The organism is Streptomyces naganishii JCM 4654 (assembly GCF_014650575.1).
GTDB classification, from domain to species: domain Bacteria; phylum Actinomycetota; class Actinomycetes; order Streptomycetales; family Streptomycetaceae; genus Streptomyces; species Streptomyces naganishii.
On the sequence record NZ_BMVF01000032.1, the window covers coordinates 1 to 48362 of the forward strand.

Below are 48362 nucleotides of genomic sequence, written 5' to 3' on the forward strand. Positions count from 1 at the left end.
CAGTCACGCGTTCCACTCCCCGCACATGGACGCCATGCTGGAGGCGTTCCGGGAAGTCGCCGGCCGGGTCACCTACCACCCGCCGGTCATCCCCGTCGTCTCCAACCTCACCGGTGCCTCGCTCTCCGCCGACGAGATCACGGACCCCGCGTACTGGGTGCGGCACGTGAGGGAAGCGGTGCGCTTCCTCGACGGTGTGCGGTACCTGGAGGAGCAGGACGTCACCGTCTACCTCGAACTCGGCCCCGACGGCGTGCTGTCGGCGATGGCCCAGGACTGCGTGACGCGTCCGGGCGCCTCCTTCGCGCCCCTGCTGCGCAAGGGCCGCCCCGAGGCGCAGGCGCTGACGGCCGCCGTGGCCGAGGCGCACGTCCGGGGCGCGCGTATCGACTGGGCCGCCGTCTTCGCCGGGCGCGGCGCCCGTCGCGTCGACCTGCCGACGTACGCCTTCCAGCGCGAGCTGTACTGGCCCGAGCCGCCGGCCTCCTGGGCGGGCGACGTCACCTCCGCCGGGCTCGGCGCCGCCGACCACCCGCTGCTGGGGGCCACCGTCGCCCTCGCGGACGCGGACGGGCTCCTGTTCACCGGCAGGCTGTCGCTGCGCACCCACCCCTGGCTGGCAGACCACGCGGTCATGGACACCGTGCTGCTGCCGGGCACCGCCTTCGTGGAACTCGCGCTGCGCGCGGGTGACCAGGTGGGCTGCGACCTGCTGGAGGAACTCACCCTCGAGGCACCCCTCGTGCTGCCGCCGCAGGGCGCGGTGCAGTTGCAGCTCGCGGTCGGCGCGCCCGACGAGACCGGCCGCCGCCGGCTGACCCTGCACTCACGCCCCGAGGACGCCGACGACGCCTGGGCGGATACCACTTGGACCCGGCACGCCACCGGCGTCCTCACCCGGGACGTCTCCGCTGTCCCGTCTTCCTCCGACCTCGCCCAGTGGCCGCCGGCCGGAGCCGAGGAGGTGGCGATCGACGGGCTCTACGACTACCTCACCGAGTCCGGCTTCGCCTACGGCCCCGTGTTCCAGGGGCTGAAGGCCGTGTGGCAGCGCGGCGACGAGGTCTTCGCCGAGGTCTGGCTCCCCGAGCAGGCTCAGCAGGACGCCGAACTCTTCGGCCTGCACCCCGCGTTGCTGGACGCCGCCCTGCACGCGGTCGGCGTCGGCGACCTGCTGACGGAGACCGAACACGGCCGGCTGCCCTTCTCCTGGAGCGGTATCCGCCTGCACGCGGTCGGCGCCGCCTCCCTGCGCGTCCGCCTCTCGCCGGCCGGACACGACACCGTGGCCGTCGCCCTCGCCGACGACGAGGGCATGCCCGTCGCCTCCGTGAACGCGCTGCTGCTGCGCCCGGTCTCCCCGGACCAGGTCCGCTCCCACGCCGTGCGCGGCGCCTTCCACGAGTCGCTGTTCCGCGTCGAGTGGACCGACGCGCCGCTGCCGGCCATGACCACCGTCGAGGCCGGCCAGTGGGCACTGCTGGCCGACGAAACCGGCTCCGGCGCTGGCACCGGCACCGACACCCAAGCAGGCACCGGGGCGAAGACGGAGGCGGGCTCGGGTACGAGGCTCCCGGCCGCGCTCGCCGAGGCGCTGCCGACCGCCGTGACCTACCCGGGCCTGGCCGGACTGGGCGAGGCGCTGGCCGCCGGAGCACCGCTGCCGCAGGCGGTCGTGGTGCCCTTCGCCACCACGGGCACGCCCGAGGCCCCCGCTGTCGATTCCCAGCCGCTGCCCGCCGAGGTCCGCGCCGCGCTGCACCGGGCGCTCGCCCTGGTCCAGGAGTGGCTCGCGGACGACCGCTTCTCCGCATCGCGGCTCGTCCTCGTCACCCGTGGCGCGATCGGCACCGGACCCGGCGCCGACGTGCCCGACCTGGCGCACGCGCCCCTGTGGGGCCTGCTGCGCTCGGCGCAGTCGGAGCACCCGGACCGCTTCGTGCTCGTGGACATCGACGACCACGAAGCCTCCCACCGGGCCCTGCCCGCCGCCCTGGCCATGGGCGAGCCCCAACTGGCCCTGCGGGAGGGCGCGGTGAGGCTGCCGAGGCTCAGCCGGGTCGCCGCCGACCCCGCCCACACCGTCCCCGCCCTGGACCCGGAGGGCACCGCCCTGGTGACCGGCGCCACCGGCACCCTCGGCGCCCTGGTGGCCCGCCACCTCGTCACCGAACACGGCGTACGACACCTGCTGCTGGCCGGCCGACGAGGACCCGAGGCCGAGGGTGCCGCCGAGCTCGTCAGCGAGCTGGAGGAGTTGGGTGCCGAGGTCACCCTCGCCGCGTGCGACGTGGCCGACCGCGCGGCACTGGCCGCACTGCTGTCCACCGTCCCGGCCGAGCACCCGCTGACCGCCGTCGTGCACACCGCCGGCGTGCTCGACGACGGCGTCGTCGAATCACTCACCCCCGGGCGCGTCGACCGCGTGCTGCCCGCGAAGGTCGACGCCGCCCTCAACCTCCACGAACTCACCGGCGACCTGGACCTGTCGGCGTTCGTCCTGTTCTCCGCCGCCGCCGGCACCCTCGGCGGCCCCGGCCAGGCCAACTACGCCGCCGCCAACGCCTTCCTCGACGCCCTCGCCCAGCGCCGCCGCGCCGAGGGCCGCCCCGCCACCGCCCTCGCCTGGGGACTGTGGGCCGAACGCAGCGGCATGACCGGCGAGCTGGACGACACCGACCTCCAGCGCATCAGCCGCGCCGGAGTCGCCGCCCTCTCCTCCGAGCAGGGCCTGACGCTGCTCGACACCGCCCTCGCCGTGGGCGACCCCGCGCTCGTACCCATGCACCTGGACCTGGCCTCCCTGCGCCACGCCGACCCCGCGTCGGTGCCCGCCATGCTGCGCGGCCTGGTCCGCACCCCCGCCCGCCGCACCGTGACGGCCACGGGCCCCGCGGCCGCCGGCGGCCTCGCCGAGCGCCTGCGCGCCCTCACCCCCGCCGAACGCGACCGCCTGCTCACGGAACAGGTGTGCGCCCAGGTCGCCGCCGTACTGGGTCACGCGGGCCCGGAGTCGGTCGACGCGAACCGCGCGTTCAAGGAACTCGGCTTCGACTCGCTGACCGCAGTGGAACTGCGCAACCGGCTCAACGCGGCCACCGGCGTCCGCCTGCCCGCCACCCTGGTCTTCGACTACCCGACCCCCGCCGTCCTCGCCTCCTTCCTGCGCACCGAGATCCTCGGCCCCGACGCCGACGCCGACGCCGACGCCGTGGCCCGTACGGCGACGACGGCCACCACGGCGACGGACGACGACCCGATCGTGATCGTCGGCATGAGCTGCCGCTACCCCGGCGGCGTCAGCACCCCCGAGGACCTGTGGCGGCTCGTCCTCGACGGCGGCGACGCCGTCTCCCCGTTCCCGACCGACCGCGGCTGGGACCTCGACGCCCTGCACAGCGACGACCCCGACCTCGCCGGCACCAGCTACACCCGCGAGGGCGGCTTCCTGCACGACGCCGCCGACTTCGACCCCGGCTTCTTCGGCATCAACCCGCGCGAAGCCCTCGCCATGGACCCGCAGCAGCGGCTGCTCCTGGAAACCTCGTGGGAGGCGTTCGAGCGGGCCGGCATCGACCCCACCTCGGTACGCGGCACCCGCACCGGCGTCTTCGCCGGCGTGATGTACCACGACTACCTCACCCGCCTCCCCGCCGTCCCGGCGGGCCTGGAGGGCTACCTCGGCACCGGCACCGCCGGCAGCGTCGCCTCCGGACGCGTGGCCTACACCCTCGGCCTGGAGGGCCCGGCGGTCACCATCGACACCGCCTGCTCGTCCTCGCTCGTCGCGCTGCACCTCGCCGCGCAGGCCCTGCGCACCGGCGAGTGCACCCTCGCCCTGGCCGGCGGCGTCACCGTCATGGCGGCCCCCGACACCTTCGTCGACTTCAGCCGCCAGCGCGGCCTGGCCGCCGACGGCCGCTGCAAGTCCTTCTCGGACGACGCCGACGGCACCGGCTGGTCCGAGGGCGCCGGCATGCTCCTCGTCGAGCGCCTGTCCGACGCCCGCCGCAACGGCCACCCCGTGCTCGCGGTCGTCCGCGGCACGGCGATCAACCAGGACGGCGCCAGCAACGGCCTCACGGCCCCGAACGGCCCTTCCCAGCAGCGCGTCATCCGGCAGGCGCTGGCGTCGGCCGGCCTGTCGGCCGCGGACGTGGACGCGGTGGAGGCGCACGGTACGGGTACGACCCTGGGCGACCCCATCGAGGCGCAGGCGCTCCTCGCCACCTACGGCAAGGACAGGACCGCCGAGGACCAGCCCCTCTGGCTGGGCTCGATCAAGTCGAACATCGGGCACACGCAGGCCGCCGCGGGCGTCGCGGGCATCATCAAGATGATCATGGCGATGCGGCACGGCGTGCTGCCGCGGACCCTGCACGTGGACGAGCCCTCGACCCACGTCGACTGGTCCGCGGGAGCGGTCTCGCTGCTCACCGAGGCCAGGGAATGGCCGGAGACCGGCCGAGCCCGCCGCGCCGGCGTCTCCTCCTTCGGCGTCAGCGGCACCAACGCCCACGCCATCATCGAACAGCCCTCCGAGCCGGAAACCGCCGAGCCTTCCGACGGCGGGTCCCTGACGCGGCTGCCGGTGGTGCCGTGGGTGCTGTCGGCGCGCGGTGAGGATGCGTTGCGGGGGCAGGCGGAGCGGCTGCGGGAGCGGGTCGCGGCTGACGCCGGGGCCGAAGTAGCAGATGTCGCTTACTCGTTGGCCATGACCCGTGCCGCGCTGGAGTGGCGTGCGGTGGTGGTGGGCGGTGACCGGGCCGGGCTGCTGGCGGGTCTTGAGGCGTTGGCGGAGGGCCGGAGCGCGGCGGGGGTGGTGACCGGGTCGGTCACGACCGGGAAGCTGGCGTTCCTGTTCACCGGGCAGGGCAGTCAGCGGCTGGGCATGGGCCGGGAGCTGTACGGCGAGTACCCGGTGTTCGCGCGGGCGCTGGATGAGGTATTCGAGCGGTTCGAACTGCCGTTGCGGGAAACCGTCTTCGGGGAGGAAGCCCGGCCACTCGACCAGACGGCTTACACCCAGCCCGCGCTGTTCGCCATCGAGGTGGCGCTGTTCCGGCTGCTCGAGTCGTGGGGTGTGCGCCCGGACTTCCTCTCCGGTCACTCCATCGGCGAGCTGGCGGCCGCGCACTGTGCGGGTGTGCTGTCGCTGGACGACGCGTGCACGCTGGTCGCGGCGCGTGGTCGCCTGATGCAGGAACTCCCGGGCGGCGGGGCGATGGTGGCCGTCCAGGCCGCCGAGGAGGAGGTCACCCCGTACCTCACCGATGCGGACGCCGTGAGCATCGCGGCTGTCAATGGCCCGACCTCCGTCGTGATCGCCGGTGACGAAACCGCCGTACTCGACATAGCCGCCACCTTCGAAAAGCTGGGCCGCAAAACCAAGCGCCTCACCGTCAGCCACGCCTTCCACTCCCCGCACATGGACGGCATGCTGGACGCCTTCCGGCAGGTGGCCGAGGGCCTGTCCTACGAGACCCCCCGCATCCCGGTCGTCTCCAACCTCACCGGCACCGTCGCCACCGCCGAGGAGATCACCACCCCCGACTTCTGGGTCCGCCACGTCCGCGAAGCCGTCCGCTTCCACGACGGCATCCGCACCCTCGAAGCCGAGAACGTCACCACCTTCATCGAGCTCGGCCCGGACGGCACCCTCTCCGCCCTCGCCCAGGAATCCGTCACCGTCACCGACGCCCTCGCCTTCCTCCCCCTCCTCCGCAAGGACCGCCCCGAAGCCGAAACGCTCACCACGGCCCTCGCCCACGCCCATACCCGGGGCATCGCGATCGACTGGCAGGCGTACTACTCCGGCACCGGCGCCCAGCGCGTCGACCTGCCGACCTACGCCTTCAAGCGCGAGCGCTACTGGCTGGAGGCCCCCGCCGGCTGGACCGGGGACGTGACGTCCGCCGGGCTGGAGGCGGCCGGGCATCCGCTGCTGGGCGCCGCCGTGCCGTTGGCCGACAGTGACGGGTTCCTGTTCACTGGACGGCTGTCCCTCGACACGCATCCCTGGCTGGCGGACCACGCAGTCATGGGCACCGTGCTGCTGCCCGGCACGGCCTTCGTCGAGCTGGCGATCCGGGCCGGGGACCAGGTCGGCTGCGACCACCTGGAGGAGCTGACCCTCGAAGCACCGCTGGTCCTTGCCGAGCACGGCGCGACCCAGCTCCAGCTGGTGGTCGGGGCGCCGGACGAGGACGGGCGCCGGACGGTGGATCTGTACGGACGTGCCCAGGACGCGCCCGCCGACCAGCCGTGGACCCGGCACGCCGCCGGTCTGCTCGCCCCCGCCGCGCCCGAGCCGTCGGCCGGTACGACGGGGGAGGAGTGGCCGCCCCCGGGTGCCGAGGCCGTCGACGTGAGCGGCCTGTACGAGCACCTGGCCTCGGGAGGCTTCGCCTACGGGCCGGTGTTCCAGGGGCTCACGGCCGCCTGGCGGCGCGGGGACGAGGTCTTCGCCGAGGTGCGGCTCCCGGAGGAACGGCAGTCCGAGGCAGGGCTGTTCGGCCTGCACCCGGCGCTGCTCGACTCGGCGCTGCACGGCACCTTCGTACGGAAGGACGGCGAAGGCGAGGGCGGCGGCGAGGGCCGTCTGCCGTTCTCGTGGCGCGGGGTGTCGCTGCACGCGGCCGGCGCCGGCGCCGTGCGCGTCCGGCTCGCACCGGCCGGCAACGACGCGGTGACCCTGGAACTGGCCGATGTGAACGGTGAGCCGGTGGCCTCTGTCGCCGCCCTGACGCTGCGCCCGGTGAACGCCGACCAGCTCGCCGGCGCCCGCTCCGGTCACCACGAGTCGCTGTTCCGCCTGGACTGGGCCACGGTGCCGGTCCCGGCCACTGCGACGGGCGCCGGCGCCGACTCCATTGCCGTACTGGGGACTTGGGACTTCCCGCTTCCGTCGCCGTACGCCACGCACGTGGACCTCGTCGCGCTGCGCGCCGCGATCGACGCCGGGGCGGAGGCGCCCGACTGGCTCCTCGTGGCTCCGGGAGCCGGCTCCACCGCCGGTCAGCCCTCGGCGACCGCCGTGCGCGAGGCCACCCATGAGGCGCTGAGCATCGTCCAGGCGTGGCTGGAGGACGAGCGGTTCGCCGCGTCCCGGCTGGTGTTCGTCACCCGCGGCGCCGTGGCCACGCAGTCCGACCCGGATGTGCGGGACACCGCCCTCGCGGCGGTGTGGGGGCTGGTCCGCTCCGCGCAGTCGGAGAACCCCGACCGTTTCGTGCTGGCCGACCTCGACACCGACAGCGGGTCCCACGAGGCACTGCCGGCCGCGCTGACGACCGGCGAGCCCCAGTTCGCCGTGCGGCGCGGCGCGGTGCACGCGCCGAGGCTGGCCCGGGTGGCGTCCGGCGGGGCGCTGGTGCCCCCGGCGGGGGAGCGGGCCTGGCGGATGGACATCCGCGACAAGGGCACCCTGGAGAACCTGACCCTGATCCCCTGCCCGGAGGCGACCGAGCCGCTGCGGCCGGGCGAGGTCAGGGTCGCGGTCCGCGCGGCCGGCCTGAACTTCCGTGACGTGCTCAACGCGCTCGGCATGTACCCGGGCGACGCGGGCCTGATGGGCAGCGAAGGCGCGGGCGTCGTCGTGGAGACGGGCCCCGGTGTCACCGATCTCGCCGTGGGCGACCGGGTGATGGGCATGCTGCCCGGCGGCTTCGGTCCGCTCGTCGTGGCCGACCGTCGCATGATCGCGCCGATGCCCGATGGCTGGACGTTCGCCGAGGCGGCGGCCGTGCCGATCGTCTTCATGACGGCGTACTACGCCCTGCGCGACCTCGCCGGACTGCGGGCCGGGGAGTCGCTGCTGGTGCACGCCGCGGCCGGTGGTGTGGGCATGGCAGCCGTGCAGCTGGCCCGGCACTGGGGCGCCGAGGTGTTCGCGACGGCGAGCGAGGGCAAGTGGGACACCCTGCGCGGCCTCGGCCTGCCCGACGCGCGGATCGCCTCCTCCCGCACCCTGGACTTCGAGGACGCGTTCCGCGAGGCCACCGACGGGCGCGGAGTCGACGTCGTACTGGACTCGCTGGCGCGGGAGTTCGTGGACGCCTCGCTGCGACTGCTGCCGCGCGGCGGCCGGTTCGTGGAGATGGGCAAGACCGACGTGCGCTCGCCCGAGGAGGTGGCCGCCGCCCATCCGGGCGTCACCTACCGGGCGTTCGACCTCGTCGAGGCCGGCCTCGACCGCATCCAGGAGATGCTCACCGAGCTGCTGGAGTTGTTCGAGCGCGGCGCGCTGACCCCGCCGCCGATCACCGCGTGGGACCTGCGGCGGGCGCCCGACGCCTTCCGTCACCTCAGCCAGGCCCGGCACGTCGGCAAGGTCGTCCTGACCGTCCCCGCCGAGTGGGACCCGGACGGCACCGTACTGATCACAGGCGGTACCGGAACCCTGGGCGGCCTGGTCGCCCGGCACGCGGTCACCGCGCGCGGCGCCCGGCACCTGCTGCTGACCAGCCGACGCGGCACGGACGCGCCGGGAGCGGCCGAACTCGTCGCCGAACTGGAGAAGTTGGGCGCGGAGGTGACCGTCGCCGCCTGCGACACCGCCGACCGCGACGCGCTCGCCGCACTCCTGGCCGCCATCCCGGCCGAGCACCCGCTGACCGCCGTGGTGCACACCGCGGGCGTCCTCGACGACGGCGTCGTCGGCTCCCTCACCCCCGAACGCCTCGACCGCGTCCTGCGGCCCAAGGCCGACGCGGCCGTCAACCTGCACGAACTCACCCGCGCACAAGAGCCGGTGGACTTCGTGCTGTTCTCCTCGGCCGCCGGCACGTTCGGCGGCGCGGGACAGGCCAACTACGCGGCCGCCAACGCCTTCCTCGACGCCCTCGCCCAGCACCGCCGTGCCCAGGGCCTCGCCGCCACCTCCCTCGCCTGGGGCCTGTGGGCCGAGGCGAGCGGCATGACCGGCGAACTCGACGACGCCGACAAGTCCCGTATGACACGCTCCGGGGTACTGGGCCTCGCCAATGAGGAAGGCCTCGCCCTCCTCGACGCCGCCCACCGCACCGGCGAGGCGCTGCTCGTCCCGATGCGCCTGGACCTCGCGCCGCTGCGCGACGCCGACGCGGCCTCCGTCCCCGCCCTGCTGCGCGGACTCGTGCGCGGCCCCGCCCGACGTGCCGTGGAGGCCCGCGGCACCGGCTCGGGCACCTCGCTGCGCGAGCGCCTGCTGCGACTGCCCGAGGCCGAACGGGACCAGGAACTGCTCGACCTGGTACGCGCCCAGGTCGCCGCCGTACTCGGGCACGCCTCGCCCGACGCGGTCGAACCGGCCCGCGCGTTCAAGGATCTCGGCTTCGACTCGCTCACCGCGGTCGAGTTCCGCAACCGCCTCGGCGCCGCCGCCGGACTGCGCCTGCCCGCCACCCTCGTCTTCGACTACCCGACGCCCACGGCGCTCGGCGCCTGGCTGCGCACCGAACTCCTCGGCGCCGACGCCGGTTCCGACGCCGATGCGATCGCGGGAACGGTGACCCCCGGCCGGGCGCGAGCGGGCTCCGCCGCGGACGACGACCCGATCGCCATCGTCGCGATGAGCTGCCGCTTCCCCGGCGACGTACGCAGCCCCGAGGACCTGTGGACCCTGCTCGCCGAGGGCCGGGACGGCATCTCCCACCTGCCCGTGGACCGCGGCTGGGACCTGGACGGCCTCTACGATCCCGACCCGGACAGCCCCGGCACGTCGTACGCCCGCGAAGGCGGCTTCTTCTACGACGCCAACCACTTCGACCCCGCCTTCTTCGGGATCAACCCGCGCGAGGCCCTCGCTATGGACCCGCAGCAGCGACTGCTGCTGGAGACCTCCTGGGAGGCGTTCGAACGGGCGGGCATCGACCCGGCCGCGCTGCGCGGCGGACAGGTCGGCGTGTTCGTCGGCCAGATGCACAACGACTACGTGTCCCGGCTCAACGCCGTACCCGAAGGCGTCGAGGGCTACCTCGGCACCGGCGGCTCCAGCAGCATCGCCTCCGGCCGCGTCTCCTACACCTTCGGCTTCGAGGGCCCGGCGGTCACCGTCGACACGGCCTGCTCGTCCTCGCTGGTCGCGCTGCACCTGGCCGCGCAGGCCCTGCGCAACGGCGAGTGCACGCTGGCGCTGGCCGGCGGTGTCACCATCATCACCACCCCCGAGGTGTTCACCGAGTTCAGCCGACAGCGCGGACTGGCCGCCGACGGCCGCTGCAAGCCCTTCGCCGCGGCCGCCGACGGCACGGCGTGGGGCGAGGGCGTGGGCATGCTCCTGGTGGAGCGGCTGTCCGACGCCCGCCGCAACGGGCACCAGGTGCTGGCCGTCGTGCGCGGCACGGCCGTCAACCAGGACGGGGCCAGCAACGGTCTGACGGCGCCGAACGGTCCCTCGCAGCAGCGGGTGATCCGGCAGGCGCTGGCGTCCGCGGGGTTGTCGGCCGCGGATGTCGACGCGGTGGAGGCGCACGGTACGGGTACGACCCTCGGCGACCCCATCGAGGCACAGGCCCTGCTCGCCACCTACGGCAAGGGCCGCGACGAGGACCGGCCGCTGTGGCTCGGCTCCGTCAAGTCGAACTTCGGGCACACGCAGGCCGCCGCGGGCGTGGCCGGGATCATCAAGATGGTCATGGCGATGCGGCACGGCGTGCTGCCCAAGACCCTGCACGTGGACGAGCCCACCCCGCACGTCGACTGGTCGGCGGGCGCGGTTTCCCTGCTCACCGAGGCGCGCGAGTGGCCGCGGAGGGAGGGCGTGCGCCGGGCCGGCGTCTCCTCCTTCGGCATGAGCGGCACCAACGCGCACGCCATCATCGAACAGCCCGAGGCGCAGGACGAGCCGAAGGCGCCGGGGGAGGCAGGACAGGCGGCGCCGGCGCGGCCCGTACCGCTGGTGCTGACCGCCAAGACCGCGGGCGCGCTGCGCGCCCAGGCCGAGCGGCTGCGGGACCGTATGGCGGCCGACGCGGAAATCGCGCCTGCCGACGCGGGCTACTCCCTGGCCACCGGCCGGTCCGTCTTCGAACACCGCGCGGTCGTCGTCGCGGCCGACCGGGACGAGGCACTGCGCGGCCTGACGGCACTGGCCGAGGCCACCGAAGGCGCCGAGGTCACCGATGGCGTCATGGAGGGCGCCGGCACCGCGGCCGTGCGCGGCACGGTGGGCGACGGCAGGCTGGCGTTCCTGTTCACCGGCCAGGGCAGCCAGCGGCTCGGCATGGGCCGCGAGCTGTACGAGACGTATCCCGTCTTCCGCGAGGCGCTGGACGAGATCGCCGCCCACTTCGAACTACCGCTCCTGGACGTCCTGTTCGGCGACGACCAGGCCGCGCTGGACCAGACCGCCCGCACCCAGCCCGCCCTCTTCGCACTCGAAGTGGCGCTGTTCCGGCTGGTCCGGTCGTGGGGCCTGCGGCCCGACGTGCTGGCCGGGCACTCGATCGGCGACCTCGCCGCCGCGCACTGCGCGGGCGTGCTCTCACTCGAGGACGCCTGCGCACTGGTGGAGGCACGCGGCGGACTGATGCAGCAACTGCCCGCCGGGGGCGCCATGGTGGCCGTCCAGGCCACCGAGGCCGAGGTCGCGCCGCTGCTCACCGAGGGCGTCGGCCTGGCCGCCGTCAACGGCCCGGACTCCGTGGTGATCGCCGGCGACGAGGACGCCGTGACCGGTCTCGCCGAGTCCTTCGCGCGGCAGGGCCGGCGCACCAAGCGCCTCAGCGTCAGCCACGCCTTCCACTCCCCGCACATGGACGCGATGCTCGAGCCGTTCCGCGAGATCGCGGCCGGCCTGACCTACCACGCCCCGCAGATCCCCGTCGTCACCGGCCTCACCGGCGCCCTCGCCTCCACCGGGGAACTGACCGACCCCGGCTTCTGGGTACGCCACGCACGCGAGGCGGTCCGCTTCCACGACAGCGTGCGCACGCTCGAGGCGCAGAACGTCACGACGTACGTCGAACTCGGCCCCGACGGCGTGCTCTGCGCGCTGGCGCAGGAGTGCCTGAACCACGACGACACCGTGAACGACGTGACCTCCGGGAACACCCTCGACGCCGTGCTCGTACCCGCGCTGCGCGGCGGACGCGCCGAGGCGGTCACGCTGACCACCGCCGTCGCCCGGGCGTTCGTCCGGGGCGCGGCCACCGACTGGGCGGCCCCCTTCGCCGGCACCGGCGCGCGCCGGGTGGACCTGCCGACGTACGCCTTCCAGCGGCAACTGTTCTGGCTCGACGCCGGATCCGCGCGGGGCGACGTCTCGGCGGCCGGCCTCGGCACCGCCGACCACCCGCTGCTCGGCGCCGCCGTCGAACTGCCCGAGACGGGCGCGGTCGTGCTCACCGGCCGGCTGTCCCTGCGCACCCACCCCTGGCTCGCCGACCACGCGGTCATGGGCACGGTCCTGCTGCCCGGCACCGCCTTCGTCGAACTGGCCCTCCACGCCGGCGACCAGGCCGGCTGCGACCGGATCGACGAACTCACCCTCGAAGCACCCCTGGCCGTACCGGAGAACGCAGGCGTGCTGCTGCGCCTGTCGGTCGGCGCCGACGACGACGGCGACGGCCGCCGCACGCTCACTCTGCACTCGCGGCCGGAGAGCGCCACGGCGGACGAGCCGTGGGTGCGGCACGCGACCGGCGTACTCGCGCAGGGTGCGCCGACCGGCACTCCTTCCTTCGATCTGTCGGTGTGGCCGCCGGAGGGCGCGGAGCCGGTGGGCGTCGATGTCGCCGGTCTGTACGAGGGGCTGGCGGATTCGGGCTTCGGCTACGGGCCTGTGTTCCGTGGGCTGACTGCCGCGTGGCGTCGGGGCGATGACGTGTTCGCGGAGGTGTCCCTGCCCGAGGGCGTGGACGCGGACGCGGAACGGTTCGTGCTGCATCCGGCGCTGCTGGACGCGGCGTTGCACGCGCTGGGGTTGCGTGAGGAGGGGAGCGACGGGCCGGGCCGGCTTCCGTTCTCGTTCACGGGCGTGAGCGCGGTGGCCTCGGGCGCCGACGCGATCCGGGTGCGGCTGCGGCCCGTTGGTGCCTCCGAGGTGGCGCTGGAGGTCGCGGATCGCTCGGGTGCGCCGGTCGCGGCGGTCGAGCGGCTCGCGCTGCGGGCCGTGTCGCCGGAGCAGTTGCGTGGCCCGGGTGGTCCGGGTGGCGCGGGTGTGGATGAGTCGCTGTTCGGTGTGGAGTGGGTGCCGGTCGAGGTGGCGGGTGGTGCCGGGCCGGACGACGGCTGGGTGCTGGTGGATCACCGGGATCTGGCGGGGCTTGAGGCTGTGCCGGGGACGGTGGTGGTCGATGGCCTGTGCTCTGGTGGTGAGTTGGTCTCGGCCGGGGTTGTGCACGAGGCGGTGCGCGATGCGCTGGCCGCTGTGCAGGTGTGGCTGGGTGAGGAGCGGTTCGCGGGTTCGCGTCTGGTGGTGGTGACGCGGGGTCTTGCGGGTGCGGCGGTGCGTGGTCTGGTGCGTTCGGCGCAGTCGGAGAATCCGGGCCGGCTGGTGGTGCTGGATGTCGATCAGTCGATTTCCGGGATCGAGCCGGCGTGGCTGGCTGTCGCGGAGCAGGAGCTGTCGGTCCGCGCGGAGGGCGTGTTCGCGCCGCGTCTGGTGCGGGCCCGATCAACAGCAGAGGTGGAGCCCGCCTCTTGGTCCTCGACGGGCACGGTGCTGGTCACGGGTGCGGGTGGGCAGCTTGGTGGGTTGTTCGCCCGGCATGTGGTGGCCGAGCGGGGCGTACGGCGTCTGTTGCTGGTGAGCCGCCGGGGTGAGCAGGCGCCCGGGGCTGGCGAGTTGACGGCGGAGCTGGAGGGGCTGGGCGCGGAGGTCGTATGGGCGGCCTGTGATGTGGCCGACCGCGCGGCTCTCGCGGAGGTCCTGGCGTCCGTACCGTCGGAGCACCCCCTCACCGCTGTCGTGCATACGGCAGGAGTCCTGGACGACGGAGTGATCGGCTCGCTCACGCCAGAGCGGACCGCTGGGGTGCTGCGTCCGAAGGTGGACGCGGCCTGGAACCTGCACGAGCTGACCCGTGAGCTGGACCTGTCCGCGTTCGTTCTGTTCTCCTCGGCGGCCGGTGTGTTCGGTGCTGCGGGTCAGGCCAACTACGCGGCGGCGAACACCTTCCTGGACGCGCTCGCCGAGCACCGCCACGGTCTCGGCCTGCCCGCGCTGTCGCTGGCCTGGGGTTTGTGGGACACCGCGGGTGGCATGGGTGCGGGGCTGGGGCAGGGTGATCGCGAGCGTGTCGAGCGTGGCGGTGTCACCGCGCTGACCGCCGACGAGGGCCTGGCCCTCTTCGACGCGGCCGAACACTCCGCCGAAGCACTCCTGGTGCCGATGCGCCTGGACCTGCCGGCCCTGCGGGCCCAGGCCAGCGGCACCGGCATGCTCCCGCCCCTCCTCCGCAGCCTGGTCCGCGTACCCGTGCGCCGGTCGGCCACAGCGGCAGTGGGTGCGGCCTCGGCCGCGGCCGCCGGTGAAGCCGTACGACGCCTGCTCGGCCGGCCGGCGGAGGAGCAGGAGGCGGCGCTGCTGGAGCTGGTGCGTACCCAGGTGGCCGCGGTACTGGGCCACGCCTCGGCGGAGGCGATCGAGGCGGGCCGGGCCTTCAAGGAACTCGGCTTCGACTCGCTGACCTCCGTCGAACTGCGCAACCGGCTCGGCACGGCCACCGGCACCCGGCTGCCCGCCACCCTCGTCTTCGACTACCCGACGCCGCTGGCGCTCGCCCAGTACCTGCGCGCCGAGTTCCTGGGCGCAGGCAGCGAGGCAGAGGCAATCGCGCAGGCGACCTCCGGCGGCATCGCGGGCGGGCGTCCCGCCGACGACGACCCGATCGCGATCATCGGCATGAGCTGCCGATACCCGGGCGGTGTGCAGACCCCCGAGGACCTATGGGAACTGGTGCTGGGCGGATCCGACGCCATCTCCGAGTTCCCGCGGGGACGCGGCTGGGACCTGGCGGCGCTCTACGACCCCGACCCGGACGGCAAGGGCACCAGCTACACCCGCGAGGGCGGATTCCTGCACGACGCGGGTGAGTTCGACCCGGCGTTCTTCGGGATCAGCCCGCGCGAGGCGGTGGCGATGGACCCGCAGCAGCGGCTGCTGCTGGAGACGACCTGGGAGGCGTTCGAGCGGGCGGGCATCGACCCGGCAACCGTGCGGGGCAGCCGCACCGGCGTCTTCGCGGGCATCATGTACCACGACTACGCCACGCGGATCACTGCCGTGCCGGACGGCGTCGAGGGCTACCTGGGCACCGGCAACTCCGGCAGCATCGCGTCCGGCCGCGTCGCCTACGCCTTCGGGCTCGAGGGCCCGGCGGTGACGGTGGACACGGCGTGCTCCTCGTCGCTGGTCGCCCTGCACTGGGCGATCCAGGCGCTGCGCAGCGGCGAGTGCTCGATGGCGCTCGCGGGCGGTGTCACGGTGATGTCGACGCCGGGCACCTTCACCGAGTTCAGCCGCCAGCGCGGTCTCGCGGCGGACGGCCGTATCAAGTCCTTCGCGGCGGCCGCCGACGGCACGAGCTGGTCCGAGGGCGCGGGCATGCTGCTCGTGGAGCGGCTGTCCGACGCCCGCCGCAACGGACACCCGGTCCTCGCCGTCGTACGCGGCAGCGCCATCAACCAGGACGGCGCCAGCAACGGGCTCACGGCCCCCAACGGCCCCTCCCAGCAGCGCGTCATCCGCCAGGCGCTCGCCGGCGCCGGCCTGGACAGCAGCCAGATCGACGTGGTCGAGGCGCACGGTACGGGCACGACGCTGGGCGACCCGATCGAGGCGCAGGCGCTGCTCGCGACCTACGGCAAGGAGCGGGCCGCCGACGACCAGCCGCTCTGGCTCGGCTCCATCAAGTCCAACCTCGGTCACACGCAGGCGGCGGCGGGTGTCGCGGGCATCATCAAGATGGTGATGGCGATGCGGCACGGTGTGCTGCCGCGCACCCTGCACGTGGACGAACCGACCCCGCACGTGGACTGGGCCGCGGGCGCGGTGGAGCTGCTGACCGAGGCTCGGGAGTGGCCGGACACCGGCCGCCCGCGCCGGGCGGGTGTCTCCTCGTTCGGCATCAGCGGCACCAACGCCCACACCATCATCGAACAGGCCCCGGAGGAGGAGCCGGAGGAGGAGCCGGCGAAGCCCGCCGGGACGGCCCCTGCTTCCGGCTTGCCGTGCGTGCCTCTGGTGCTGACCGCCAAGACCGGTGACGCGTTGCGTGCGCAGGCGGAGCGTCTGCGGGACCGTATGGAAGCCGACCCGGAGCTCACGCCTCTCGACGCGGCCTACTCGCTGGCCACCGGGCGAGGCGTCTTCGAGCACCGCGCGGCGGTCGTCGGGGGCGGCCGGGACGCCCTTCTCACGGGCCTGACCTCCCTTGCTGAGGGCGGCGAGACCGCCACGGGCCTGGTACGCGGCACGGCCACCGGGGGCGGCAAGCTGGCGTTCCTGTTCACGGGGCAGGGCAGCCAGCGGCTGGGCATGGGCAGGGAGCTGTACGAGGCGTATCCGGTGTTCGCGCGGGCCCTGGACGAGATCTTCGGGCGCTTCGAACTTCCGCTGCATGACGCGGTGTTCCAGGAGGAGAACGCCGGGCTGCTGGACCGGACGGCGTACACTCAGCCGGCGCTGTTCGCCATTGAGGTGGCCCTGTTCCGCCTCCTCGAATCGTGGGGCGTGCGGCCGGACTTCGTCTCCGGGCACTCGATCGGCGAGCTGGCGGCCGCGCACTGTGCGGGTGTGCTGTCGCTGGAGGACGCGTGCACGCTGGTCGCGGCCCGTGGCCGGCTCATGCAGGAACTCCCGGGAGACGGCGGCGCGATGGTGGCCGTCCAGGCCACCGAGGAGGAGGTCACCCCCTACCTCACGGACGTGGTGAGCATCGCGGCGGTCAACGGCCCGGCCTCGGTGGTGATCGCGGGCGACGAGAGCGCCGTACTGGACATCGCCGCCACCTTCGAGGAGCAGGGTCGCAAGACACGTCGCCTGACGGTCAGCCACGCCTTCCACTCGCCGCACATGGACGGGATGCTGGCGGACTTCCGCAAGGTGGCCGAGGGGCTGTCGTACGCGGCGCCCGCGATTCCCCTGGTGTCGAACCTGACCGGCACGGTCGTGGGCGAGGAGGAAGTCTCGCGGCCGGAGTTCTGGGTGCGCCATGTGCGGGAGGCGGTCCGCTTCCACACGGGTGTACGGGCGTTGGAGGCCGAGGGCGTCACCACCTTCGTCGAGCTCGGCCCGGACGGTGTGCTGTCGGCGATGGGTCAGGAGTGCGTCACCGGAGACGGTCACGCCTTCGTGCCGGTGATGCGGCGCGGCCGCTCCGAAGCGGAGACGCTGACCTACGCGCTGGCGACGGCCTTCGCGCGGGGAACGGCGCAGACGCCCGACTGGTCGGCGTACTTCGCCGACAGCGGTGCGCGACGCGTGGAACTGCCCACCTATCCCTTCCAACGGCAGTGGTACTGGCTCGACTCCGGTACCCCGGCGGGCGGTTCGGGTGACCCGGCGGGGCTCGGTCTCGAACCCGCCGACCACGGACTGCTCGGCGCCGCCGTCGAACTGCCCGACGCGAACGGCTTCCTCTTCACCGGCCGGCTGTCACTGGACACGCATCCTTGGCTGGCCGATCACGCGGTCATGGGTACGGTCCTGCTGCCCGGCACCGCCTTCGTCGAGATGGCGCTGCACGCGGGTGAGCAGGTCGGCTGCGACCGGATCGAGGAACTGACCCTGGAAGCGCCGCTGATCCTGCCCGAACAGGGTGGGGTGCGGTTGCGGCTGTCGGTCGGAACCGAGGACGGCGACGGCCGCCGCACGCTGTCCCTGCACTCGCGGGCCGAGAGCGCCACGGTGGACGAGCCGTGGGTGCGGCACGCGTCCGGTCTGCTCGCCCAGGGTGCGCGGACCGGGTCTCCGTCCTTCGATCTGTCGGTGTGGCCGCCGGAGGGTGCGGAGCCGGTGGGGGTCGATGTCGCTGGTCTGTATGAGGGGCTGGCTGCTTCGGGGTTCGCTTACGGTCCGGTGTTCCAGGGGTTGCGGGCGGTGTGGCGGCGTGGTGAGGAGGCGTTCGCGGAGGTGAGTCTGCCGGAGGGCGCTGATGGTGCCTTCGGTGTGCATCCGGCTCTGCTGGATGCGGTGTTGCACGCGATCGGGCTCGGTGGGTTGCTGGCGGACACGGGTCAGGGGCGTCTGCCGTTCTCGTGGTCGGGTGTCTCGTTGCATGCCGTGGGGGCTACGGCTTTGCGGGTGCGGTTGGGGCGGGCTGCCGGGCAGGACGCGGTGGCGCTGTCGGTGGCGGATGCCGAGGGCCGGCCGGTGGTGTCGGTGGATTCGCTGGTGCTGCGCCCGGTTACGCCGGAGCAGTTGCGTGGCCCAGACGGTCCGGGTGGCGCGGGTGTGGGTGAGTCGCTGTTCGGTGTGGAGTGGGTGCCGGTCGAGGTGGCGGGTGGTGCCGGGCCGGAGGACGGCTGGGTGCTGGTGGATCACCGGGATCTGGCGGGGCTTGAGGCTGTGCCGGGGACGGTGGTGGTCGATGGCCTGTGCTCTGGTGGTGAGTTGGTCTCGGCCGGGGTTGTGCACGAGGCGGTGCGGGATGCGCTGGCTGCTGTGCAGGTGTGGTTGGGTGAGGAGCGGTTCGCGGGTTCGCGTCTGGTGGTGGTGACGCGGGGTCTTGCGGGTGCGGCGGTGCGTGGTCTGGTGCGCTCGGCGCAGTCGGAGAATCCGGGCCGGCTGGTGGTGCTGGATGTCGATGAGTCGATTTCCGGGATCGAACCGGCCTGGCTGGCTGTCGCGGAGCAGGAGCTGTCGGTGCGCGCGGAGGGCGTGTTCGCGCCGCGTCTGGTCCGGGCTGCGTCCGGTGGTGATGTGGAGGCGGCTTCGTGGTCCTCGACGGGCACGGTGTTGGTCACGGGTGCGGGTGGGCAGCTTGGTGGGTTGTTCGCCCGGCATGTGGTGGCCGAGCGGGGCGTACGGCGTCTGCTGCTGATGAGCCGCCGGGGTGAGCAGGCGCCTGGGGCCGGCGAGTTGACGGCGGAGCTGGAGGGGCTGGGCGCGGAGGTCGTATGGGCGGCCTGTGATGTGGCTGACCGCGCGGCTCTCGCGGAGGTCCTGGCGTCCGTACCGTCGGAGCACCCCCTCACCGCTGTCGTGCATACGGCGGGCGTCCTGGACGACGGTGTGATCGGCTCGCTGACGGCTGAGCGTCTCGCTGGGGTGTTGCGTCCGAAGGTGGATGCGGCCTGGAACCTGCACGAGCTGACTCGTGAGCTGGACCTGTCGGCGTTCGTTCTGTTCTCCTCGGCAGCTGGTGTGTTCGGTGCTGCGGGTCAGGCCAACTACGCGGCGGCGAACACGTTCCTGGACGCGCTCGCCGAGCACCGCCGCGGTCTCGGTCTGCCGGCGCTGTCGCTGGCCTGGGGTCTGTGGGACACCGCGGGTGGCATGGGTGCGGGGCTGGGGCAGGGTGATCGCGAGCGTGTCGAGCGTGGCGGTGTCACCGCGCTGACCGCCGACGAGGGCCTGGCCCTCTTCGACGCGGCGGAACACTCCACCGAGGCACTTCTGGTGCCGATGCGCCTGGACCTGCCGGGCCTGCGGGCCCAGGCCAGCGGCACCGGCATGCTCCCGCCCCTCCTCCGCGGCCTGGTCCGCGTACCCGTGCGCCGAGTGGCCGCGGCCGCCACCTCCGCCGCGCCCTCGGGAGCCCTGGTCGAACGCCTGGCCGGCCTCCCTGAGGCGGAACAGGAGGCGTTGCTGCTCGATCTGGTCTGCACTCATGTGGCGGCGGTGCTCGGTTACCCGGGACCGGAGGCCGTGGACCCGGCGCGGTCGTTCAACGAGGTCGGCTTCGACTCGCTGACCGCCGTGGAGCTGCGCAACCGGCTCAACGCGGCCACCGGTGTCCGGCTGCCCGCCACGCTCGTGTTCGACTATCCGACGCCCACCGCACTGGCCGCCTTCCTCCGGGACGAGATCGCCCCGGGCGGAGCGGCGGCCGTGACGCCGCTGCTCGCCGAACTCGACCGGCTGGAGGCCTCGTTGACGGCGGTGGCCCTCCCCGATGACGACGGGCGTTCGCAGATCACCGCACGCCTCCAGGAACTCCTGGCGAAGTGGGGTGACGGCCGGAAGGCAACGGAGGACGAGGCGGCCGCGGCCGAGGTCGCCGAGGAGATCGAATCGGCGACGGACGACGACCTGTTCGACTTCATCGGTAAAGAGTTCGGGATCTCCTGACGTTGAACGGCTCGGCCTTTCTGGCTGCCGCGAGAGGGAAGTACGTATGAACGAGGAAAAGCTCCGCTACTTTCTCAAGCGGGTGACGGCGGACCTTCACGAAACCCGGCGCCGCCTTCAGGAGGCCGAGTCGGCGGACCAGGAACCGATCGCGATCGTCGGCATGAGCTGCCGCTACCCCGGCGGCGTCCGCTCGCCGGAGGAGTTGTGGCAGCTGGTCCTGAACGGCCGGGACGCGATCTCGGGTTTCCCGACCGACCGCGGCTGGGACGTGGAGCGTCTCTTCGACGACGACCCCGATCAGCAGGGCACGAGCTACGTCAGTGAGGGCGGGTTCCTGCACGACGCCAACTACTTCGACCCCGCCTTCTTCGGGATCAGCCCGCGCGAGGCGGTGGCGATGGACCCGCAGCAGCGGCTGCTGCTGGAGACCACGTGGGAGGCGTTCGAGCGGGCCGGCATCGACCCGGCAACCGTGCGGGGCAGCCGCACCGGCGTCTTCGCGGGCGTGATGTACCACGACTACACGGCCCGCCTGCGCGCCGTGCCCGAAGGTGTCGAGGGCTACCTCGGCACCGGTGGCTCCAGCAGCATCGCCTCCGGCCGCGTCGCCTACACCTTCGGTCTGGAGGGCCCGGCGGTCACCGTCGACACGGCGTGCTCGTCGTCCCTGGTCACCCTGCACCTGGCCGTGCAGGCGCTGCGCAACGGCGAGTGCTCGCTGGCGCTCGCCGGCGGTGTGACGGTCATGCCGACACCGGGCACCTTCACCGAGTTCAGCCGCCAGCGCGGGCTGTCCTTCGACGGCCGCTGCAAGTCCTTCGCGGCCGCGGCGGACGGCACGGGCTGGGGCGAGGGCGTGGGCATGCTGCTGGTGGAGCGGCTGTCCGACGCCCGCCGCAACGGCCACCCGGTCCTCGCGGTCGTGCGCGGCAGCGCGGTCAACCAGGACGGCGCGAGCAATGGTCTTACGGCCCCGAACGGCCCGTCCCAGCAGCGCGTCATCCGGCAGGCGCTCGCCAACGCCCGCCTCACCGCCGCCGACGTGGATGTCGTCGAGGCGCACGGTACGGGTACGACCCTCGGCGACCCGATCGAGGCCCAAGCCCTGTTGGCCACCTACGGCAAGGACCGGGTCGCGGAGGACCAGCCTCTCTGGCTGGGCTCGATCAAGTCGAACATCGGTCACACGCAGGCGGCGGCGGGCGTCGCGGGCATCATCAAGATGGTGATGGCGATGCGGCACGGTGTGCTGCCGCAGACCCTGCACGTGGACGAGCCGTCCCCGCACGTGGACTGGTCGGCGGGCGCGGTCTCGCTGCTCACCGAGGCTCGGGAGTGGCCGGAGACGGGTGGTCGCCCACGCCGGGCGGGCATCTCCTCCTTCGGCATCAGCGGCACCAACGCCCATGTCATCGTCGAGCAACCGACGCTCGACGAGTCCGAGTCCGAGTCCGAGTCCGGGTCCGGGTCCGAGTCCGGGTCCGGGTCCGGGTCCAAGCCTGAGTCCGAGTCCGAACAGGAACAGCCCGGGCCCACGCCCGAGAACGCCGAGCCGACTGCCGGGCTCGATGCGGTATCGCATCCCGTGTACCCCTGGCTGCTGTCGGCCAAGTCCGACCAGGCCCTGCGCGCCCAGGCCGAACGACTCCTGGCCCACGTGCGCGAGAACCCCGGCCTCGACCCGACCGACATCGCCTACTCACTGGCGACGACGCGTTCCGCGCTGGAGATCCGGGCCGCGCTCATCGCAGGCGACCGCCCGACGTTCCTCGACCGCCTCTCCGAGGTCGCCTCGGGCGAGACCCCGACCGGCGTGCTGAGCGGAAAGGCGGACGTCCGGGGCAAGTTGGCCTTCCTGTTCACGGGACAGGGCAGCCAGCGGCCAGGGATGGGCCGGGAGCTGTACGAGACGTATCCGGCGTTCGCGCGGTCGCTGGACGAGATTTCCCAGCGGCTCGAACTGCCTCTCCACGAGGTGGTGTTCGGCGAGGACTCCACCGGCCGACTGGATCAGACGGCGTACACGCAGCCGGCACTTTTCGCCATTGAGGTGGCCCTGTTCCGCCTCCTCGAATCGTGGGGCGTGCGACCGGACTTCCTCTCCGGTCACTCCATCGGCGAGCTGGCGGCCGCGCACTGTGCGGGTGTCCTGTCGCTGGAGGACGCGTGCACGCTGGTGGCGGCGCGTGGTCGGCTGATGCAGGAACTGCCGGGTGACGGTGGGGCGATGGTGGCTGTCCAGGCCACGGAGGACGAGATCGTCCCGCACCTCACCGCCGACACGGTGAGCATCGCGGCCGTCAATGGCCCCGCCTCGGTGGTGATCGCGGGCGACGAGAGCGCCGTGCTGGACGTCGCCGCCGCCTTCGAGAAGCTGGGCCGAAAGACCAAGCGTCTCACGGTCAGTCACGCCTTCCACTCCCCGCACATGGACGGCATGCTGGACGCCTTCCACAAGGTCGCCGAGGGCCTGGCCTACGAAGCCCCCCGCATCCCGATCGTCTCCAACCTCACCGGTGCCATCGCCTCCGCCGACGAGATCACCACCCCCGACTATTGGGTCCGCCACGTCCGCGAGGCCGTCCGCTTCCACGACGGCATCCGCACCCTCGAAGCGCAGAACGTGACGACGTTCGTCGAGCTCGGTCCGGACGGCGTGCTGTCGGCCATGGGCCAGGAGTGCGTCACAGGCGACGCCGACCAGGCATTCCTCCCGGTGCTGCGCAATGGCCGTGCGGAGGCCGAGTCGCTCACCGCCGCTCTCGGCGCGGCCCACGTGCGCGGCGTCGCCGTCGACTGGGCCGCGTACTTCTCCCGCACTGGCGCCCAGCGCGTCGACCTGCCCACCTACGCCTTCCAGCACGAGCACTACTGGTTGGACGCGGGCACACCGGTCGGCGATGTCACCTCCATGGGGCTGCGGTCCGCCGATCACCCGCTGCTCGGCGCGGCGGTATCCCTCGCGGATGCCGAAGGCTTCCTGTTCACCGGCCGGCTGTCACTGGACACGCATCCTTGGCTGGCCGATCACGCGGTCATGGGTACGGTCCTGCTGCCCGGCACCGCCTTCGTCGAACTGGCCCTGCGCGCCGGTGAGCAGGTCGGCTGCGACCGGATCGAGGAACTGACCCTGGAGGCCCCGCTCGTCCTGCCCGAACACGGCGGGACCGAGCTCCAGTTGACGGTCGGCGCGCTCGACGACACGGGGCGCCGCTCCGTCGCCTTCCATTCGCGCTCCGACCAGGCCTCGGCGGAGGAGCCGTGGCTGCGGCACGCCACGGGCGTGGTGATGGAGGGCGGATCCGATGCCTCCTTCGATCTGTCGGTGTGGCCGCCGGAGGGTGCGGAGCCGGTGGGGGTCGATGTCGCCGGTCTGTATGAGGGGCTGGCTGCTTCGGGGTTCGCTTACGGTCCGGTGTTTCAGGGGTTGCGGGCGGTGTGGCGGCGTGGTGAGGAGGCGTTCGCGGAGGTGAGTCTGCCGGAGGGCGCTGATGGTGCCTTCGGTGTGCATCCGGCTCTGCTGGATGCGGTGCTGCATGCGATCGGGCTCGGTGGGTTGCTGGCGGACACGGGTCAGGGGCGTCTGCCGTTCTCGTGGTCGGGTGTCTCGTTGCATGCCGTGGGGGCTACGGCTTTGCGGGTGCGGTTGGGGCGGGCTGCCGGGCAGGACGCGGTGGCGCTGTCGGTGGCGGATGCCGAGGGCCGGCCGGTGGTGTCGGTGGATTCGCTGGTGCTGCGCCCGGTTACGCCGGAGCAGTTGCGTGGCCGGGGTGGTCCGGGTGGCGCGGGTGTGGGTGAGTCGCTGTTCGGTGTGGAGTGGGTGCCGGTCGAGGTGGCGGGTGGTGCCGGGCCGGAGGACGGCTGGGTGCTGGTGGATCACCGGGATCTGGCGGGGCTTGAGGCTGTGCCGGGGACGGTGGTGGTCGATGGCCTGTGCTCTGGTGGTGAGTTGGTCTCGGCCGGGGTTGTGCACGAGGCGGTGCGCGATGCGCTGGCCGCTGTGCAGGTGTGGTTGGGTGAGGAGCGGTTCGCGGGTTCGCGTCTGGTGGTGGTGACGCGGGGTCTTGCGGGTGCGGCGGTGCGTGGTCTGGTGCGTTCGGCGCAGTCGGAGAATCCGGGCCGGCTGGTGGTGCTGGATGTCGATGAGTCGATTTCCGGGATCGAGCCGGCGTGGCTGGCTGTCGCGGAGCAGGAGCTGTCGGTCCGCGCGGAGGGCGTGTTCGCGCCGCGTCTGGTGAGGGCTGCGTCCGGTGGTGATGTGGAGGCGGCTTCGTGGTCTTCCACGGGCACGGTGTTGGTCACGGGTGCGGGTGGGCAGCTTGGTGGGTTGTTCGCCCGGCATGTGGTGGCCGAGCGGGGCGTACGGCGTCTGTTGCTGGTGAGCCGCCGGGGTGAGCAGGCGCCCGGGGCTGGCGAGTTGACGGCGGAGCTGGAGGGGCTGGGCGCGGAGGTCGTATGGGCGGCCTGTGATGTGGCTGACCGCGCGGCTCTCGCGGAGGTCCTGGCGTCCGTACCGTCCGAGCACCCCCTCACCGCTGTCGTGCATACGGCAGGAGTCCTGGACGACGGTGTGATCGGCTCGCTGACGCCGGAGCGTCTCGCTGGGGTGCTGCGTCCGAAGGTGGACGCGGCCTGGAACCTGCACGAGCTGACCCGTGAGCTGGACCTGTCCGCGTTCGTTCTGTTCTCCTCGGCGGCCGGTGTGTTCGGTGCTGCGGGTCAGGCCAACTACGCGGCGGCGAACGCCTTCCTGGACGCGCTCGCCGAGCACCGCCACGGTCTCGGTCTGCCCGCGCTGTCGCTGGCCTGGGGCCTCTGGGACGCGGACGTGACCTCGGCCTCGGCCCCGGCCTCCGCCGATGCGGCCACCGGCACCGGCACCGGCATGGGCCGGTCGGCCGACGCCGGCCGCCTCCAGCGCGGTGGTGTCACCGCACTGACCGCCGACGAGGGCCTGGCCCTCTTCGACGCGGCGGAACACTCCACCGAGGCACTCCTGGTGCCGATGCGTCTCGACCTCCAGGCCCTGCGCGCCCAGGCCAGCGGCACCGGCATGCTCCCGCCCCTCCTCCGCGGCCTGGTCCGCGTACCCGTGCGCCGAGCCGCCGCGACCGCCGCCACCGCCGCGCCGTCCGGAGCCCTGGCTCAGCGCCTGGCCGCCCTCCCCGCACCCGAACGCGGCAAGGTGGTCCTGGAGTTGGTGCGGACGCAGGTAGCCGCCGTGCTCGGCCTGGCGGGACCCGACGCGGTAGAGCCGCTGCGCGCCTTCAACGAGGTCGGCTTCGACTCGCTGACCGCCCTCGAACTGCGCAACCGCCTGAACGCGGCCACGGAGGTCCGGCTCCCCGCGACCCTCATCTTCGACTACCCGACGCCGGCCGTCCTGAGCGAGTACCTGACGACGGAGGTCCTTGGAACCTCGGCCGAAGCCGCGGCACCCGTAGCCGCCACGACAGCCGCCGCCGACGACGAACCGATCGCGATCATCGCGATGAGCTGCCGGTACCCGGGAGACGTCCGTTCCCCGGAGGACCTGTGGACCCTGGTCACCGAGGGCCGGGACGCCATCACCGGACTGCCGACCGACCGCGGCTGGGACGTCGAAGGCCTCTTCGACCCGGACCCCGACCGCCCCGGGACCAGCTACACGCGCGACGGCGGTTTCCTGCACGACGCCCACCACTTCGACCCGGTGTTCTTCGGGATCAGCCCGCGCGAGGCACTGGCCACCGACCCCCAGCAGCGTCTCTTGCTGGAGACCACGTGGGAGGCGTTCGAGCGGGCGGGCATCGACCCGGCAACCGTGCGCGGCAGCCGCACCGGCGTCTTCGCCGGGGTCATGTACAACGACTACGGAACGCTGCTCCACCGAGCCCCGGACGGCCTCGAGGGCTACATGGGCACCGCCAGCTCCGGGAGCGTGGCCTCCGGCCGTGTCGCCTACACCTTCGGTCTGGAGGGCCCGGCCGTCACGGTCGATACGGCGTGCTCGTCGTCCCTGGTCACCCTGCACCTGGCCGTGCAGGCGCTGCGCAACGGCGAGTGCTCGCTGGCTCTGGCCGGCGGTGTGACGGTGATGGCGACCCCGGGGACGTTCGTGGCGTTCAGCCGTCAGCGCGGACTCGCGACCGACGGCCGCTGCAAGCCCTTCGCCGCCGCCGCCGACGGCACGGCGTGGGGCGAGGGCGTGGGCATGCTCCTCGTAGAGCGGCTCTCGGACGCCCGCCGCAACGGCCACCCGGTCATCGCCGTCGTGCGCGGCAGCGCGGTCAACCAGGACGGCGCGAGCAACGGACTCACGGCCCCGAACGGCCCGTCCCAGCAGCGCGTCATCCGGCAGGCGCTTGCCAACGCCCGCCTCACCGCCGCCGACGTGGATGTCGTCGAGGCGCACGGTACGGGTACGACCCTCGGCGACCCGATCGAGGCCCAAGCCCTGCTCGCCACTTACGGCAAGGACCGGCCCGCCGACGACCAGCCTCTCTGGCTCGGCTCCATCAAGTCCAACTTCGGTCACACGCAGGCGGCGGCGGGTGTCGCGGGCATCATCAAGATGGTGATGGCGATGCGGCACGGCGTGCTGCCGCGCACCCTGCACGTCGACGAGCCGTCCCCGCACGTGGACTGGTCGGCGGGCGCGGTCTCGCTGCTCACCGAGGCTCGGGAGTGGCCGGAGACGGGTGGCCGCCCGCGCCGGGCGGGCATCTCCTCCTTCGGCATCAGCGGCACCAACGCCCACACCATCATCGAACAGGCCCCGGACGAGGAGCCGGCGAAGACCGAGCGGAGCGACAGCACTGCGCGCCCGCCCAAGGTGCTGCCATGGCCGGTGTCGGGCAGGACGCCAGAGGCGCTGCGCGCCCAGGCCGAGCGCCTGCACGCGCATGTCTCGCGACACCCTGAACTCGACCCGCTCGACATCGGATACTCGCTGGCCACGCACCGCGCCGCCTTCGACCACCGTGCCGTGGTGGTCGCGGGGGAGCGGGACGACTTCCTCCGCGCCCTCACTGAACTGGCCGCCGGGGAACCCTCCGCGCGCCTGGCCGAGGGCACCCCGGTGAGCGGCAAACTGGCCTTCCTGTTCACCGGTCAGGGCAGCCAGCGACCGGGAATGGGCCGCGAACTTTACGACGCCTACCCGGTGTTCGCCCAAGCACTGGACGAGATCTCCCAGCGGCTCGAACTGCCTCTCCACGAGGTGGTGTTCGGCGAGGACTTCACCGGTCGACTGGATCAGACGGCGTACACGCAGCCGGCACTTTTCGCCATCGAGGTGGCCCTGTTCCGCCTCCTCGAATCGTGGGGCGTGCGACCGGACTTCCTCTCCGGTCACTCCATCGGCGAGCTGGCGGCCGCGCACTGCGCAGGCGTCCTGTCGCTGGAGGACGCGTGCACGCTGGTCGCGGCGCGTGGCCGGCTCATGCAGGAACTCCCGGGCGACGGTGGGGCGATGGTGGCCGTCCAGGCCACGGAGGACGAGATCGTCCCGCACCTCACCGCCGACACGGTGAGCGTCGCGGCCGTCAATGGCCCCGCTTCGGTGGTGATCGCGGGCGACGAGAGCGCCGTACTGGACATCGCCGCCACCTTCGAACAGCAGGGGCGGAAGACCAAGCGTCTCACCGTCAGTCACGCCTTCCACTCCCCGCACATGGACGGGATGCTGGACCCGTTCCGCAAGGTCGCCGAGGGACTGTCCTACGAAGCCCCCCGCATCCCGATCGTCTCCAACCTCACCGGTGCCATCGCCTCCGCCGAGGAGATCACCACTCCCGACTATTGGGTCCGCCACGTCCGCGAGGCCGTCCGCTTCCACGACGGCATCCGCACCCTCGAAGCGCAGAACGTCACCACGTACATCGAACTCGGCCCCGACGGCACCCTCTCCGCCCTCGCGCAGGAGACCATCACAGACAGCGCTCCCGCCTTCCTCTCCCTCCTTCGCAAGGGCCGCCCCGAGCCCGAGACCTTCACCACCGCCCTCGCCCACGCCCACACCCGAGGCGTCCCCATCGACTGGCAGGCGTACTACTCCGGCACCGGCGCCCAGCGCGTCGACCTGCCCACCTATGCCTTCCAGCACCAGCGCTACTGGATCGACGTACCGATGACCGCGGCCGGTGACGTCACCTCCGCCGGTCTTGGCGCGACGGACCATCCGCTGCTGGGCGCGGCCGTGGAGCTGCCCGACCAGGGCGGGTACGTCTTCACCGGGCGGCTCTCCCTGAACACGCACCCCTGGCTGGCCGATCACGCGGTCGCCGGGACGGTGATCCTTCCGGGCACCGCCTTCGTCGAGCTCGCCGTGCGCGCCGGTGAGCAGGCCGGCTGCGACCGGGTCGAGGAACTGACCCTCGAAGCGCCGCTGCCGTTGCCCGAGCGGGGTGCCGTGGTGCTGCGCCTGTCGGTCGGGGAGGCGGACGACTCCGGTCGCCGTTCCGTCACCCTCCACTCTCGGCCCGAGGAGGCCGTGGACGAGCCCTGGCTGCGGCACGCCTCCGGTGTGCTCGCCACCGCCGGCCCGACCACCTCCCAAGCACCTGCTCCGGAACCGGAGTTCGCCGTCTGGCCCCCCGCCGACGCGACCGCGCTGGACGTCGAGGACCTGTACGAGACCTTCGCCACGGCGGGCTTCGGGTACGGTCCGGCCTTCCAGGGGCTGCGGGCGGCATGGCGGCGCGGTGACGAGATCTTCGCCGAACTGGCCCTGCCGGAGGACCAGCACCAGGATGCCGCGCGGTTCGGGCTGCACCCGGCCCTGCTCGACTCGGCCCTGCACGGGCTGGCACTGGGCGAGTTCACCGGCCCCGCCGACGACGCCGCACCGGGGCAGCTGCGCCTGCCCTTCTCGTGGAGTGGCGTCGCACTGCACGCGGTCGGCGCATCCGCCCTCCGCGTACGGATCAGCCCGGCAGACCCCAACAGCCCGGCCGCGAACGGCACGGTCTGCCTCCGGGCGGCCGACGAGACGGGCGGGCTCGTGGCCTCGGTGGAGGGCCTGACCCTGCGTACCGTGGATCCGGCCCGACTGCCGGCCGCCGGCACGGGCCGATTCCACGACTCGCTGTACCTCCTGGACTGGATAGGCGTACCGACCGCCGACACCCGGCCGGAGGAGGCCGGCCGGTGGGCCCTCGTCGGTGCCGACCACCTCAAACTGGCGGCCGCGCTCGAAGCGTCCGGGGTGTCCGTGGACGCCTACGCCGATCTCGCCGCGCTCGCGGGGGTCGTGGCGGCGGGCAAACCCGCACCGGAACTCGTCCTCGTGCCCCGTGCGCCCCAGCCCGCGGCCACCTCCTCCGACGCCGACGACTTCGCCGGTGCGGTCCGAAAGGCCACCCACGAAGCCCTGCACCTGGTGCAGTCGTGGCTCGCGGACGGCACCTTCCAGGACACCCGGCTCGCGTTCGTGACCCGGGGCGCGGTGGCGGCCCCCGCGGACGGCGTTACGCCCGGCGATCCGGTCCAGGCGGCGCTGTGGGGTCTGCTGCGCTCGGCGCAGACCGAGAATCCGGGCCGCTTCCTGCTCCTGGACATCGACGAGCACGACTCCTCCTACGGGGCTCTGCCCGGCGCGGTGGCGGGCGGCGAGGAACAACTGGCCGTCCGCGCGGGCACCCTGTACGCACCGCGCCTGGCCAGGCTCCCCAGGCCGGAGGGGACGAGCCCCACCGACCCGGCCACGCCCACCCCCTTCGACCCGCGGGGCACGGTCCTCATCACCGGTGGCACCGGCGCCCTGGGCGCCCTCCTCGCCCGGCATCTGGTCGCCGAGCGGGGCGTGCGGCACCTGTTGCTCACCAGCCGGCGCGGCCTGCGGGCCGAAGGCGCGGCCGAACTGGTCGCCGAGCTGACCGGCCTCGGGGCGGACGTCCGCGTGGCCGAGTGCGACGTGTCCGACCGGGAGGGCGTGCGCGCCCTGCTCGCCGGTGTCCCGGACGCCCATCCGCTGACCGCGGTCGTCCACACCGCCGGCGTACTGGACGACGGGCTCGTCCCCTCGCTCACGCCCGACCGGATCGACACCGTGTTCCGGCCGAAGGTGGACGCGGCGCTCCACCTGCACGAGGCGACCCGTCACCTCGACCTGGCCGCGTTCGTCCTGTTCTCCTCGGCCGCCGGCACCTTCGGCACCCCGGGCCAGGCCAACTACGCCGCTGCCAACGCCTTCCTGGACGCGCTCGCCCGGCAGCGCCGCGCCGAGGGCCTGCCCGCGGTGTCGATCGCGTGGGGACTGTGGGAGCAGCGCAGCGCCATGACGGGCGAGCTGAGCGAGGCCGATCTGCGGCGCATGGCCCGCTCCGGAGTGCTGCCGCTGTCGTCCCGGCAGGGCCTGGAACTCTTCGACACGGCCTGCCGCACGGTGGCCACCGCCACCGCCACCGGCACAGCGGTAGCCACAGGCACAGGCACAGGCGCCGCCCCCGCCACCCACACTGCCACCGCCCCGCACGCCGCCGACGTGTCGCGGGCCGCGCTGGTGGCGGTCGGTCTGGACCGCGGGGCCCTGGCTGCCCAGGCCGCGGCCGGTGCGCTGCCCGCGCTGCTGCGCGGCCTGGTGCGCGGCGTGCCGCGCCGCGCCGCGCGGACCGCCGGCGCCGCCGAACCGGGCGCCCCGGCCGACCTGCTCCGGCGGCTGGCCGCGATGACCGGGCCGGAACAGGAGCAGGCGCTGCTGGACGTGGTGCGCGCCCAGGTGGCCCTCGTACTGGGGTACGCCGCGCCCGAGGAGGTCGGCGCCGCCCGGGAGTTCCTGGAGCTGGGCGTCGACTCGCTCACCGCGGTCGAACTGCGCAACCGGCTGGTCGCGGCCACCGGGCTGCGCCTCCCGCCGACCCTGCTGTTCGACCACCCCACGCCCGAACTCGCCGCCCGGCACCTGCGCACCGCGCTGACGGCCGGCACGGCGACGGGGACGGGCACGGGAGGCCACGGGGCGACCGTGCCGGGAACCGCGACCGTGCCGGGAACCTCCGATCCGGAAGTGGCCGCCGGGACAGCCTCCCCGACCCCCGGAACAGGCTCACCGACCGCTGGCATGTTCGGCCAAATGCTCCACCGCGCCGGCGAACTCGGCGCGTCCGGCGAGTTCATGGGCCTGCTCATGGAGGCCTCGCGGTACCGCCCCTCCTTCGCCTCCGCCGCCGAACTGCGCACGGCGCCGCGCATGGTGCGTCTCGCGCGGGGCGACGAACAGCCGGCCCTGGTGTGCTTCTCCTCGATCCTGTCGATCTCCGGACCGCACCAGTACGCCCGTTTCGCCGCCGCCTTCCGCGGCCGCCGCGACCTGTGGGCGCTGGCCGCGCCCGGGTTCCTCGCGGGGGAGCAGGTGCCGGCCGGTACCGAGGCGGTGATCGAGGCACAGGCGGAGGCGGTGCTGCGGCAGGCTGACGGCAGGCCCGTCGTGCTGCTCGGGCACTCCTCGGGCGGCATGCTCGCGCACGCGGTCGCCGAGCGGCTGGAGAGCGCCGGGAACGGGCCGCGCGCGGTGGTGCTGATCGACATCTACTCTCACGACGACGACGCCATCGTCGGCATCCAGCCGGGCCTGTCCTCGGGCATGAACGAGCGGCAGGAGAGTTACGTGCCGGTGGACGACAACCGGCTGCTCGCGATGGGCGCCTACTTCCGGCTGTTCGGCGGCTGGAAGCCGCGGCCGGTCGACGCCCCCACGCTGCTCGTCCGGGCCGGCGAGCGCCTCTTCGACTGGACGCGCGACGCGGGGAGCGGTAACGGCGGCGACTGGCGGTCGTACTGGGACCTGGAGCACACCGCCGTGGACGTGCCCGGCAACCACTTCACGATGATGGAGCGGCACGCCGACGCCACGGCACACGCGGTGGACGACTGGCTGACGGGGCTCCGGTAGCGGCCCGCGGACGCGGACCGCGAAAGGGCCGGCCCCCACCGTCTCGGTGGGGGCCGGCCCTTTCACCCATGGCACTTCAGCTCACGAGGACTTCCTCGGCGGCCGCGACCGCTTGGGCAGTCCCACCGTCACGACCTCGAAGTTGTCCTTGGTGACGTCGAGCCGGTGGAAGAGGTTGTCCGGGCCCGTCACGCACACCCTGGCCACGTCCTCCCGCTTCAGCGTGGCGACCACGGCGGGCCAGTCGACGGGGCGGTCGAAGGTGTCCAGCATCATCGTGCGCATCTCGTCGGCCGAGTTGACGAGCGTGCCGTCCTGGTCGGTGACCACGGTCAGCTTCGGGTCGTTGAACTCGTAGCGGGGGAAGACCTCTTGCTCGGCCCGGCGGCGCAGCGCCGAGAAGGCCGGGGCGTGCACGGGCGGCCGCATGGTGTACATGGAGTAGCCGCCGGCCTTGCTGATGCGCTCCTTGAGGCCCTCCAGCTCACGTTCGCGCAGCGACAGCATGGTGAAGCCGTCGTCGAGGTGGCCGGAGAACTCGTACCACTCGCCGCGCTCGTCGAAGTCGGCCAGGATTTCCGCCAGTCGCTCCTCGGGAGTGCGGACGAAGGAGTGGGTGACCACGTCCGTGTACTCGTTGCCGAAGAAGTCCTCCTCAAGCCGCGCCAGTTCGGCGGTGAGGCGGACGACGTCGGCGAAGGGGAGCGAGCCGGTGTAGGCGGCGGCCGCCTTCTGTCCGAAGCTCGGGCCGGCGCAGATGTCGGGTACCACACCGAGGGTCTGCTCGGCCCGGTCGGCCATCGCCATGGAGTTGACGAGAAAGGCCACCTGGCTGAATTCCGAGTAGTCGTCCGTCTGTTCACGGAAGTTGTCGAAGACCGAGGTGCCGAGGGCTTCGTCGGCCTCGGCCAGCCGGGCCCGCGCATACGGGTCCAGAAGCAGGAACTTGCCCACCTCGGCAAAACGGGAGGGTCCCATTCCGGGAAACACGATCGCGGTTTTCGTCGTCATGGTGGGATGAACGCCCTTTGCTGCTCGGTGTCGTGCTTTTCGGGGCGCGGAACTAGTCCTGCGCCCGGCGGTGGAAACCGCGGATGCCGATGAATCCGTAGACCACGCAGCCCACGGCGATGGCGCCGATGCAGATCGGCAGCGGAATCGAGTGCGGGCCGCCGGACGGCAGCAGCAGGCCGCGCATCGCCTCGCTGACGTAGGTCAGCGGGTTGAGGGTGCACAGGATCTGGAACCAGCGGATGTGGGACAGGCTCGCCCACGGGAACTGGGTGGCCCCGGTGAACATGATCGGGGTGAGCGTCATGGCGAAGACGATGCTGATGTGCCGGGCCGGCGCCAGGGTGCCCAGGGTCAGGCCGACCGTGCCGCCGACCAGTCCGCCCAGGGTGAGGATGCCGAGGGTGGCCGGCAGGGTGTGCAGCGGCCAGGAGACGTGGTCGAGCAGGGCGAGGCCGATCGGGATCATCACCAGCGAGCCGATCAGACCCCGTATCGCGCCGAACAGGACCTTCTCGATCGCCACCAGCACCACCGGGATCGGCGCCAGCAGCCGGTCCTCGATCTCCTTGGTGTAGGAGAAGTCGATGGCCAGCGGGAGCGCGGTGTTCTGCAGGCTCACCAGGAAGCTGTTGAGCGCGACCACGCCGGGCAGCAGCACCTGCTCGAAACCGGGCGTGGTGTAGCCGAGGTTGCCGAGCACCTTGCCGAAGACGAAGAGGATGAAGAACGGCTCGACGAGGACCTGACCGAGGAACGGCGCGAGCTCTCGGCCGGTGACGAAGATGTCCCGCCACAGGATGAAGTAGAAGGTGCGCCAGCGGGTGGCGCGCCGCCGGTGGCGGCCGCCGCGGCTGGTACGGCCGGTGCTGCCGGAGGGCTGGGATTCCGGACCCGCCTGGGATTCCGGATCCGCCGGACCCGCCTGGGGGTTCGGACCCGCCTGAGGTTCCGGTCGCGGCTCGGGTTGCGGCTGCGCCCCCGGTTCCGGCTTCGGCCGCGGCTCGGGCGCTTCGAGGGCGGGCAGCTTCTCGGTCCTGGGTGCGTCGTCGCCGGTGGGCGCGGACTTGGCGGCGGTGGTCATCGCAGCTCCCTGCCGGTCAGCTCGACGAAGACGTCCTCGAGGGTGGAGTTGCCGACGCTCATGTCCTTGACCTCGCAGCCGGCATCGGCGAGGGCGCGGATCACGGTCGGGAGGATCGCCGAGGACGCCGCGTCGCTGTAGATCTTCAGGCGTACGTCCTTCGGGCCCGGGCCGAGGCCGGGGTCGGCGTCCAGGGCGAGGTCGTCGCCGTCCCCGTCCTGGTGCAGCACCTCCACGCTCGCCACGGAGTCGATCCGCTTCAGCATCGCCAGCACCAGCTCGACGCCGGCGGGCGGCGGGGCCACCGAGACGGAGACGGAGGTGTTGCTCAGCGACTCCATCAGGGCCTGCGGGGTGTCCAGGGCGAGGAGCTTGCCGTGGTCGACGATGCCGACCCGGTCGCACAGCTTCTCGGCCTCGTCCATGTTGTGGGTGGTGATCACCACGGTGACGCCACGGCCGCTGAGTTCGGCCACCCGCTCGTGCACGAACAGCTGCGACTGCGGGTCCAGGCCGGTCGCCGGCTCGTCGAGGAACAGCACCCGCGGCCGGTGCATCAGCGCCCGCGCGATCATCACGCGCTGGGCCTGGCCGCCGGACACCTCGTCGGCGCGCGCGCTCCCGTGGTCGGTCAGCCCGACGAACTCCAGGCTCTCGTCGGCCAGCCGGTTGCGCTCGGACCGCGGCAGCCCGTGGTAGCCGGCGTGGAAGACGAGGTTCTGCCGGATGGTCAGGGAGCGGTCGAGGTTGTTGCGCTGCGGCACGACGGCGAACGACTGGCGTGCCAGGGCCGGCTTGGCCACCACGTCGACACCCATCACGAAGGCGCGTCCCCCGGTGGGAGCGACCCGCGTGGTGAGGATGCCGATGGTGGTGGTCTTGCCCGCTCCGTTGGGGCCGAGGAATCCGAAGACCTCCCCGTGGTTCACGCTGAAGCTGAGGTTGTTGACGGCGAATTGCTCGCGGTCGGGGTATTTCTTGACCAGTCCGTCGACGACGACGGCGGATTCCGCGGCACGTGGTGTATTCATGAAACCTGTGAATCGGGCTGGACGCGACACCGCCGCACCGGTGTTCTGCCGCGAGGGTCGCGTGCGGCCTGGCTGCGCGACGTTGTGCGCCGACGGAAGGGAAAGTACAAAGGTGCCCGCCATGTGTAGCACGGCTGATTTCACGGTGGGCTGAGCGGCCGTCAGCTCTGGGGTGGCGAAGACGGGTTAGGGGTGCCTAGGGGGAAATCGCGGGTGTGGGAATGCGCGGAGTACCCCATAGCATCGGCGCGTGATCGCCTCGAGGGACTTTTCACCGACAACGCCTTTGCCGGCCGCCGAATTCCGGTGGCTCGTGGTGGGCGCGGGCGGCACGCTGGGGCGCGCGGTCCGGGCGCGGCTGGAGGCGGCGGACGCCGTCACGGTGGCGCTGGGCCGCGGCGAGCTGGACGTCACCGACCGGCGCGCGGTCTTCGAGGCCGTCGCCGCCCACCGGCCGCACACGGTCGTCAACTGCGCCGCCTGGACGGACGTCGACGGCGCGGAGCACGACGAGGCCGCCGCCACCCGGGTCAACGCCGACGGCCCCCGCCACCTCGCCCTGGCCTGCGCGGTGTCCGGGGCCCGGCTGGTGCACGTCTCCACCGACTATGTCTTCGGCGGCGCCCCCGGGCACGTCGGCACGCCGTACGCGGAGGACACGCCCCCTGAGCCCCGTACCGCCTACGGACGGACCAAACTCGCGGGCGAGCGTGCCGTGCTGGCCGCACTGCCGCACACCGCCGTCGTGGTGCGCACCTCCTGGCTGTACGGCCCCGCCGCCCCCGGCCCCGCCGCCCCCGGCGTCACCGCCCCCGGCACCGCCTCCGGCGTCACCGCGCCCCCCGTCACCGGCTTCGTCGGCACCATGGCCCGGATCGCCGCCGAGCCCGACAGGGCGGCGGACGTCGTCGACGACCAGCACGGGCAGCCCAGTTGGGCCCCCGATGTCGCCGAACGCCTCGTGGCGCTCGGCTCACTGCCCGCCGCACGCGCGTCCGGCGTCTTCCACGCCACCGGCGCCGGACGCACCACCTGGCACGAACTCGCCCAGGAGGTCTTCCGGTTGCTCGGCGCCGACCCGCTCAGGGTGCGGCCGATGGGCAGCGACCGGCTGACCCGGCCCGCCCGCCGGCCCGCCTGGAGCGTGCTCGGCCACAGCCGGTGGACCCGGGCCGGACTGCCCCCGATGCGGCACTGGCGGACCGCGCTGACCGAGGCGATCGCACCGCGGACTGCCCCGGCGCACCCCACCGCGGCCGCGCCCGCACCCACGACCGCCGTCACAGCCACGGCCACTGCCACTGCCACGGAGGGCCGCTGACCCATGGAACCCCTGCCCATCGAAGGCGCCTGGCTCCACCGGCCACGGCAGTTCGGCGACGCGCGAGGCACCTTCCTGGAGTGGTTCCAGGGCGAGAGCCTCGGCGAGGCGACCGGCCGCGGACTGGACCTGGCGCAGGCCAACTGCTCGGTGTCCCGCCGCGGGGTGGTGCGCGGCGTCCACTTCGCCGACGTGCCGCCCGGGCAGGCGAAGTACGTCACCTGTGTGCGTGGCGCGGTGCGGGACGTGGTGGTGGACCTGCGCACCGGGTCGCCGACGTTCGGGGAGTGGACCGCGGTCGACCTGGACGACCGCGCCCGCGAGGCGGTGTTCCTGTCCGAGGGGCTCGGGCACGCCTTCCAGGCGCTCACCGACGACGCCACCGTCGTCTACCTGTGCTCCACCGGCTACCGGCCGGACCGCGAACACGGCGTCCACCCGCTCGACGCCGGCCTCGGCATCGAGTGGGCCGCGATCGAGCCGGTGCTGTCCGAGAAGGACGCCGCGGCGCCCGGCCTCGCCGAACTGGAGGCGGCCGGACTGCTGCCGTCGTACGCGGAGTGCCGCCGTCACCTGCGCTCCCTGCCGCCGCCCGGCGCGGCACCCGAACCCGTACTGGAGGCCTGAGTGAAGGCGCTCGTCCTGGCCGGGGGTTCCGGCACCCGCCTGCGGCCCCTGACCCACACCTCGGCGAAGCAGCTGGTGCCGGTCGCCAACAAGCCGATCCTGTTCTACGTCCTGGAGGGCATCGCCGAGGCCGGCGTCACCGAGGCCGGCGTCATCGTCGGCGACACCGCGCCGGAGATCCGGGAGGCGGTCGGCGACGGCACGGCCTTCGGCCTGAGCGTCACCTACATCCCGCAGGAGCGGCCGCTGGGCCTCGCGCACGCGGTGCGCACCGCCCGCGACTGGCTCGGCGACGACGACTTCGTGATGTACCTGGGGGACAACTTCCTCGTCGGCGGCATCAGCGAGCAGCTGGCCGCGTTCCGGCGGGACGGGCCGGACGCCCAGATCATGCTCACCCGCGTGGGCGATCCGTCCGCGTTCGGCGTGGCCGAGCTGGACGGGGCCGGCCGTGTGGTCCGGCTGGAGGAGAAGCCGGCGTATCCGAAGAGCGATCTGGCGCTGGTCGGGGTGTACTTCTTCACGCCCGTCATCCACGAGGCGGTGGCCGCGATCCGCCCCTCCGCGCGCGGCGAGCTGGAGATCACCGACGCCATCCAGTGGCTGATCGACGACGGCAGGGACGTGCGCTCCTCGGTGGTCACCGGCTACTGGAAGGACACCGGCAACGCGGCCGACATGCTGGAGGTCAACCGGTCGGTCCTGGACCGGCTGGACCCGCGCTGCGAGGGCAGCGTCGACGACGCCAGCGAACTCATCGGCAGGGTGGTGGTGGAGGCGGGGGCGCGGGTGACGCGGTCCCGGATCGTCGGACCGGCGATCATCGGCCGCGGCAGCCGCGTCGAGGGCTCCTACGTCGGCCCGTTCACCTCCGTCGCCGACCACTGCACCATCGCCGACAGCGAGATCGAGTACTCCATCGTGCTGAGCGGCGCCACCATCGACGGGGTGCGCCGCATCGAGGCGTCCATGATCGGACGAGACGTCCAGGTCACCCCCGCGCCCCGCGTCCCCCAAGCCCATCGCCTGATCCTCGGCGACCACAGCAAAGTGCAGATCCGCTCATGAGACTCCTGATCACCGGCGCCGCCGGGTTCATCGGCTCCCACCTGGTCCGCACGGTCCTCGGACCCGGCCGGCCGCTCGGCGACGACGTGCGCGTCACCGCCCTGGACAAGCTCACCTACGCGGGCCGCCGCGAGAACCTCGCCCCGGTCGCGGACGAGCCGGGGCTGACCTTCGTGCACGGCGACATCACCGACACCGCCCTGGTCGAGCGTGTCATGCCCGGCCACGACGCCGTCCTCCACCTGGCCGCCGAGTCGCACGTCGACCGGTCCATCGAGTCCGCCCAGGACTTCGTGACCACCAACGTGCTCGGCACCTCCGTACTGCTCGACGCGGCGCTCAGGCACGGCGTGGGACCGTTCGTGCACGTCTCCACCGACGAGGTGTACGGCTCGGTGCCCACCGGCGCCTCCCGCGAGGACGACCCCCTGCGGCCCGGCTCCCCCTACGCCGCCTCCAAGGCCTCCAGCGACCTGCTGGCCCTCGCCCACCACCACACCCACGGCCTAGACGTCCGGGTCACCCGCTGCTCCAACAACTACGGCCCCCACCAGTACCCGGAGAAGCTGATCCCGCTGTTCGTCTCCCGCCTCCTGGACGGCGGCACCGTGCCCCTGTACGGCGACGGGGAGAACGTACGGGACTGGCTGCACGTCGACGACCACTGCCGGGCCCTGCTCGCGGTCCTCACCCGCGGAACGCCCGGCCGCGTCTACAACATCGGCGGCGGCACGCAACTGACGAACCGTCAGCTCACTGGGATGCTGCTCAAGGCGTGCGGCGCGGACTGGGACCGGGTCGAGCACGTCACCGACCGCAAGGGACACGACCGCCGCTACTGCGTCGACTGGACGCGGATCCGCGACGACCTCGGCTACCGGCCCCTGACCGACTTCGCCCTCGGGATCACCGAGACCGTCGAGTGGTACCGCAACAACCACAAGGTGTGGACGCCGCTGCGGCAGGGGCTGCCGGCTTCATGACGACACAGGAGAAGACGCCCGACGACATCGGGCTGATCAGGATTCTGCAACCGGAGACCCCGAGCAGATTCCGCCTCATCTGCTTTCCCGGCCACACGCATTCCACCTCGCTCTACCTGAGACTGGCGGAACTGCTGCTGCCCACGGTCGAGGTGCTGCTGATCCAGTACCCCGGCGACTCGGGCGACTCCGGGGACCACCTGCCGCAGACCGTCCCCGACTCCGAGGAACTCGCCTCGAAGATCTTCGAGGCGCTCGGCGACTGGACCGGCCGCCCCGGCCGCCGGCTGGCGTTCTTCGGGCACCGCGCCGGAGCCCGCCTCGCCCACCGCGTGGCCGAACGGCTGGAGCGGGAGAACTCGCCGCTGCTGGTGACCCTGTTCGTCTCCGGCAGCAACGCCCCGTGCGTGCACGCCCCCCTCGGACCCCCGACCCTGCGCTGCCGCGTCGTGGCGCTCGCCGGCGACCGCGACCCCGCCGTCACACCGGCCGGGGTGCGGGCCTGGCGGCGCTGCACCAGCGGCCCCTTCGACCTGGAGACGCTGCCCGCGGCGCGCGACTACCTCGACTCGCACAAGCGCGAGGTCATCAACATCGTTCACGACCAGCTCATGTCCCTGCCGCCCTTCGAACCGCCGGAACCACCGGGCCCCGGGGGAGAGCTGCGACTGCTCGGACGCAGGCACCACCTGCGCCCCTCACGGACTCTGGACGCCGAGTAGGACAGGGAGCCTACGATGACAGCAGCGAAGACCAACTCAACGGCGAAACCGGCGAAGATATTCGCCCCCGACTCGGTGCAGACCCTTCAGGAGTTCGAACGGGACGCGCTGCGGGTCGCCGCCGTGATCCGCGACCACGGCGTCGGACCCGGCGACCGGGTCATGCTGAAGGCCGGCAACTCCGCCGCGTACCTGTCGGTGCTGTTCGCCCTCATGCACATCGGCGCCTCCATCGTGCTGGTCGACCAGCAGGAGCGCGCCGAGGAGACCCGCCGCATCGCGCTGCGCACCGGCGTGAAGGTCACGTTCGTCGACGACGACGCGCCCGTCGACGCCGAGGCCGACCCGGTGCACCTCTACCAGCTCCTGGTGCCGGCCGCCGGGGCCCTCGACGGCGCCGACCGCCTCTCCTTCGACACCTGGGGCCGGCTGCCCGACGGGCTGATCATGTGGACCTCCGGCTCCACCGGCTCCCCCAAGGGCGTCGTCAAGTCCGGCGGGAAGTTCCTGCGCAACCTGGAGCGCAACGCCGCCCAGGTCGGCCACCGCGAGGGCGACGTGCTCATGCCGCTGCTGCCCTTCGCCCACCAGTACGGCCTGTCGATGGTGCTGATCGCCTGGCTGACCCGCTGCTCCCTGGTGATCGCCCCCTACCGGCGGCTCGACCACGCGCTGCGCATGGCCGGGCAGACCGGTGCCACCGTCATCGACGCCACCCCCTCCAGCTACCGCAGCATGCTCAACCTGGTGACCCGCAAGCCCGCCCTGCGCGCCCACCTGGAGTCGGCGCGCATGTTCTGCGTCGGCGCCGCCCCGCTGGACGCCCCCCTGGTGGCCCGCTACGAGGCCGAGTTCGGCATGCCGCTGCTGGACAGCTACGGCAGCACCGAACTCGGCAACATCGCCTTCGCCACGCTGGACAACCCGGTCGCCTGCGGGCGGGCCATGGAGGGCATCGGGGTCAGGGTCGTCGACGAGGAGGGCCGCCCGGTGCCCGCCGGGGAGGCCGGCGAGATCGAGGTCGACACCCCCGACGGCCTGGAGGGCCTCATCGCCGAGGACGGCACCGTGCAGCCCGCGCCGTCCGGCTGGCAGCCCACCGGCGACCTCGGCCGGCTCGACGAGCACGGCAACCTGTTCGTGCTGGGCCGCAAGCTCGCGGTGCACCGCAACGGCTACACCCTCTACCCGGAAGTGATCGAGCGGAAGGCGGAGGCCGCCCAGTGCCCGGTGCGGATCGTGCCGCTGCCGGACGAACGGCGCGGAACGCAGCTGGTGTTCTTCGTCGAGGACGAGCAGGAGCGCGACGCGGCCCACTGGCGCGAGGTGTTCAACGGCCTGCTGCCCGCCTTCGAACAGCCCAACCGGGTCGTCGTCCTCGACCGCTTCCCGCTCAACCGCAACGGCAAGCCCGACAAGCGCGCCCTGGAGTCGCTCGCCCGGCAGTGACGGGCGGACACGCGAAGGGGGTTGGCGACCCGGACCCGGGTCGCCAACCCCCTTCGCTCTTCGCTCCGTCGCCTCTCAGACGTACGGCAGCTCCACTGGTGCCAGCGCGTCGAAGAGGTCCCCGGGGCCCGGGTTCTCCGGGTGGGTCGCGCCGCCCAGGTGACGCAGCACCCCCCACACCGCGTTCAGGGCCGTGGTCACCGCGCCCTCGGCGAAGCCGGCCGTCCACGACACGTCGTCCCCGCACAGGAAGAAGCCGCGCTGCTCCGGCTTCATCTCCGCCTGCACGAACTGGGTGAACAGCCGCCGCTGGTAGCGGTACTGGCCGGGCAGGTTGGACTTGAACGCGCCCATGAAATGCGGTTCCGTCTCCCAGGTGACCGTGATCGGCTCGCTGACGATGTGCGAGCGTATGTCGGTGTCCGGGTAGATCTCCGCCAGCCGGGCCAGCAGCGCGTCCAGCCTCTCCGCGGGGGAGAGCGTGGCCACCTTCAGCGAGTCGTCGTTCCAGGTGTACGACAGGCACATCACCGCCGGCTGCCCCGGACCGTTCTCGAACAGGTAGACACCGCGCGGCAGCCGGTCGGTGAGCGTCATGCCCATCACGTCCCCGCCAGTCTCCGGGTCGGCGTCCCGCCAGAAGGGCCGGTCCACCAGCACGAACAGCTTCGACGCCCCCATGTAGTGGGTGCGCTCGACGGCCGTCCAGTGGTCGGCCGGCAGCAGCACCGGATCGCACTCGACGCGGTGCAGCAGCGTCCACACGTGCGGGCTGTAGACGACCGCCGGGTACTCGCGCACCCGGCCGGAGGCGTCCCGCACCGCGATGCCGTCCATCGTGCGGCGCAGCCCGGCGACCCCCGGACGCGGCGAGCCGCCGTGCAGGGAGGCCAGCGACGTGCCCGTCGGCCAGTGCGCCGGGTCCGCGGGAGCGTGGTTCCACAGGCCCAGCGGCACCTGCTGGGCGCCGCCGCCGATCAGCACGTGGTTGTCGTCCGCCTCGGTGTAGACCACCCGCAGGATCTCCAGGAAGGAGTTCGGGAAGTCCGTGTCCCAGCCGCCCGAGCCGAACCCGACCTGGCCGAACGTCTCGCGGTGGCGGAACGACTGGAACGCGGGGGTGGTCGCGAGGAAGCCGTAGAAGGACTGGTCGTCGAACTCGGCGACCAGCCTGTTCCACACGGCCTTCAGGGTCTCCACGTCCCGCCGCTGGATCGCGTCCCGCACGGTGGACAACTCGGCCCGCTCCTGCAGGGCCTTGGCCCAGGCGTCCGCCACCTCCTGGTAGAGGCCGGGCAGTTCCTCGGCCGTGCGGGCGCGGTGGCTGGCGCCGCCCAGGTGCACGACGGTGCTCGGGGTGCACGGCGCCAGCGGGTTGGGGAAGGGGCTGGTCGGCAGGCCCAGCATGCCGATGTAGTGGAACAGCGCGCGGGCCGACAGCGGGAAGCGCATCGCGCCCATCTCGGCCACCCAGCGCGGATCCTCCGGGAACGGCACCGACCGCATCCTGCCGCCCAGTTGACCCGTCTCGTACACCACGGGCCGCAGTCCGAGCCGCATCAGCTCGTACGCCGCCGTGACACCGGCCATGCCCCCGCCGACCACCGCGACCTCGGTGCCCCGCACCTCTTCGGGGAGGGCGCCGAGGCCGGCCGGGTGGCTGAGCCAGTCGTCGTAGGAGAAGGGGAAGTCCGGGACCAGCATGGTGGTCGGGCGCGGGCCGGCAGTCGTCATGACGGGAAACCTCTCGGCCGTGTCGGCGACGGGGCCGCAGAGTCGCGGAACGCCCCGGCGCCTTCACGCTAGGGAGGGGCATTCCGGGCGGACAACCCCTACCGACCCCGGACCGCGCCGCACGCCGGGGCTCAGGGTGCCGGCAGGACGATCGCCGTCACCAGCAGGCCGCGCGCGGCCGCCCAGCGGCCCTCGAAGGCGCCGACGTGCTGCCCCAGGGCGTTGCGCGCAGGGCGCAGGATCCGTGCGTGGAAGGCGCCGCCGGAGCCCTCCTTCCGGCCGTTCGCGGGGGCCGGCGCGAAGGTGATGTCCGCGTCCTCGAAGTCGAGTTCGGTGCGCATCATCGGGAACCACGCCTTGTAGACGCACTCCTTGGCGCTGAACAGCAGCCGGTCGCGGTGCACCCCGCCGCCCGACCCGGCGCGCGCCCAGGCGAGTTCGCGGGGCAGCGCGATGGACTCCAGCACTCCCTGGGGCAGGGGGCCGTCGGGTTCGGCGTCGATGCCCACGGTCGCCGCGTCCGACGCCCGCGCGAGGGCCGCGGCGCGGTAGCCGTCGCAGTGGGTCATGCTGCCCACCACACCGGCGGGCCACAGCGGGACGTTGCGCACCCCGGGCAGCACCGGCGCGGGCGGCACCCCGAGCCCGGCCATCGCCTTGCGGGCGCAGGCCCGCACCGTGGTGAACTCCCGCCGCCTGCGCTCCACCGCGTCGCCCAGCACCTCCCGCTCCCCGGGGAACAGGCCGTCCTCGCCGCCGTCCTCGCCGCAGTGCTCGGCGGCATCCTCGTACGCCTCCGCGCAGACCACCGCGCGCGGCACCAACTCCTCGATCACCGGCTCTCCTTGTGCTTCGCCGCGCTGCTGCCGCTCGCCGTCGTGCCGGGGTCGGGGGCGGGATGCGGCAGGATCTGCCGCAGCAGGCCGCGCGGATGGCCCCGGCGGCGCCACTCGCGCGGGTAGCCGATCGAGACCTCCTCGTGCCGCACCCCGTCGTGCCACGTCGTGCGGGGGATGTGCAGATGGCCGTAGACGACGGCCGCCGTCGGGAACCTGCGGGGCCAGTCGGCGGTGCGGACGGTGCCGCACCACTGCGCGAACTCCGGGTACCACAGCACCTCGGTGGGCTCGCGCACCAGCGGATAGTGGTTGACCAGCACCAGCGGCACCGACGGGTCGTGCGCCGCGAGCCGCCGCTCGGTCGCCTCCACCCGCGCCGCGCACCACGCCTCCCGGCTCGGATACGGGTCGGGGTGCAGCAGGTACTCGTCGCTGCACACCACCCCCGTCTCGTGGGCGCGGGCCAGCGACTCCTCCTTGGTGGAGGTGCCGGGCGCCAGGAACGAGTAGTCGTAGAGCAGGAACAGCGGGGCCACGGCCACCGGGCCGTCCACGCCCTCCCACACCGGGTAGTCGTCCTCGGGGGTCACCACGCCGAGGCCGCGGCACATCTCCACCAGATGGCGGTAGCGCCGCTCCCCGCGCAGCTGCACGGGGTCCTCGCGCGGCGTCCACAGCTCGTGGTTGCCCGGTGCCCACACCACCTTCGCGAACCGCCGCGACAGCAGCCGCAGCGCCCACTCGATGTCCGTGGTCAGCTCGCCCACGTCCCCGGCGACGATGAGCCAGTCCCCGTCCGAAGAGGGCCTGAGGGACTCGGTGATGGGCCGGTTGTCCGGCATGCCGATGTGCAGGTCGCTGACGGCGAGCAGCCGCCCGCCGCCGGGCGCGGGAGGGGTCGGCCCCGCCGGGGTCTCAGGCGCGGTGGGCCGTGCCGGGGTGTCAGGCGCTGTGGGCGACATCGCTGTCCAAACTGACCGGGAGGTCCTGGCGGTGACTGATGTTTATCTTGCGGTAGACCCGGGTGAGGTGCTGCTCGACCGTGCTGACCGTGATGAACAGCTTCGCGGCGATCTCCCGGTTGGTGTGGCCGTACACGGCCAGCGCGGCCACCCGGCGCTCGGCGTCGGTGAGGGAGGCCAGCGCGGCGGCGTCGGGCCGGCCCGTGCCCGCCTCCCGCGGGGCCGCGTCGCGGGAGGGCTCCGGCTGGAGCGTGCGGCACAGCTCCTCGGCGCCGCACGCCTCGGCCGTCCGCCACGCCTTGCGCACCAGTTGCCTGGCCTGGGTGAGATCGCCGAGCTCCCGGTGCGCGCGCCCCAGGTCGGCCTGCGCGCGGGCCGTCTCGTAGGTGTCGCCGGCCTTGCGCAGCGCGGTCAGCGCCTGCCCGAGCAGCCGGATCCGCTCCCAGGGCGGCCGGGTGGCGGCCAGGATCCGCAGCGCCGGCCCGCGCACCGCCCGCTGCCCGGGCCGCTCCAGCTGCTCCCTGGCCAGGGCCGCGGCTCTCGTCTCGTCGCCGAGCGCCAGCCAGGTCTCGGCGGCGCCCAGCCGCCACGGCGCCAGGCCCGCGGTGTCCATCCGCCAGGCCGTCATCCGCTCGCCGCAGGCCAGGAAGTCGGCGAGGGCCGCGTCGTGGCGGCCGGTGGCGAGCTGGTGGCGGCCGCGCGCGTACAGGTAGTGCACGCCGTACCGGGTGTCGAACATGGTGGCGGGCATCGGCGTCTCGAGCAGTTCGGCCGCGCGGTCGTGGTGGCCCATCGCGCTGCGTGCCTGCACCAGCGTGCCCAGCGGCATTCCCACGGCCACTCCCCAGCCGTGGGCCGGCAGGTGCTCCAGCGCCCGCTCGACGGACTCGGCCGCCTCGCCCAGCCGGCCGCGGCGCAGGGATATCTGGCCGCGCAGTGCGCCGAGCGCGGTGTGCCAACCGGCGAAGTCCTGGCCCTCCGTCCGGGACAGGAACCGGTCGCACCATCGGGACGCCTGCTTCAGCCGGTCCGCGTACACCAGCGCGAGCAGCGCCGTCCGCACCTGGTCGAAGCCCTGGTCGGTGGGGCGCGAGGCGCCCAGCAGCCAGTCCGCCTCTTCGGTCGTGGACTCGTCCCACTCCTCGTACAGCGCCGCCCTGAGCAGGCCGAACGCCCGGTACGACTCGCCGCCCGGGCCGCCCGGCGAAGGGCGGGCGGGGCCGTCCAGCCGGTCCAGCAGCTCCCGGATCGCGTCGACGGCGTCCGGGTAGGTGGTGGCGAGCATCATCTGCACGGTGCGCACCTGCGTGTCGAGCAGCGGGTCGGGGCGGTCCGACATCGCCTCGCCGACCTGGCGGATCAGCGCCGCCGCGTCGTCGGTGCGCCCGTTCCACAGCAGGCCCACCGCGAGGCGGAGGGTCTGGGCGGGGGAGAGCAGGCCGGCCATGGCGGGTCCGGTCAGCGACTGCATCCTCGGACCCGACGCCGAGGGCTTGAGCCGCCAGATCAGCTGGGCCAGGTCCGCCTTGATGGTGAGTCGTTCCTGCTCGTCGGCGGTGCAGCGCTCGGCCGTCTGGAGGCACTGTGCGGCGAGGGCGGTGTCGTCCTCGTGGGCCGCCTGCCGTGCCGCCTCCCGCAGCACCGCCACGGCCCACGCCTCGCGCGGCGCCGCGTCCTCGTGCCCGGTCAACTGGCGCGCGGTCTCGGCCGCCGGGGCCCCGCACCGGTGCAACTCCCGTGCTGCCAGGGCCCGCAGACGCCCGGCCTGCCTGGCGGGAACGTCCCGGAGTACGGCACTGAGTGCGGCCTCGTGCCGGAACGCGGCGCCGTCGAGGACGCCCGCCTCCGTGAGCGCGGCCAGGCACCGTTCCACGACCGGTTCCGTCAGCCCGGTGAGGGTGCGCACCAGCGGCAGCCGCCCGGCGCCGCCCAGCACCGCCACCGCCCGCGCGACCAGCACGCCCTCCGCGCCGTGGCGGTGCACGCAGGCGAGCGCGGCCTGTTGGAACATCTCACCGGCCTTGGGGACGGCGGCACTTCGGGTCCGGGCCGCTCCGTCCTCCAGCAGGGCGTGCACGAGGAGGGGGCTGCCGCCGGTCGCCGCGTGCCACGCGGGGGCGAGCCGGGCCGCGTGGGCGGCCCCGGACGTGTCCGACAGCAGCCCTTCGACGCCCGCCACCGACAGGGGCGCGAGCCGCACCTCGAGGGTCAGCGGCGGTTGCGGCAACTCCCTGAGGCTGGGGGTGAGTTCGCCGTCGCGCCCGCCGGTGGCGACGAGCAGGGAGACCCTCTCGGCGGGCAGGGCGCCCCAGGCGCGCACCAGGCACAGCAGGGACTCGGGGTCCGCGAACTGCGCGTCGTCCACGACGACCAGCACGGGTCCTGTGGACGCCGCCTCGGCCAGGCGGTCGTGGAACTCGCACGACACAAAGTCGTGCCCGCAGCCCCCCTCGGAGAGCACGGGCGCCCTGGACGCCGCCGTGTCCGGACCGAGTCCCTGGAGGAGCTGCTCCAGAACCGCGTAGGGGTAGGCCTGTTCGTAGGGCGAGGCGACCGCGCTCAGCACGCGCGCACCGCCGGCGACGACACGTTCCGTCACGCTCTGCAGCAGGGCGGTCTTCCCCGAGCCGACGGCGCCGGCGACGCGGCCGACCCGGCGCCGGCCACGTTCCCCGGTGGTGAGGAACCGGGTGAGTTCTTCCGTCTCCGCATCCCGTTCCAGCAACATCATCAATTCCTTCCCCGTTAATTCCGTGCAAAGAATTGAGACATCTCCCGGGCGGTCCGGCCGCGGGCTGCGGTACTACTGATCAGTAGAACGGCCGGTCGGCGCCGGGAGGCTATGTGCGGCGGGTCCGAAACGTCGTTTTTAAAAATGCTTACACCCCTGTGTGTCTTAACCCGGGCAAAGCGGATGGCCGCTGGTCGTCCGGGACTTCCCCGTGGACCCCTGGGGTGACGTCAGCAGCCGCAAAGCGCCGGTCAGTCGCGTTCGCGGGGTATCTCATGACGTCGGTCCGTGCCGCTGGGCGGGGTCCTCGAGGGCGACTCTAGCAACGACCGGCGCCGGGCAAGTAAATCCGCGGGGAGGTGAACGGCGCGTGGAGTAAGGCGGATCCGTGGAGGAGGCGTGAGGCGGATTAGGGGTCCGTGGCGAACGTTAGGGGGAGTTGCTGGTGGAACTCCGGCATTGTCGGCGCTTCAATCAACGCGACGCGGTACCGACAGGGCCGCGGACCACGATGTCGCCCGGCCGGACCCGAGCCGGGCCGGGGGTGGAGCCGGCGGATGACAACGACGACTGAGGCGACGGCGGACGCGCGTGGGCGCGTGGCCGAGTTGCACGGGATCCGTGCGCAGGCGGTGGCGGGTCCGAGTGAGAAGGCGACCGCGGCGCAGCACGCCAAGGGCAAGCTGACCGCGCGGGAGCGGATCGAG

The 48362-nt window shown here is 73.0% G+C and carries 14 protein-coding genes and 3 pseudogenes; 10 read left to right on the plus strand and 7 right to left on the minus strand.

The features are described from left to right. The 4 genes and pseudogenes from IE217_RS33335 to IE217_RS35570 form a co-directional block, all read left to right on the plus strand. A partial coding sequence (locus tag IE217_RS33335; protein ID WP_190181695.1) for a type I polyketide synthase occupies positions 1 to 20218 on the plus strand: 20218 nt, incomplete at its 5' end. A 46-nt stretch (positions 20219 to 20264) separates the two neighbouring features. Further along, positions 20265 to 20312, plus strand: a pseudogene (locus IE217_RS35565) (polyketide synthase docking domain-containing protein); the annotation flags it as partial. Positions 20313 to 20372: 60 nt separating this feature from the next. Further along, a pseudogene (locus tag IE217_RS33340) lies at positions 20373 to 31121 on the plus strand (type I polyketide synthase); the annotation flags it as partial. Positions 31122 to 31439: 318 nt separating this feature from the next. After that, positions 31440 to 32093 (plus strand): annotated as a pseudogene (locus IE217_RS35570) (alpha/beta fold hydrolase); the annotation flags it as partial. Positions 32094 to 32174: 81 nt separating this feature from the next. On the opposite strand, the gene IE217_RS33345 reads toward IE217_RS35570, so the two are convergent. The 3 genes from IE217_RS33345 to IE217_RS33355 are packed head-to-tail and all read right to left on the minus strand — an operon-like array spanning position 32175 to position 35219. Beyond that, on the minus strand, positions 32175 to 33104 hold the full coding sequence (locus IE217_RS33345; protein ID WP_190181697.1) for an ACP S-malonyltransferase: 930 nt from the start codon (positions 33102 to 33104) through the stop codon (positions 32175 to 32177). A 52-nt stretch (positions 33105 to 33156) separates the two neighbouring features. Continuing rightward, positions 33157 to 34188, minus strand: coding sequence for an ABC transporter permease (locus IE217_RS33350; protein WP_229865831.1), 1032 nt, complete (start codon positions 34186 to 34188; stop codon positions 33157 to 33159). Next, positions 34185 to 35219, minus strand: a complete 1035-nt coding sequence (locus tag IE217_RS33355) for an ABC transporter ATP-binding protein (protein WP_190181698.1) — start codon at positions 35217 to 35219, stop codon at positions 34185 to 34187. The genes IE217_RS33350 and IE217_RS33355 overlap by 4 nt, the downstream gene beginning before the upstream one ends. A 250-nt stretch (positions 35220 to 35469) precedes the next feature. Between IE217_RS33355 and rfbD the strand changes: the two genes are divergently transcribed. The 6 genes from rfbD to IE217_RS33385 are packed head-to-tail and all read left to right on the plus strand — an operon-like array spanning position 35470 to position 41389. Next, positions 35470 to 36540, plus strand: coding sequence for a dTDP-4-dehydrorhamnose reductase (rfbD, locus tag IE217_RS33360; protein ID WP_229865832.1), 1071 nt, complete (start codon positions 35470 to 35472; stop codon positions 36538 to 36540). 3 nt (positions 36541 to 36543) lie between these two features. Beyond that, positions 36544 to 37167: a dTDP-4-dehydrorhamnose 3,5-epimerase family protein gene (locus IE217_RS33365; protein ID WP_190181699.1), complete on the plus strand. Its 624-nt coding sequence runs from the start codon at positions 36544 to 36546 to the stop codon at positions 37165 to 37167. Further along, positions 37168 to 38235: a glucose-1-phosphate thymidylyltransferase gene (locus IE217_RS33370; protein ID WP_190181700.1), complete on the plus strand. Its 1068-nt coding sequence runs from the start codon at positions 37168 to 37170 to the stop codon at positions 38233 to 38235. It abuts the gene before it with no gap. Then, on the plus strand, positions 38232 to 39218 hold the full coding sequence (gene rfbB / locus IE217_RS33375) for a dTDP-glucose 4,6-dehydratase (RefSeq protein ID WP_190181701.1): 987 nt from the start codon (positions 38232 to 38234) through the stop codon (positions 39216 to 39218). The genes IE217_RS33370 and rfbB overlap by 4 nt, the downstream gene beginning before the upstream one ends. Continuing rightward, positions 39215 to 39940, plus strand: a complete 726-nt coding sequence (locus IE217_RS33380; protein WP_190181702.1) for a thioesterase II family protein — start codon at positions 39215 to 39217, stop codon at positions 39938 to 39940. The genes rfbB and IE217_RS33380 overlap by 4 nt, the downstream gene beginning before the upstream one ends. 15 nt (positions 39941 to 39955) lie before the next feature. Continuing rightward, positions 39956 to 41389: a class I adenylate-forming enzyme family protein gene (locus IE217_RS33385; protein ID WP_190181703.1), complete on the plus strand. Its 1434-nt coding sequence runs from the start codon at positions 39956 to 39958 to the stop codon at positions 41387 to 41389. Positions 41390 to 41464: 75 nt separating this feature from the next. On the opposite strand, the gene IE217_RS33390 is transcribed toward IE217_RS33385, so the two are convergent. The 4 genes from IE217_RS33390 to IE217_RS33405 all read right to left on the minus strand — a co-directional run bounded on the left by IE217_RS33390 (position 41465) and on the right by IE217_RS33405 (position 47655). Then, positions 41465 to 43123 carry a flavin monoamine oxidase family protein gene (locus IE217_RS33390; protein WP_190181704.1) on the minus strand — a complete coding sequence of 553 codons (1659 nt, stop codon included), beginning with the start codon at positions 43121 to 43123 and terminating at the stop codon, positions 41465 to 41467. 131 nt (positions 43124 to 43254) lie between these two features. Then, positions 43255 to 43959, minus strand: a complete 705-nt coding sequence (locus tag IE217_RS33395; protein WP_190181705.1) for a 4'-phosphopantetheinyl transferase family protein — start codon at positions 43957 to 43959, stop codon at positions 43255 to 43257. Then, on the minus strand, positions 43956 to 44924 hold the full coding sequence (locus tag IE217_RS33400; RefSeq protein WP_190181706.1) for a metallophosphoesterase family protein: 969 nt from the start codon (positions 44922 to 44924) through the stop codon (positions 43956 to 43958). The genes IE217_RS33395 and IE217_RS33400 overlap by 4 nt, the downstream gene beginning before the upstream one ends. Then, a complete protein-coding gene (locus tag IE217_RS33405) occupies positions 44905 to 47655 on the minus strand; it encodes a helix-turn-helix transcriptional regulator (protein WP_190181707.1) in 2751 nt (916 codons plus the stop codon). The genes IE217_RS33400 and IE217_RS33405 overlap by 20 nt, the downstream gene beginning before the upstream one ends. Between the last annotated feature and the right edge of the window lie 707 nt (positions 47656 to 48362).

Excerpts from the sequence above, each read along its gene's own strand:
- IE217_RS33345 (WP_190181697.1), bottom strand. The coding sequence starts at position 33,104 with ATGACGACGAAAACCGCGATCGTGTTTCCCGGAATGGGACCCTCCCGT.
- IE217_RS33350 (WP_229865831.1), bottom strand. The coding sequence starts at position 34,188 with ATGACCACCGCCGCCAAGTCCGCGCCCACCGGCGACGACGCACCCAGG.
- IE217_RS33355 (WP_190181698.1), bottom strand. The coding sequence starts at position 35,219 with ATGAATACACCACGTGCCGCGGAATCCGCCGTCGTCGTCGACGGACTG.
- IE217_RS33365 (WP_190181699.1), top strand. The coding sequence starts at position 36,544 with ATGGAACCCCTGCCCATCGAAGGCGCCTGGCTCCACCGGCCACGGCAG.
- rfbB (WP_190181701.1), top strand. The coding sequence starts at position 38,232 with ATGAGACTCCTGATCACCGGCGCCGCCGGGTTCATCGGCTCCCACCTG.
- IE217_RS33380 (WP_190181702.1), top strand. The coding sequence starts at position 39,215 with ATGACGACACAGGAGAAGACGCCCGACGACATCGGGCTGATCAGGATT.
- IE217_RS33385 (WP_190181703.1), top strand. The coding sequence starts at position 39,956 with ATGACAGCAGCGAAGACCAACTCAACGGCGAAACCGGCGAAGATATTC.
- IE217_RS33390 (WP_190181704.1), bottom strand. The coding sequence starts at position 43,123 with ATGACGACTGCCGGCCCGCGCCCGACCACCATGCTGGTCCCGGACTTC.
- IE217_RS33400 (WP_190181706.1), bottom strand. The coding sequence starts at position 44,924 with ATGTCGCCCACAGCGCCTGACACCCCGGCACGGCCCACCGCGCCTGAG.
- IE217_RS33405 (WP_190181707.1), bottom strand. The coding sequence starts at position 47,655 with ATGATGTTGCTGGAACGGGATGCGGAGACGGAAGAACTCACCCGGTTC.